The organism is Herbaspirillum sp. 1173, assembly GCF_031455335.1.
Classification (GTDB): domain Bacteria; phylum Pseudomonadota; class Gammaproteobacteria; order Burkholderiales; family Burkholderiaceae_D; genus Herbaspirillum; species Herbaspirillum huttiense.
Window position 1 is genome coordinate 114,080 of record NZ_JAVDSP010000007.1, and the last position, 56,901, is coordinate 170,980.

General features: G+C 63.5%; 51 protein-coding genes (2 of these 51 only partly in view). 26 read left to right on the forward strand and 25 right to left on the reverse strand.

All coding sequences use genetic code 11. The features are described from left to right. The 3 genes in view from J2X56_RS20755 to J2X56_RS20765 are tightly spaced (each overlapping or abutting the next) and all read left to right on the forward strand, a layout consistent with a single transcriptional unit that may run on beyond the window. Positions 1-406 carry the 3' portion of an ABC transporter permease gene (locus J2X56_RS20755; protein ID WP_121042949.1) on the forward strand. It extends 398 nt beyond the left edge of the window, so only the last 406 of its 804 coding nucleotides appear in the window; its start codon lies off the left edge, out of view; its stop codon occupies positions 404-406. Further along, a complete protein-coding gene (locus J2X56_RS20760; protein ID WP_034341014.1) occupies positions 403-1,497 on the forward strand; it encodes an ABC transporter ATP-binding protein in 1,095 nt (364 codons plus the stop codon). The genes J2X56_RS20755 and J2X56_RS20760 overlap by 4 nt, the downstream gene beginning before the upstream one ends. Next, positions 1,494-2,315, forward strand: a complete 822-nt coding sequence (locus J2X56_RS20765) for a phosphodiesterase (RefSeq protein ID WP_134135516.1) — start codon at positions 1,494-1,496, stop codon at positions 2,313-2,315. Before J2X56_RS20760 ends, J2X56_RS20765 begins: the two co-directional genes overlap by 4 nt. Before the next feature lie 87 nt (positions 2,316-2,402). On the opposite strand, the gene J2X56_RS20770 is transcribed toward J2X56_RS20765, so the two are convergent. The 5 genes from J2X56_RS20770 to J2X56_RS20790 all read right to left on the reverse strand — a co-directional run bounded on the left by J2X56_RS20770 (position 2,403) and on the right by J2X56_RS20790 (position 5,474). Next, positions 2,403-2,729 (reverse strand): barstar family protein, encoded by a 327-nt coding sequence (locus tag J2X56_RS20770; protein WP_310162246.1) that lies wholly within the window; start codon positions 2,727-2,729, stop codon positions 2,403-2,405. A 12-nt stretch (positions 2,730-2,741) separates the two neighbouring features. Continuing rightward, positions 2,742-3,185 carry a biopolymer transporter ExbD gene (locus tag J2X56_RS20775; protein WP_134135514.1) on the reverse strand — a complete coding sequence of 148 codons (444 nt, stop codon included), beginning with the start codon at positions 3,183-3,185 and terminating at the stop codon, positions 2,742-2,744. A 33-nt stretch (positions 3,186-3,218) separates the two neighbouring features. Continuing rightward, positions 3,219-3,914: a MotA/TolQ/ExbB proton channel family protein gene (locus J2X56_RS20780; RefSeq protein ID WP_034341031.1), complete on the reverse strand. Its 696-nt coding sequence runs from the start codon at positions 3,912-3,914 to the stop codon at positions 3,219-3,221. A gap of 159 nt (positions 3,915-4,073) precedes the next feature. Further along, positions 4,074-4,880, reverse strand: coding sequence for a 4-hydroxy-tetrahydrodipicolinate reductase (gene dapB / locus J2X56_RS20785; RefSeq protein ID WP_039786793.1), 807 nt, complete (start codon positions 4,878-4,880; stop codon positions 4,074-4,076). Between the two features lie 45 nt (positions 4,881-4,925). Continuing rightward, entirely contained in the window at positions 4,926-5,474 is a 549-nt protein-coding gene (locus tag J2X56_RS20790; protein WP_134135512.1) for an outer membrane protein assembly factor BamE, read from the reverse strand. A gap of 212 nt (positions 5,475-5,686) precedes the next feature. Here J2X56_RS20790 and fur point away from each other — a divergent pair, with 212 nt between their 5' ends. Further along, positions 5,687-6,112 carry a ferric iron uptake transcriptional regulator gene (fur, locus tag J2X56_RS20795; RefSeq protein WP_034341048.1) on the forward strand — a complete coding sequence of 142 codons (426 nt, stop codon included), beginning with the start codon at positions 5,687-5,689 and terminating at the stop codon, positions 6,110-6,112. Positions 6,113-6,232: 120 nt separating this feature from the next. Here the strand turns inward: fur and hrcA are convergent, their stop codons facing one another. Together hrcA and J2X56_RS20805 are read right to left on the reverse strand one after the other, a co-directional pair. Beyond that, on the reverse strand, positions 6,233-7,261 hold the full coding sequence (hrcA, locus tag J2X56_RS20800) for a heat-inducible transcriptional repressor HrcA (RefSeq protein WP_034341051.1): 1,029 nt from the start codon (positions 7,259-7,261) through the stop codon (positions 6,233-6,235). A 71-nt stretch (positions 7,262-7,332) separates the two neighbouring features. Beyond that, positions 7,333-8,061: an HAD family hydrolase gene (locus J2X56_RS20805; RefSeq protein WP_310162261.1), complete on the reverse strand. Its 729-nt coding sequence runs from the start codon at positions 8,059-8,061 to the stop codon at positions 7,333-7,335. A 36-nt stretch (positions 8,062-8,097) separates the two neighbouring features. Between J2X56_RS20805 and J2X56_RS20810 the strand changes: the two genes are divergently transcribed. The 6 genes from J2X56_RS20810 to dnaJ all read left to right on the forward strand — a co-directional run bounded on the left by J2X56_RS20810 (position 8,098) and on the right by dnaJ (position 16,541). Beyond that, positions 8,098-9,015 carry an NAD kinase gene (locus J2X56_RS20810; RefSeq protein WP_039785185.1) on the forward strand — a complete coding sequence of 306 codons (918 nt, stop codon included), beginning with the start codon at positions 8,098-8,100 and terminating at the stop codon, positions 9,013-9,015. Between the two features lie 79 nt (positions 9,016-9,094). Continuing rightward, complete coding sequence (gene recN, locus J2X56_RS20815; protein WP_204726073.1) at positions 9,095-10,741, forward strand: DNA repair protein RecN; 1,647 nt, start codon at positions 9,095-9,097, stop codon at positions 10,739-10,741. A 44-nt stretch (positions 10,742-10,785) separates the two neighbouring features. Continuing rightward, complete coding sequence (hemH, locus tag J2X56_RS20820) at positions 10,786-11,895, forward strand: ferrochelatase (RefSeq protein WP_034341062.1); 1,110 nt, start codon at positions 10,786-10,788, stop codon at positions 11,893-11,895. A 600-nt stretch (positions 11,896-12,495) separates the two neighbouring features. After that, complete coding sequence (grpE, locus tag J2X56_RS20825) at positions 12,496-13,065, forward strand: nucleotide exchange factor GrpE (protein WP_310162270.1); 570 nt, start codon at positions 12,496-12,498, stop codon at positions 13,063-13,065. Between the two features lie 155 nt (positions 13,066-13,220). Further along, the gene (dnaK, locus tag J2X56_RS20830) at positions 13,221-15,161 is read left to right on the forward strand and encodes a molecular chaperone DnaK (protein ID WP_121042962.1); all 1,941 of its coding nucleotides are present in this window, start codon (positions 13,221-13,223) and stop codon (positions 15,159-15,161) included. A gap of 252 nt (positions 15,162-15,413) precedes the next feature. After that, positions 15,414-16,541 carry a molecular chaperone DnaJ gene (dnaJ, locus tag J2X56_RS20835; protein ID WP_121042964.1) on the forward strand — a complete coding sequence of 376 codons (1,128 nt, stop codon included), beginning with the start codon at positions 15,414-15,416 and terminating at the stop codon, positions 16,539-16,541. Positions 16,542-16,626: 85 nt separating this feature from the next. On the opposite strand, the gene panB is transcribed toward dnaJ, so the two are convergent. Further along, positions 16,627-17,454 (reverse strand): 3-methyl-2-oxobutanoate hydroxymethyltransferase, encoded by an 828-nt coding sequence (gene panB, locus J2X56_RS20840; RefSeq protein ID WP_134135504.1) that lies wholly within the window; start codon positions 17,452-17,454, stop codon positions 16,627-16,629. A gap of 7 nt (positions 17,455-17,461) precedes the next feature. Beyond that, positions 17,462-18,103, reverse strand: a complete 642-nt coding sequence (locus tag J2X56_RS20845) for a deoxynucleoside kinase (RefSeq protein ID WP_209568067.1) — start codon at positions 18,101-18,103, stop codon at positions 17,462-17,464. 424 nt (positions 18,104-18,527) lie between these two features. On the opposite strand from J2X56_RS20845, the gene J2X56_RS20850 reads away from it, so the two are divergent. From J2X56_RS20850 to J2X56_RS20890, 9 genes are all read left to right on the forward strand, one after another. Beyond that, on the forward strand, positions 18,528-19,640 hold the full coding sequence (locus tag J2X56_RS20850) for a chemotaxis protein (RefSeq protein WP_134135500.1): 1,113 nt from the start codon (positions 18,528-18,530) through the stop codon (positions 19,638-19,640). A gap of 17 nt (positions 19,641-19,657) precedes the next feature. Next, a complete protein-coding gene (locus J2X56_RS20855) occupies positions 19,658-20,026 on the forward strand; it encodes a response regulator (RefSeq protein WP_039785198.1) in 369 nt (122 codons plus the stop codon). A 42-nt stretch (positions 20,027-20,068) separates the two neighbouring features. After that, positions 20,069-20,383: an STAS domain-containing protein gene (locus J2X56_RS20860; protein WP_039785201.1), complete on the forward strand. Its 315-nt coding sequence runs from the start codon at positions 20,069-20,071 to the stop codon at positions 20,381-20,383. Then, positions 20,380-22,584, forward strand: a complete 2,205-nt coding sequence (locus J2X56_RS20865; protein ID WP_134135498.1) for a chemotaxis protein CheA — start codon at positions 20,380-20,382, stop codon at positions 22,582-22,584. Before J2X56_RS20860 ends, J2X56_RS20865 begins: the two co-directional genes overlap by 4 nt. A gap of 41 nt (positions 22,585-22,625) precedes the next feature. Beyond that, on the forward strand, positions 22,626-24,446 hold the full coding sequence (locus J2X56_RS20870) for a methyl-accepting chemotaxis protein (RefSeq protein WP_134135496.1): 1,821 nt from the start codon (positions 22,626-22,628) through the stop codon (positions 24,444-24,446). A gap of 75 nt (positions 24,447-24,521) precedes the next feature. Next, positions 24,522-25,097, forward strand: coding sequence for a chemotaxis protein CheW (locus J2X56_RS20875; protein ID WP_134135493.1), 576 nt, complete (start codon positions 24,522-24,524; stop codon positions 25,095-25,097). A 4-nt stretch (positions 25,098-25,101) separates the two neighbouring features. Further along, positions 25,102-26,091, forward strand: coding sequence for a protein-glutamate O-methyltransferase CheR (locus tag J2X56_RS20880; RefSeq protein WP_371925500.1), 990 nt, complete (start codon positions 25,102-25,104; stop codon positions 26,089-26,091). After that, a complete protein-coding gene (locus J2X56_RS20885) occupies positions 26,088-27,263 on the forward strand; it encodes a chemotaxis response regulator protein-glutamate methylesterase (protein WP_134135491.1) in 1,176 nt (391 codons plus the stop codon). Before J2X56_RS20880 ends, J2X56_RS20885 begins: the two co-directional genes overlap by 4 nt. After that, positions 27,241-28,503 (forward strand): EAL domain-containing protein, encoded by a 1,263-nt coding sequence (locus tag J2X56_RS20890; RefSeq protein ID WP_034338381.1) that lies wholly within the window; start codon positions 27,241-27,243, stop codon positions 28,501-28,503. The genes J2X56_RS20885 and J2X56_RS20890 overlap by 23 nt, the downstream gene beginning before the upstream one ends. Positions 28,504-28,518: 15 nt before the next feature. Here the strand turns inward: J2X56_RS20890 and folK are convergent, their stop codons facing one another. The 5 genes from folK to J2X56_RS20915 all read right to left on the reverse strand — a co-directional run bounded on the left by folK (position 28,519) and on the right by J2X56_RS20915 (position 33,219). Beyond that, positions 28,519-29,004: a 2-amino-4-hydroxy-6-hydroxymethyldihydropteridine diphosphokinase gene (gene folK / locus J2X56_RS20895; protein ID WP_134135489.1), complete on the reverse strand. Its 486-nt coding sequence runs from the start codon at positions 29,002-29,004 to the stop codon at positions 28,519-28,521. A 5-nt stretch (positions 29,005-29,009) separates the two neighbouring features. Beyond that, positions 29,010-30,620, reverse strand: coding sequence for a polynucleotide adenylyltransferase PcnB (gene pcnB, locus J2X56_RS20900; protein WP_134135487.1), 1,611 nt, complete (start codon positions 30,618-30,620; stop codon positions 29,010-29,012). Beyond that, positions 30,617-31,300 (reverse strand): HAD family phosphatase, encoded by a 684-nt coding sequence (locus J2X56_RS20905; RefSeq protein WP_034338372.1) that lies wholly within the window; start codon positions 31,298-31,300, stop codon positions 30,617-30,619. The genes pcnB and J2X56_RS20905 overlap by 4 nt, the downstream gene beginning before the upstream one ends. Further along, on the reverse strand, positions 31,297-32,013 hold the full coding sequence (gene hda / locus J2X56_RS20910) for a DnaA regulatory inactivator Hda (protein WP_034338369.1): 717 nt from the start codon (positions 32,011-32,013) through the stop codon (positions 31,297-31,299). Before hda ends, J2X56_RS20905 begins: the two co-directional genes overlap by 4 nt. 123 nt (positions 32,014-32,136) lie before the next feature. Then, the gene (locus J2X56_RS20915; protein WP_034338366.1) at positions 32,137-33,219 is read right to left on the reverse strand and encodes an AI-2E family transporter; all 1,083 of its coding nucleotides are present in this window, start codon (positions 33,217-33,219) and stop codon (positions 32,137-32,139) included. A 104-nt stretch (positions 33,220-33,323) separates the two neighbouring features. Between J2X56_RS20915 and purM the strand changes: the two genes are divergently transcribed. Beyond that, positions 33,324-34,367, forward strand: a complete 1,044-nt coding sequence (gene purM / locus J2X56_RS20920) for a phosphoribosylformylglycinamidine cyclo-ligase (protein WP_121042984.1) — start codon at positions 33,324-33,326, stop codon at positions 34,365-34,367. Positions 34,368-34,526: 159 nt separating this feature from the next. Here purM and J2X56_RS20925 read toward each other — a convergent pair whose 3' ends face one another. From J2X56_RS20925 to J2X56_RS20945, 5 genes are all read right to left on the reverse strand, one after another. Continuing rightward, positions 34,527-35,405 (reverse strand): peptidase, encoded by an 879-nt coding sequence (locus J2X56_RS20925; protein ID WP_088754567.1) that lies wholly within the window; start codon positions 35,403-35,405, stop codon positions 34,527-34,529. A gap of 171 nt (positions 35,406-35,576) precedes the next feature. Further along, positions 35,577-36,581 (reverse strand): alpha-E domain-containing protein, encoded by a 1,005-nt coding sequence (locus tag J2X56_RS20930; protein WP_034338357.1) that lies wholly within the window; start codon positions 36,579-36,581, stop codon positions 35,577-35,579. A 1-nt stretch (position 36,582) separates the two neighbouring features. Then, a complete protein-coding gene (locus J2X56_RS20935) occupies positions 36,583-38,010 on the reverse strand; it encodes a circularly permuted type 2 ATP-grasp protein (protein ID WP_034338355.1) in 1,428 nt (475 codons plus the stop codon). Between the two features lie 258 nt (positions 38,011-38,268). After that, positions 38,269-38,712 (reverse strand): cupin domain-containing protein, encoded by a 444-nt coding sequence (locus tag J2X56_RS20940; protein ID WP_121043100.1) that lies wholly within the window; start codon positions 38,710-38,712, stop codon positions 38,269-38,271. An 82-nt stretch (positions 38,713-38,794) separates the two neighbouring features. Beyond that, the gene (locus J2X56_RS20945) at positions 38,795-39,451 is read right to left on the reverse strand and encodes a glutathione S-transferase family protein (RefSeq protein ID WP_034338352.1); all 657 of its coding nucleotides are present in this window, start codon (positions 39,449-39,451) and stop codon (positions 38,795-38,797) included. A 338-nt stretch (positions 39,452-39,789) separates the two neighbouring features. Between J2X56_RS20945 and J2X56_RS20950 the strand changes: the two genes are divergently transcribed. From J2X56_RS20950 to J2X56_RS20965, 4 genes are all read left to right on the forward strand, one after another. Then, the gene (locus tag J2X56_RS20950) at positions 39,790-41,016 is read left to right on the forward strand and encodes a polyhydroxyalkanoate depolymerase (RefSeq protein WP_121042986.1); all 1,227 of its coding nucleotides are present in this window, start codon (positions 39,790-39,792) and stop codon (positions 41,014-41,016) included. 238 nt (positions 41,017-41,254) lie between these two features. After that, the gene (locus tag J2X56_RS20955) at positions 41,255-44,650 is read left to right on the forward strand and encodes a DUF2126 domain-containing protein (RefSeq protein ID WP_209568063.1); all 3,396 of its coding nucleotides are present in this window, start codon (positions 41,255-41,257) and stop codon (positions 44,648-44,650) included. Positions 44,651-44,743: 93 nt separating this feature from the next. Continuing rightward, the gene (locus J2X56_RS20960) at positions 44,744-47,245 is read left to right on the forward strand and encodes a circularly permuted type 2 ATP-grasp protein (protein ID WP_209568061.1); all 2,502 of its coding nucleotides are present in this window, start codon (positions 44,744-44,746) and stop codon (positions 47,243-47,245) included. A 1-nt stretch (position 47,246) separates the two neighbouring features. Further along, on the forward strand, positions 47,247-48,182 hold the full coding sequence (locus J2X56_RS20965) for a transglutaminase family protein (protein WP_209568059.1): 936 nt from the start codon (positions 47,247-47,249) through the stop codon (positions 48,180-48,182). 105 nt (positions 48,183-48,287) lie between these two features. Here J2X56_RS20965 and J2X56_RS20970 read toward each other — a convergent pair whose 3' ends face one another. The 5 genes from J2X56_RS20970 to J2X56_RS20990 form a co-directional block, all read right to left on the reverse strand. Then, positions 48,288-49,667 (reverse strand): MFS transporter, encoded by a 1,380-nt coding sequence (locus J2X56_RS20970; protein ID WP_209568057.1) that lies wholly within the window; start codon positions 49,665-49,667, stop codon positions 48,288-48,290. 248 nt (positions 49,668-49,915) lie between these two features. Next, positions 49,916-51,967: a sodium:solute symporter family protein gene (locus J2X56_RS20975; RefSeq protein WP_209568055.1), complete on the reverse strand. Its 2,052-nt coding sequence runs from the start codon at positions 51,965-51,967 to the stop codon at positions 49,916-49,918. Continuing rightward, complete coding sequence (locus J2X56_RS20980) at positions 51,957-52,241, reverse strand: DUF4212 domain-containing protein (RefSeq protein WP_121042998.1); 285 nt, start codon at positions 52,239-52,241, stop codon at positions 51,957-51,959. The genes J2X56_RS20975 and J2X56_RS20980 overlap by 11 nt, the downstream gene beginning before the upstream one ends. Position 52,242: 1 nt before the next feature. Next, positions 52,243-53,844 carry a sensor histidine kinase gene (locus J2X56_RS20985; protein ID WP_209568053.1) on the reverse strand — a complete coding sequence of 534 codons (1,602 nt, stop codon included), beginning with the start codon at positions 53,842-53,844 and terminating at the stop codon, positions 52,243-52,245. Between the two features lie 49 nt (positions 53,845-53,893). Then, the gene (locus J2X56_RS20990; protein WP_039789191.1) at positions 53,894-54,604 is read right to left on the reverse strand and encodes a response regulator transcription factor; all 711 of its coding nucleotides are present in this window, start codon (positions 54,602-54,604) and stop codon (positions 53,894-53,896) included. A gap of 299 nt (positions 54,605-54,903) precedes the next feature. Between J2X56_RS20990 and J2X56_RS20995 the strand changes: the two genes are divergently transcribed. Continuing rightward, complete coding sequence (locus J2X56_RS20995) at positions 54,904-55,326, forward strand: hypothetical protein (protein WP_121043002.1); 423 nt, start codon at positions 54,904-54,906, stop codon at positions 55,324-55,326. A 214-nt stretch (positions 55,327-55,540) separates the two neighbouring features. Continuing rightward, a complete protein-coding gene (locus J2X56_RS21000) occupies positions 55,541-56,503 on the forward strand; it encodes a Tim44 domain-containing protein (RefSeq protein WP_134135473.1) in 963 nt (320 codons plus the stop codon). A 259-nt stretch (positions 56,504-56,762) separates the two neighbouring features. Here the strand turns inward: J2X56_RS21000 and J2X56_RS21005 are convergent, their stop codons facing one another. Continuing rightward, positions 56,763-56,901, reverse strand: the 3' portion of a protein-coding gene (locus tag J2X56_RS21005) for a hypothetical protein (protein ID WP_310162313.1). Its footprint extends 23 nt past the window's final position; the window shows 139 of its 162 coding nt (coding positions 24-162); the start codon falls outside the window, past its right edge; the stop codon is at positions 56,763-56,765.

Consider the following 56,901-nt stretch of genomic DNA (forward strand, 5'->3'; position numbering starts at 1 on the left):
CCTGTTCATCCTGGTCGGCCACGTGATCTTCACGCTGCCCTTCATGGTGCGCCCGGTGCTGGCGGTGATGCAGTCCTCGCAGCTGGCTCAGTTGGAAGAGGCCGCTGCCAGCCTGGGGGCGGGGCGGATGCGCCGCTTCTTCGGCATCGTCATTCCCAATGCCGCCTCGGGCATCCTGGCCGGGGCGCTGATGGTGGTCACGCTTTCCATCGGCGAATTCAACATCACCTGGATGCTGCACACGCCGCTGACCCAGACCCTGCCGGTGGGCCTGGCCGATGCCTATGCATCGATGCGGCTGGAGGTGGGATCGGCCTATACGCTGATCTTCTTTTTCATGATCATTCCGCTCCTGATCGGCATGCAGTGGGCGACCCAGGCAACACGCAAGAAAGTCAGTCTATGAAGCCCAAGCAAGAAGCCGTTTCCATCCGCCTGCAGCAATGCGCCAAGTCCTTCGCCAATGGCACGCGTGCGCTGCAGCCGCTGGACCTCGATATCCATCCCGGTGAAACCCTGGTCCTGCTCGGTCCCTCGGGCTGCGGCAAGACCACCACGCTGCGCATGATCGCCGGGCTGGAGTTTCCCGATGAAGGCGGGCGCGTGTTCTTCGGCGACGAAGATGTGACCGCACTGCCGATTGAAAAGCGTGGCGTGGGCATGGTGTTCCAGAACTATGCGCTGTTCCCCAACATGAGCGTGGGCGAGAACATCGCTTATGGCATGAAGATCCGCAAGATCCCCGCCGGCGAACGCGCCGAGCGCGTCGAGCGCCTGCTGGAGATGGTGCATCTGCAAGGCCTCTCGCATCGCCGCGTGGACCAGCTTTCGGGCGGCCAGAAGCAGCGTGTGGCCCTGGCGCGCGCACTGGCGATGGAGCCGCGCGTGCTGCTGCTGGACGAACCGCTGACGGCACTCGATGCCAAGCTGCGCGAAGCTGTGCGCAGTGACCTCAACAAGCTGCTGCGCAGCCTCGGCATCACCGCCATCTATGTCACCCACGACCAGGGCGAGGCCATGGCGCTGGGCGACCGCATCGTGGTCATGGAACGCGGCAAGATTTCGCAGATCGGCACCCCGCGCGAGATCTACTATCATCCCGCCAATGACTTCGTGGCCGATTTCATCGGGGCGATGAATCGCGTGCAAGGTATCGTTTCTGGAGATAGATTGCTGTTGCCCACAGGGAGCCTGCCGCTGCTCGACAAGCTCGATGCGGCCCAGCAGGGGCAGCAGGCCTGTGCGCTATTCCGTCCCGAAGATGTCGAGGTGGTGGATGTCACCGAAGCCGATGCGCAGTGCGTGCGCGGCAAGCTGCTCAACACTTTCTTCCTCGGCGACCGTACCCGTTTTGAAATCGAAATTGGCACCGAACGCCCGGTCATTGCCGAGACCAGCCGCCGTGGCTGGTGGGAAGCCGGCCAGCAGATCGCCATCCGCGTGCCGGCCGAAGCACTGGTAAAACTGGCACCGCGTGCCGAGAAGGAGACCGCATGATCCTGGGACAGATTTCCGACCTGCACATCAAGACCGATGGCAAGAAATCCTATCGCGTGGTGGATACCGCCGAAGCACTGCGCCGCTGCGTGCGGCAAGTCAATGCCTTGAAGCAGAAGCCGGACGTGCTGGTCATCACCGGCGACCTGGTGGACTTCGGCAAGCCCTCCGAATATGCCTGCCTGCGTGACCTGCTGGCACCGCTGACCATGCCGTATTACCTGTTGCCGGGCAACCATGACGAGCGCAATGCGCTGCGCGCGGCCTTCCCGGAACACACCTATCTGCAGCAGGGCGGCGAGCGCATCGAGTATGTGATCGAGGATCATCCGGTGCGCATCATCGCGCTCGATACCGTGATTCCGCGCGCCAGCGGCGGCGCACTGGCCGCCTCGAGCCTGTTGTGGCTGGATGAGGTGCTGGCCCAGCAGCCGGAACGGCCGACCGTGATCGCCATGCATCATCCGCCCTTCACCACCGGCATCGGGCACATGGATGACATGGGGCTGGCCGATCCGCAGGCGTTGGAGGCGGTGGTGCGCAAGCATCCGCAGGTTGAACGCATCCTGTGCGGCCACCTGCATCGCTCCATCCAGCGCCGCTTTGGCGGGACGCTGGCGACGACCTGTCCGGGCGTGTCACATCAGGTGCAGCTGGACCTGGATCCGCAAGCGCCTTCCTGCTTCGTGATGGAGCCGTCGGGATTCCAGTTGCACTGGTGGGATGCGGCTGCAGAGAGCCTGGTCAGCCATACGGCCTTCATCGGTCAATTCGATGGGCCGTATCCGTTTTACGATGGGGATGAGTTGATCGATTGATCGATCGAGTGGTTGTTTGACTGATCTCTTTGAGAGATCAATCAGGGCCGCCGCAGCGATGGGGGAGATGAATGGAAAACGGCAATATCACTTCCACACCAGCGCAATGACCGGCGGCTCGCCATAATCCTCGCAGCGGTCATTGATGGCCGTGCAGCAGAATTCCACATCATCGACCAGGTCAGGCAGGCGCTGGTGCAGCTCGGCGCTGTGGCTGATCTCGATGGTCAGCACTTCCTTGGGCTTGAGCCTGAACTTGCACATGCCGGCGTCATCGCGCAGGTAGGACAGGCAATCGACCCAGGCATTCATGTTGCGGCCATAGAAATCCGGGAAGCCGAAGGCGGCTGCGCTCTCGGTATGGAAACTGTCCCAGTCGGTGATGCGGTCGCCCGCCAGTTGTACGGTGGCCATGCCTGCTCTCTTTCAGTTTGCTTGTCTGTTGCTCTTGCCGCCGCCCTTGGGGTCGGTGACGAAGCCCAGCTTGGTCAGCCCCGCACCCTGCGCGGCCGACATCACTTCGGCGATCATTTCATAACGGGTCGACTTGTCGGCGCGCAGTTGCAGCTCGGGCTGCGGTTTCTTGGCCGCAGCAGCCGCCAGACGCGCATCCATGTCCGCTTCGCTCACCGGCTGGTCGTTCCAGTACAGCTTGCCGGCCGCATCGATGCCCAGGGTGATGGTCTCCGGTTTTTCCGGAGCCGGGTTGGACTGCGCGGTGGGCAGGTCCAGCTTCAGGGCGTGGGTGAACATGGGTGCGGTGATGATGAAGATCACCAGCAGGACCAGCATCACGTCCACCATGGGGGTGACGTTGATGTCGGCCATCGGGGCCGAGTTCTGGTTGTCGTTGAATCCGCCGAAACTCATGTGGGACTCCTCTCGGATCGGGTGTCGAAAAAATTATTTGCGCATGCCGCCGACGCGCTCGCCGGTGGTCAGGTAGGCATGCAGGTCATGTGCGAAGCCATCCAGTTCGGCCAGCACCACGCGGTTGATGCGGGTGAAGGCGTTGTAGGCCAGCACGGCCGGGATCGCCACCAGCAGGCCCAGCGCGGTCATGATCAGCGCCTCGCCCACGGGACCGGCGACCTTGTCGATCTGCACCGTGCCGCTGGCTGAGACCGCCACCAGCGCGTGGTAGATGCCCCAGACGGTACCGAACAGGCCCACGAAGGGCGCGGTCGAGCCGACCGAGGCCAGCAGCGTCAGGCCGCGTTCCAGCCGCGCCGAGACGCGGTTGATCTCACGGCGCAGGGTGCGCGTGATCAGTTCGCCCGGATCGGTCGCGGCGTTGAGCGAGGGTGTGCCCTGCTGGCGGGTGCCGATGTCGGCCGCTTCGGCGGCACGCTCGGCCATGGGGGTGTAGATCTGTTCGCTGTCCAGGCGCTGCATGGCGGCGGTGGCGTCGGCCAGCGTCGGGGCCTGCCAGAATTGTTCGAGGGCATTGCTGCCACGGCGGATGCGCCAGGCGGCCCAGGCCTTGGAGAGGATGTAGAACCAGCTGGCGATCGACATCAGCAACAGCAGATAGGCCACCGAGTGCGAAACGGCATCGCCTTGGGCCCAGTAGTGGGCAAATCCAACGTTCTGTTCCATGGTAGGTGCTTTCGGGAAAGACGCCGCGCGCACGCGGCAGGGAGTCAATGACGGTTGGCTGAGGGTGAGTCGCTTGGAGCGGCGGACCCCAAAAAAATTCGCTGCCGGACCTGGTGGGGCGCGGCAGCGTCGGGCATTTCCTGTGGTGGCGGGCTCGGCTTACTTGAAGCCCAGCACATCCTGCATGTCATACAGGCCGGTGTCCTTGTCGGCCAGGAAGCGTGCGGCGCGCAGGCTGCCCATGGCGTACGAGACGCGGCTGGAGGACTTGTGCGAAATCTCGATGCGCTCGCCGATGCCGGCAAACAGGACCGTGTGGTCACCGATGATGTCGCCGCCGCGCACGGTGGCAAAACCGATGGAGGACGGATCGCGCTCACCGGTAACGCCTTCGCGGGCGTAGACGGCGACGTCGTCGAGCTTCTTGCCCAGCGCATCGGCGATGACTTCGCCCATCTTCAGCGCAGTGCCCGAGGGAGCGTCGACCTTGTGGCGGTGGTGGGCTTCGATGATCTCGATGTCGTAGCCGTGCGAGAAATTCTTGGCGGCCAGTTCCAGCAGCTTCAACGTGACGTTGACGCCCACGCTCATGTTGGGCGCGGCCATGACGGCGGTGCGCTTGGCGAATTCGGCGATGGCGGCTTTGCCTTCGGCCTCGAAACCGGTGGTGCCGATGACGACCTTCACGCCGTGGGCGGCGCAGTATTCCAGGTGCTTGAGCGTGCCTTCCGGACGGGTGAAATCGATCAGCACGTCAGCACCGGCCAGGCCGCGTGCCAGCTCGGATTCGATGATCACGCCGGTGGTCTTGCCCAGGAACAGGCCGGCATCGGTGCCGATGGCAGGCGAGGCGGGCGTATCCAGGGCGCCGGAGAGGTGCAGGCCCTCGGCGTTGAGGATGGCTTCGATCAGCATGCGGCCCATGCGCCCGGAGGCGCCGGTTACCGCGATATTCAGTGCAGTCATGTAAAACTCGGAAGAAAGAAGTGCGAAGGACGGGGCTTGCCAGGCTTACTTGTTGGTGGCCGAGGAAGGCGCCACCGGCGAGGCGGGCTTGATCTCGCTGTCGTCCTTGGGTTTGTCGCTGAAGCCGGCCTTGGCACCGACCTTGGCGTCGGTGATCAGGGTCAGGTATTCGCTTTCGGTGGGCAGGTTCTGGCCGCCTTCGACGTGATCCAGCAGGTCATCCTTGAAGAACACCGAGACACGGCTGGTCATGATCTCGCCGTTGCCCTTGGCCAGACGGAAATCGTAGTCCCAGCGGTTGCTGTGGAACATGTCGGTCAGCAGCGGCGTGCCCAGCACGAAGCGCACCTGGTCGCGGGTCAGGCCGGGGCGCAGTTGCGCCACCATTTCCTTGGAGACGAAGTTGCCTTGCTGGATGTCGATGCGGTAGGGCTTGAAGAAGCCGAACAGGCTGTTGCTCTTGCCGGTCACCTTCACGCCCGAAGTATCGGTGGGTGCTGCCTGTTCCGGTGCCTTGGTCGAGGAGCAGCCGGCCAGCGAGACGGCCAGTGCAGCCAGGACGCCGATGGCGGTGGTGTGATGACGGGACTTCATTCGGGAAAGCATGCGCATAAAGATTTCAACCGGGTTGAGCCATGAGCCTAAAGCGCTATATGATAAGCTAGAACTTACTTCTTAAATAGGCATGAGTGCGTTCCGGGTGTAAAAGGGCGTTCCCCACCGCCCCGCCGGAACGGTCCGCCAGGTCTTCCCAGTGGACCGCCGCGCCTGTTCGAGACCAGTAAAACCCGGGAACCCACTCTACCATGCCGAACAATCCATCCGAACTGAAGGCCAGCGGCCTGAAGGCGACCCTGCCGCGCCTGAAGATCCTCGAAATCTTCCAGAACACCTCCGTGCGCCATCTCAGCGCCGAAGACGTCTACAAACAATTGCTCTCTGACAACCTCGATGTCGGTCTGGCCACCGTCTACCGCGTGCTGACCCAGTTCGAACAGGCCGGCCTGCTCCAGCGCAATCACTTCGAGACCGGCAAGGCCGTCTTCGAACTCAACGAAGGCTCGCACCACGACCACCTGGTCTGCCTGGATTGCGGCAAGGTCGAGGAATTCTTCGACGCCGAAATCGAGAAGCGCCAGCTCAAGATTGCCCAGGAGCACGGTTTCGAGATCGCCGACCATGCCCTGGCCCTCTACGGTCATTGCAAAAACTGCAAGAAAGTGAAGAAGTAAGTTTGCTTTCGCTTGCCTGGCTTGATTCCGGCAAGGCTGCATGAAGAAAAATGTAAAAAAGCCATGTGAGGTCTCACATGGCTTTTTTGCGTCCTGGCGCGACGGTTGTGCTGGCCGGGATCAGTGCTGGCTCAAGGCGCTGGAAAGCAGCTTGGCCGTGATGTCGACGATGGGAATGACGCGTTCGTAGGCCATGCGGGTCGGTCCGATCACACCCAGGGTGCCGACGATGCGGCCGTTGACCTCGTAGGGGGCGGTGACGATGCTCATGTCGTCCATCGGCACCAGCTGGGATTCTCCGCCGATGAAGATCTGTACGCCCGTGGCCTTGCTGGACACATCCAGCAGCTGCAAGAGCCCGGTCTTCTGCTCGAACATGTCGAACAGGCGGCGCAGCGAATTCATGTTGGAGGAGAGGTCGGTCACCGACAGCAGGTTGCGTTCGCCGGAGATGACCACGTTGTTGTCGGCCTCTTCGTTCATGGCGTCGCTGCCGGCTTCGACGGCGGCCTGCATGAGCGCGGTCATGTCGTCGCGCAGCTGGCGCAGTTCGCCTTGCAGGTGGATGCGCACCTGGTCGAAGGACTGGCCGGCGTAATGCTGGTTGATGTAGTTGGCGGCCTGGGTCAGCTGGCTCGGGGTGTAGTCGACGTCGGTCAGGAGCATGCGGTTCTGCACGTCGCCGCCCTGGTCGACGATGACCAGCAGGATGCGCTTTTCCGACAGCCGCAGGAACTCGATCTGCTGGAACATCGATTCGCGCTTGGGCGTCATCACCACGCCGGCGAACTGCGACAGCGAGGACAGCACCTGGGCCGCATTGGTGATGATCTTCTGCGGCGAACCGCTGTGCTGCAGGCGTGCCTGCAGGCGGCCTTCGAGGGCGCTCTCGTCGATGGCCTCGACGGTGAGCAGCGTGTCGACGAACATGCGATAGCCGCGCGGCGTGGGCACGCGGCCGGCCGAGGTGTGCGGGCTGGCGACGAAGCCCATCTCTTCGAGATCGGCCATGATGTTGCGGATGGTCGCCGGCGACAGTTCCAGGCCCGACAGTTTCGACAGGGCGCGCGAGCCCACTGGCTGGCCGTCGGCGATGTACCGTTCGACCAGGGCCTTCAGGAGTGTGCGGGCGCGGTTATCGAGTTGCATGGGGCATATTCTAGCGGCATATCCGGTAAATGTGACGGCCGCGTCAGTTCTTCCAAAAATTGAACAAAGGTTCAGGCTTGCGCCTGCAGCCAGTCGTGCAGCTCATGCAGGTCGCGGCAGATGGCGTCGGGCGTGATGCCCTCGGGCAGGGTGCGGTCGAAACGGTTCATCCATACTGCCCGCAAACCGGCCCGCTGCGCACCTTGTACGTCCAGCAGCGGATCGTCCCCCACATAGACCGTCGCCGCCGGGGCGACCTGCAGGGCCTCGCAGGCGGCATGGAAGATGGCCGGATCCGGTTTGGCGCGGCCGAAGCGATGCGCCGCAATCGAGACCCCGAAGTGCCCGGCCAGGCCGATGCGCTCCAGGTCGGCAAAGCCGTTGGAGACCGAACCCAGCGTGAGCTGGCCCTTCATGCGCAGCAGCGCCGGTTCGACGTCATCGAACAGCGCCACCGTGCTGCGGGCTTCGGAGAACAGGGCCATGGCCGGGTCGACCAGCGCCAGGTCCACGTCATGCTCGCGGAAGACCTCGGAGAGCGCCGTGTGGCGCAGCTTCCAGAGGTCGATGCGATACATCGGGTCGGTCTTCATCAGGGCCATGCGGCGTTCGCGCAGGCTGGCAATCGTATGGGCCGCCACCACCGCGGGCGCATGCTCGCGCAGCCAGTCGTAGAGCAGGCCTTCGGCGCGCACCAGCACCGGTTCGATGGCCCACAGGGTATCGTCGAGATCGAACAGGACCGCCTCGATGGGGGAGGGAGCGGGCGAGGAGGGCAGGGAGGAAGCGCTTGGTTTCATTACAATGTCATCTCAAATTATGGTCTAATCCGCAGCATGTGGCCCATCAAATTACCCGTTCAGGCAGCCGTACCCAAAACCGTCGCCATCGTCGGCAAGTTCCAGGCCGTCGGCATCGCGCAGATCTTGTCGGACATCGCGGTGTTCCTGGAGTCGCATGGCCACACCGTGGTCTTCGAGTCCGAGACCGCCGAGAACATCGCCCTGCAAGGCTATGACAGCATGACGCCCGAGCAGATCGGGCATCACGCCGACGTGGCCATCGTGGTCGGCGGCGACGGCACCATGCTCGGCATCGCGCGCCAGCTGGCACCCTACAACGTGCCGCTGATCGGCATCAACCAGGGCCGCCTGGGCTTCATCACCGATATCGCCCAGGACCGCATGATACCGGCTCTGGCCGACATGCTGGAAGGCAAGGTCGAAGCCGAGTCGCGTTCGCTGCTGGAAGCGCGGGTCTACCGCGAGGGCAGCGAGATCTTCCGCGCGCTGGCCTTGAACGATGTGGTGGTGGCGCGTGGCTCCACTTCCGGCATGGTCGAGCTGCGGGTGGAGGTCGATGGCCGCTTCATGTACAACCAGCGTTCCGATGGCCTCATCGTGGCCACGCCCACCGGTTCCACTGCCTATGCCTTGTCGGCCGGCGGCCCTATCCTGCATCCCAGCCTGCACGGGATCGTGATGGTGCCGATTTCTCCGCATTCGCTGTCGAACCGTCCCATCACGCTGTCGGATTCCTGCGAGATCGTGATCCAGGTGGTGGCCGGGCGCGAGGTCAGCGCCAACTTCGACATGCAATCCTTGACCAGCGTGCTGCATGGCGACCGCATCGTGATCCGCCGTTCGGCGCACAAGATCACTTTCCTGCATCCCGAGGGCTGGAGTTATTTCGATACCCTGCGCGAGAAGCTGCACTGGAATGAATACCCCTCCATAGAAGGCCGATTACAATAAGCGCGCATCAAGCCCGGCCATCGCGTGCCGGCTCGCTTGAGCCTACTGGCCTGTCCGTCCAACCCGCTGCGAGACCACCATGCTGCGTACCTTAACGATTCGCGACTTCGTGATTGTCGATGCCATCGAGCTCGAATTCGCGCGCGGATTCTCCGTCTTCACCGGCGAAACCGGCGCCGGCAAATCCATCCTCATCGATGCCCTGGCGCTGGCCATGGGCGGACGGGGCGATCCCAGCGTGGTGCGCGAGGGCGCGGCCAAGGCGGATGTGAGCGCCGATTTCACCGCCACGCCGGAAGTGATGGCCTGGCTGGACGAACACGAATTCAGCGGCGAGCACGACGGCGTGCTGCTGCGCCGGGTGATCGACAATGCCGGCCGCAGCAAGGCCTACATCAACGGCAGCGCCGCCACCGCCGCGCAATTGCGCGAAGTCGGCGAGATGCTGGTGGACATCCACGGCCAGCACGCGCACCAGTCGCTCATGAAGGCCGATGCCCAGCGCCAATTGCTGGACAGCCAGGCCGGCCTGCTGGAGCCTGCCCGTGAAGTGGCTGCCGCCTACAAGACCTGGCGCGCCCTGGCCCGCCAGCGTGAGCAGTTCGAGCAGGATGCGCGCAATGTGCTGCTGGAGCGCGAGCGCCTGGAGTGGCAGGTGGCCGAGCTGCACAAGCTGGCCGTCAAGCCCGGCGAATGGGCTGACATCAGCACCGAGCACAGCCGCCTGTCGCATGCCGCGGCGCTCATCGGTGGCGCGCAGGAGGCGCTGGGCGTGATCTCGGAATCGGAGTCGCCGATCCTCTCGCAACTCTCCTCGATCACGCAGAAGCTGACCAAGCTGGTCGATGTCGATACTGCCTTGAAGCCGGTGCTCGACGCGCTGGAACCGGCGCAGATCCAGCTGCAGGAAGCGGTCTATGCCTTGAATGATTATCTCGGCCGCGTTGAACTCGATCCCGCGCGCCTGCAGGAAGTGGAAGAGCGCCTGGAAGCCATCCATTCGACCGCCCGCAAATTCCATGTGCAGCCCGATGAGCTGCCCGAGGAGCATCGCAAGCTCTCCGAAGAATTGAAGCAACTGGCCGATGCCAGCGACCTCGATGCTCTGCGCGCGCAGGAAGACAAGCTCAAGCAAGCCTATCTGGCGCAGGCGCAGAAACTCTCCAAGGCGCGCGCCAAGGCAGCGGCCGCATTGGGCGAGGCGGTCACGGCCGCCATGCAGGATCTGTCGATGGCCGGTGGGCGCTTCGAGATCGCGCTCAATGAAGTGGAGCCGGCCGCATACGGGCTGGAACAGGTGGAATTTCTGGTGGCCGGCCACGCCGGCGTGGCGCCGCGCGCGCTGGCCAAGGTGGCCTCGGGCGGTGAACTGGCGCGCATCTCGCTGGCCATCTCGGTGATCGCCTCGGCCGCCACCACGGTACCGACCCTGATCTTCGATGAAGTCGACAGCGGCATCGGCGGTGCCGTCGCCGAAGTGGTCGGACGGCTCTTGAAGCGTCTCGGCCAGGAACGGCAAGTGCTGTGCGTGACGCACTTGCCGCAGGTGGCCAGCCAGGCCAACCAGCACTACCAGGTCAAGAAGCGCAGCGAGGGCGGCAAGACCCTCTCCGACATCGACGGGCTGGACCCCAAGGCGCGCGTGGAAGAAATCGCCCGCATGCTGGGCGGACTGGAAATCACGGCCACCACGCGCAAGCACGCGCGCGAGCTGCTGGCTTCCTGATCGCCCTCACACCAAGAACATCAAGAAACCCAAGCTCAACGACCATGCCCTTCCGCAAAGAACCTCCCTACACCCACGGCAGCCCGGCCTCCACCGCCGTGGTGCTGGTCAATCTCGGCACGCCCGATGCGCCCAATGCAGGCGCGCTTCGACGCTACCTCAAGCAATTCCTGTCGGACCCGCGTGTAGTGGAAATCCCGCGTGCGGTGTGGTGGTTCATTCTCAACGGCATCATCCTGCCTTTCCGCTCCTCCAAGTCGGCCGAGAAATACGCCAGCATCTGGACCGAGGAAGGCTCGCCGCTGCGCGTGCATACACAGCGCCAGGCCGCTGCGCTGGCGGTGCAACTGGCCGGACGCGGCCATCATCAGTTGCAGGTGGTGTATGCCATGCGCTATGGCACGCCTTCGCTGCCCGAAGTGCTGGACCAGCTGAAGCAACAGGGCTGCACGCGCATCCTGGTGCTGCCGGCCTATCCGCAGTATTCGGGCACGACCACTGCTTCCATCTTCGATGCCGTCTTCGACCATTACCGCCAGGTGCGCAACATTCCCGAGCTGCGCCTGATCCGCAACTATCACGACCAGGATGCCTACATCCAGGCGCTGCGCCAGTCGGTGCTGGATCACTGGGACCTGCACGGCCGGCCGGACAAGCTGCTGATGAGCTTCCACGGCGTGCCCAAGCGCACGCTGATGCTGGGCGATCCTTACCATTGCGAGTGCTACAAGACCGCACGTCTGCTGGCGCAATCGCTGGGGCTGACCGATGAGCAGTACCAGGTCACCTTCCAGTCGCGCTTCGGCAAGGCCGAATGGCTGCAGCCTTACACCGCGCCCACCGCCCAGGAACTGGGCCGGCAGGGCGTGCGCCGCATCGACGTGATGTGTCCCGGTTTCACCAGCGACTGCCTGGAAACCCTGGAAGAAATCGCCATGGAAGTGAAGGAAGACTTCCTGCACGCAGGCGGCAAGGAGTTTCACTTCATCCCCTGCCTGAATGAATCACCGGCCTGGATCAACGGCATGGTGGAGATCGTCGAGCAGCACCTGGCCGGCTGGCCGACCATGAGCAATGCCGCGGCCCGCGAAGAGATGGCGCGCCAGCAGGCGATTGCCGCAGAGCGGGCAAAGGCACTCGGCGCGGATCGCTGATTTTTCAGAAAGCTTCATATCGACCGCCGGCCCGGGGCGGTCTGCAGCCTTCAGCCTGCTAAAATGGCAGGCTGAACGTCTTTACTGTCGCTGATATTGTCTGTCCGGCAATGATCTTGCCTGGTCTGAAGCGTCCAGATCGTTCATACAAGAAAAAAACCGGGGGGTAGCGGCGCTCAGAGCGTGTATTCGCTCACCAGATGCGTATAGCTGATCCAGGCGGTAGCCAGCAGGCTGTACAGGGCAACGAAGATAATGGCCGCAATCAGTGGCAGTTTCATGATGACACCTTGTTGGCGCGACAAGCGATGAGGGGAAGTGGGAATGCCGTCAAACGAGCCTGCCCCAAAGGGCGGGAACTCGAATTCAGTTTAGGTCGGGCTCGAATTAACTTGAAGTCAGACCCCGTAATTTCTGTAAGCGCGCGTAACATTTTTCTTCTTGAAATCGCATAATAGGCAAAAAGTCGCCGGAAAATGCCAAAAAGCCCTTGAAAAAGCAGGGACATGCCCTACTTGTGCCGCATCCCTTGGCGGACGGCGCTTCACATCAGGCTGCCGCACGCACGTAAATCATTGATTTGTTGGAGGTAATTCAGGAATGCAAGACATGGAAAAACAGGAAAACCCATCCATCCAGCAAGACAACCAGGCTGCTGACGCCGCTGCTGCCACTGCCGCCGAGCAGGCTGCTCCGGCCGCCGCTGCCGAGCCCACACTGGAAGACAAGCTGGCCGCAGCCGAAGCCAAGGCTGCCGAGATGCAGGACGCCTTCCTGCGTGCCCGTGCCGAAGGCGAGAACATCCGCCGCCGTGCTCAGGAAGACATCGCCAAAGCCCACAAGTTCGCCATCGAGGGCTTCGCCGAGTCGCTCCTGGCGGTCAAGGACAGCCTGGAAATGGCCCTGAAGATCGAAAACGCCTCGCTGGAATCGCTCAAGGAAGGCGTGGACATGACCTTGAAGCAACTCTCCTCGGCCTTCGAGAAGAACAAGCTGCAGGAAGTCAGCCCGCAGGCCGGCGAGAAGCTCGACCCCATGAAGCACCAGGCCGTCTCGGCCGTGCCGGCCGAGCAGGAAGCCAACACGGTGGTTGCCGTGCTGCAAAAAGGCTATATGATTTCCGACCGTCTGCTGCGTCCGGCGCTGGTGACGGTGGCCCAGGGAAAGTAAGCGGACCGGCGCCGGAAGGGGAAAGAGGCAAACGGCATCATTTTTGCTTCATCCGGTGGTTCCGGCGCTTGAAAGTCCGTCTTTCCTCCACATATTCAAACCATTCAAAACACCTGTAGCCCGACATCCAGGGCTGAAAGAACGAAGGAAAAATCATGGGAAAAATCATTGGTATTGACCTGGGCACCACCAACTCTTGCGTTTCCGTCATGGAAGGCAACCAGCCCAAGGTGATCGAGAACTCCGAAGGCGCGCGTACCACGCCTTCCATCATTGCGTATCAGGAAGACGGCGAAATCCTGGTCGGCGCTCCCGCCAAGCGCCAGGCCGTCACCAACCCGAAGAACACCATCTACGCCGCCAAGCGCCTGATCGGCCGCAAGTTCACCGAGAAGGAAGTGCAGAAGGACATCAACCTGATGCCCTACCAGATCGTGGCCGCCGACAACGGCGACGCCTGGATCGGCGTGCGCGACAAGAAGCTGGCCCCGCCGCAGATTTCCGCTGAAGTCCTGCGCAAGATGAAGAAGACCGCCGAAGACTACCTGGGCGAAGAAGTCACCGAAGCCGTCATCACGGTGCCGGCCTACTTCAACGACGCCCAGCGCCAGGCTACCAAGGACGCCGGCCGCATCGCCGGTCTGGACGTCAAGCGCATCATCAACGAGCCGACCGCAGCGGCACTGGCGTTCGGCCTGGACAAGGCGGAAAAGGGTGACCGCAAGATCGCCGTGTATGACCTGGGCGGCGGTACTTTCGACGTGTCCATCATCGAAATCGCTGACGTCGATGGCGAAAAGCAGTTCGAAGTGCTGTCCACCAACGGTGACACCTTCCTGGGCGGCGAAGACTTCGACCAGCGCCTGATCGACTACATCATCGAGGAATTCAAGAAGATCAACGGCCTGGACCTGTCCAAGGACGCCATCGCCCTGCAGCGCATCAAGGCCTCGGCCGAACGCGCCAAGATCGAGCTGTCGTCCTCGCAACAGACCGAGATCAACGAGCCTTACATCGCCATGGCCAATGGCGCACCGGTCCACCTGAACCTGAAGATCACCCGCGCCAAGCTGGAGTCCCTGGTGGAGGAACTGATCGCCAAGACCATCGAACCCTGCCGTACCGCCATCAAGGATGCCGGTGTGAAGGTGTCTGACATCGACGACGTGATCCTGGTCGGCGGCATGACCCGCATGCCCAAGGTCATCGAGAAGGTGAAGGAATTCTTCGGCAAGGATCCGCGCCGTGACGTGAACCCCGACGAAGCCGTGGCCGTCGGCGCCGCGATCCAGGGTTCGGTCCTCTCGGGCGACCGCAAGGACGTGCTGCTGCTGGACGTGACCCCGCTGTCGCTGGGTATCGAAACCATGGGCGGCGTCATGACCAAGATGATCAAGAAGAACACCACCATTCCGACCAAGTTCAGCCAGGTGTTCTCCACTGCCGACGACAACCAGCCGGCCGTGACCATCAAGGTCTACCAGGGCGAGCGTGAAATGGCCGTGGGCAACAAGGCCCTGGGCGAATTCAACCTGGAAGGCATCCCGCCGGCACCGCGCGGCACCCCGCAGATCGAAGTGACCTTCGACATCGACGCCAACGGCATCCTGCACGTGGGCGCCAAGGACAAGGCCACCGGCAAGGAAAACAAGATCACCATCAAGGCCAACTCCGGCCTGAATGAAGAAGAGATCGAAAAGATGGTGCGCGACGCCGAAGCCAACGCCGAGGAAGACAAGCGCCTGAAGGAACTGGCCGAGACCCGCAACCAGGGTGATGCGCTGGTGCACTCGACCAAGAAGGCCCTGGGCGAATACGGCGACAAGCTGGAAGCCGGCGAGAAGGAAGTCATCGAAGCCGCCATCAAGAACCTGGAAGAAGCCCTGAAGGGTGACGACAAGGCCACCATCGATGCCAAGACCGAAGCCCTGTCGACCGCGGCGCAGAAGCTGGGCGAGAAGATGTACGCCGACCAGCAGGCGCAAGCCGCTGCCGCCGGTGGTGCTGCGGGCGCCGCAGGTGCTCAGGCCGGTGCCGCCGGTGCAGCCCCGAAGGACGACAACGTGGTCGACGCCGACTTCAAGGAAGTGAAGTAATCCGGGACTGACGCCTCGTTTCATCGGAGGTCAGCGCTCGCGCCCGGGTGCGGTTTTTCCGCAGCCCGGGCGGATTTTTGAGAAGCATCCACCCGGCCGGGTTGTTTTTTCGGCCAGGCCGGTACGCCGAGTCCGCAGTCAAAAGCTGAACTCGGCTTTTTCACATTGTTGGTTTCCGGTCGTGCTTGCGCGGCCGCAGATGCAGGCCATCGCAGCAGCGACGGAACACAATAACAAGGTGGGTTATACAACATGGCAAAACGCGATTTTTACGAAGTGCTCGGACTGGCGAAGAACGCCAGCGACGACGAAATCAAGAAGGCTTATCGCAAGCTGGCGATGAAGTACCATCCTGACCGCAACCCGGACAGCAAGGGCGCGGAAGACAAGTTCAAGGAGGTCAAGGAAGCCTACGAGATGCTGTCGGACCCGCAGAAGCGCGAGGCCTACGACCGCTACGGCCATGCCGGCGTCGACCCCAACATGGGTGGCGGCGGCGGTGCCGGCGCGGGTGGCTTTGCCGATGCCTTCGGCGACATCTTCGGCGATATCTTTGGCGGCGGCGGTGGCCGCGGCCGCAGCTCCGGCCCGCAGGTCTATCGCGGCGCCGACCTGCGCTACAACCTGGAAATCACGCTGGAACAGGCTGCGCACGGCTTCGACACCACCATCCGTGTGCCGTCCTGGGACCAGTGCGATACCTGCCACGGCAGCGGCGCCAAGCCCGGCACCTCGCCGGTCACTTGCACCACCTGCGGCGGTCATGGCCAGGTGCGCATGCAACAGGGCTTCTTCAGCATCCAGCAGACCTGCCCCAAGTGCCACGGCAGCGGCAAGATCATTCCGGAACCCTGCACCACCTGCGCCGGTGCCGGACGCATCAAGCGCAACAAGACGCTGGAAGTGAAGATCCCCGAAGGCATTGACGACGGCATGCGCATCCGTTCCTCCGGCAACGGTGAGCCGGGCGTCAATGGCGGTCCCCCGGGCGACCTGTATGTGGAAATTCACATCAAGCCGCACGACGTGTTCCAGCGCGATGGTGACGACCTGCATTGCGAGATGCCGATCTCCTTCGCCAAGGCGGCACTGGGTGGCGAGATCGAAGCTCCCACGCTCAACGGCAAGGCGTCCTTCTCCATTCCCGAAGGCACCCAGAGCGGCAAGACCTTCCGCCTGCGCGGCAAGGGCATCAAGGGTGTGCGTTCCGGTTACGCGGGTGATCTGTTCTGCCACGTGGTAGTGGAGACCCCGGTCAAGCTGACCGATCGCCAGAAGGAACTGCTGCGCGAGTTCGAGCAGCTCACCACCGAAGGCGGCGCCAAGCACAGCCCGCAGACCAAGACCTGGAAGGACAAGGTCAAAGAATTCTTCGAGTAATCAGTAGCATCTGCACCATCGGCAGCAAAGCAAAAGGCCAGCGATCTCGCTGGCCTTTTTCTTGTCCACAGCCTGAATCAAGGCCTCAGAAGCAATGCTCCTGTGCCGGGAAGCTGCCATCCTTCACGGCCGCCACATAGTGGCGCACCGCCTCCTCGATGCCGCTGGCCCCGTCCATGAAGTTGCGCACGAAGCGGCTCTTGTGGCCCGGGAACACGCCCAGCATGTCATGCATCACCAGCACCTGGCCCGAGCAATCGGGACCGGCACCGATGCCGATGGTGGGGATGGCCAGGCGGTCGGTCACTTCCTTGCCCAGCGTGGCCGGCACCGCTTCGATGACCACCAGCGAAGCGCCCGCCTGCTGTACCGCCAGCGCATCCGCATGCAGCTGCGTGGCGCCATCGCTGGTCTTGCCCTGCACCTTGAAGCCGCCCAGCTGGTGCACTGACTGCGGCGTCAGGCCAATGTGCGCGCACACCGGGATGCCGCGCTCGGTGAGGAACTTGATGGTATCGGCCAGCCACACGCCGCCTTCCAGCTTGACCATCTGCGCGCCCGCCTGCATCAGCAGCGCGGCGTTGCGGAAGGCTTCCTCGCGGGTCGGGTAGGTGCCGAAGGGCAGGTCGGCGATGATCAGCATGGTGCGGGTGCCGCGCGCGACGGCCGCCGTGTGATAGGCCACATCCTGGATCGTCACCGGCAGGGTTGAATCATGGCCCTGGCAGACCATGCCCAGGGAGTCGCCGATCAGCACCGTTTCCAGCCCGGCGCGCTCCATGAGCGTGGCGAAGCTGGCGTCATAACAGGTCAGCATGCTGATCTTGTCGCCCTTGGCGCGCATCGCCTGCAGGGTGTGGGTGGTCACCGGCTTGGCGCGTGCCGCGCCCGATTCCTGAAGATAGCCTGCCATGAAAGATTCAACCTCCGTGATTGAGAAAGGCGCGCGGCCCGTGCATCTCCTGGATGTGCTGCAGCAGGATGGCCAGATCGGCATCGCTGTGGGCCGGATCCAGATGCTCGGTGTTGACGGTCAGTACCGGCGCGTCTTGGTAATGATAGAAAAATTGACTGTAGCACTCCGACAGCCGTTGCAGGTAATCCAGGGAGATGGCTTCCTCCATGGCGATCCCGCGCGCGGCGATGCGGGTCTGCAGAACATCGGCCGGTGCCTGCAGGTGGATCACCAGGTCCGGCACCCGCGCCTTGGGCTGCAACTGGCGATACAAGGCGTCATAAAGCGCCAGTTCATCGCCGGCCAGGGTCAACTGGGCGAACAGGATGTTCTTTTCCAGCATGAAGTCGGCAATGAAGCGTCCCTCCAGTTGCGCCGGATCCAGCGGTGCCTGCAACTGCCCCATGCGCTGCAGGAGGAAAAAAACCTGGGTCTGGAAGGCATGCCGTGCAGCATCCCGGTAAAACTCGGCCAGGAAGGGATTGCCTTCCGGCTGCTCCAGCACCGACTGTGCGCCCCAGAGCGCCGACAGGCGCGTGGCCAGCGAAGTCTTGCCAGCCCCGATCGGGCCGTCGATTGCGATATAGCGATAGCTTTCCAGTTCCATGGTGTCTTTCCCCCGGCACGCCGGGTGCGGCATTGTAGTTGATTTCATTGCGGCCGGCCTGAATGGCCGACCTGGCTTTTTGTTAATTCTTGGCAACTTTCCGATGATTGTCCGTTGGTGCAGACAACTCAACCGGAATTTGGCCTTTATTCCACGCAAGGCGAGACCCGGGCAGCCAGCACAATAGGCTGAGGGTCAGTGCGCGCAGGATAGACCCGCTGCAAGCTGCATTAGTGCCGGGCGGCAGTGGGTGCAGGGGTGCTGAATCGCCTTTGTCGCCGCCAACTTCGCCTGCGCACCGGGCGGTTTTGCCAAAGAAGCGCCCGTAGTTGCCGTAAACACCGTCAATGGCGGGCTGTGTGCATCGCGATCATGACCGTGCGCTTTGCCCCGAGCTGACAACAACCAACAGGAAAACGTGGCTGTGAAATCGCTTCGCAATATCTTGCCGATGCTGTGCCTGGTGAATCTGCTGCTGTTCATGATGCTGGCCCAGCACTGGTGGCTGGGGGCACTGGTCGGCCTGCTGATCGGCGGGGCCTTCTACCTGACTTGCCTGCCCGCCCCGGCGGTGCCCGCCATGGCCGCGCCGCAGCCATCCTTGCCACCTGCGGCAGCGCTTGCTGGCGGGCTGCAGAGAGAGCCGGTGATGGCAGCCGAGCCGGCTGGCGCAGTTGCGAGCACCGCGCCACTGGCCGAACTGGTCCGAGAAGTGCTGCCGGTGTGGCAGGGCAATGTGCAACTGGCGCGGGCCCAGACGCAATCGGCCATCGACGGCTTGACGGCCCGCTTCGTCGGCATCCACGAGCGCCTGGGCGGCGCACTGGACCCCGCCCGACATAGCGCCAACGGCGAGATCCTGCAGACCGTGCAGCACGCTGCTGAACAATTGGGTGCGATTGCCTCGGCGCTGGAAGGCATGCTGGCCTCGCGCCAGGTGCTGGTGACCAAGTTCGACAGCCTGATGGCGGCCAATGACGAGATTCGCCGCCTGGCCCAGCAGAACGAGCAACTGGCCGGCCAGACCGGCGTGACAGATCTGCTCAGCGACGAGCAGAGCTGGCAGGAACTGGCCGAGCGCTCGGCCGAGAACAGCCGCCAGATCGCTGCCCGCGCCAAGAGCGCGCGCCAGCAGATCATGGCGGCCATCGGTGCCACCGGGGATGCGGCTGATACCGAAGGCATCGCCGAAAACTCGCGCGCCGTGATCGACCAGATCATCGCCGACTTCCGCCACTCCGCCATGAAGCTCACCACGACCATGGAAACGCTGGAAGACGAAGGCCGCGAAGTCGACCGCGAAGTGTGCGACATCCTGGTCCACCTGCAATTCCAGGACCGCATCAGCCAGATCCTAGATCACGTGCAGCAGGACATCCTGCGCCTGCGCAACGCGGCCGCCGAGGCGCGGGCGCTGCCCTCGCCGCAGCAGTGGCTGACTGATCTTGAAAAGACCTATACCACCCAGGAACAACGCCAGATGCATGCCGGCCAGCAGGGCCATCCCGCGCCACCGTCGCAGGTGGATTTTTTCTGAGATCACGAGGCACCGAGATGGAAAAATGCATATTGATCGTCGACGATTCCTTCAGCCTGCGGCAGACCATCACGGCGGCCTTGAAGAGCGCCGGCTATCAGGTCGAAGAAGCGGCTGACGGCCTGGAAGCGCTGAAGAAACTGGATGGCCGCAAGTTCAATCTGGTCATTTCCGACCTCAACATGCCCAATCTGGATGGCCTGTCCTTCGTGCGCGAGATGAAGCAGATGCCTGCTTACAAATTCACCCCCGTCATCATGCTGACTACCGAAAGCAGCGAAGCGCGCAAGCAGGAAGGCAAGGCCGCCGGCATCCGCGCCTGGGTGCACAAGCCCTTCCTGCCGCCGGTGCTGCTCGATGCCGTAGCCAAGCTGGTACAGCCGTGAGCCATACCACGGACCCTTGAAGAGAATGCCGAGAACCCGACGATGCCGCTGACGTATTCCGTGCAAGAGGACAGGCTGCTGCTCACCGTGAGCGGCGGACTGACCATTTTCCAGGCGGCCGAGCGCAAGCCGGAGCTGCTGCACGCCCTGACGCTGCCGCAGACGCAGGTGGTGCTCGACCTGTCCGGCGTGGATGAGCTGGATACGGCCGGCATCCAGCTGCTGCTGCTGTTGCGGCGCGAGCTGGCCGCCGGTGGACGGCAGCTGGAGATCGGTGTCTACAGTCCGGCCGTGCTGGCCACGCTGGACCTGCTGCAATTGCATGAGCGCTTCAGCCCTGCCGTGGAGGCCGCATGAAAAAGGACTCCGCCCGCGATGCCGTCGTCCAGGAAGCCCGCGAACTGCTCGTGGCCATGGAAGCGGCCTTGCTGCAGATCGAGATGGAAGGACCGAGCCGAGACAGCATCAACGCCATCTTCCGCGCCGCCCATACCATCAAGGGTTCGGCCGGCCTCTTCGCCTTCGACAGCATCGTGCAGTTCACGCACCAGGTGGAGCATGTGCTGGATCTGGTCCGTGAAGAACGCCTGCCCCTGAACGCGCCCATGATGTCGTTGCTGCTGCAGTGTGGCGATTACGTCAGTGACCTGGTCGATGCCATCGAGCGCAACCAGGAAGCCGAGGAACCCAATGCCGAACGCCGAGCCACGCTGCTGGCTGCACTAGCCGAGGTCGCGCAGTCAGCCAGCGCACCGGGCGAGGCGGCCAGCGAGCCGGCACGGCTGCTGCAGCGGCTCACCGGCAGTGCCTCCGCGGACGCGGCCCACGGCGGCGATGCCCACCGGGACGAGGCCCTGCAGGCGACGGCCGATTATCCCTACTGGCACCTGTCGCTGCAGTTCAATGAGAATGTCCTGCGTGATGGACTCGATCCCCTGTCCTTCCTGCACTACCTGCGTTCGCTGGGCCGCATCGTCGCCATCCTGCCGGTGGAGGCAGACATTCCCGAAGCGGCGGCCATGGATGCCGAGAGCTGCTACCTGGGCGTGGAAATCTGCCTGGCCTCCGACTCCACCCGGCAGACGCTGGAAGACGTGTTCGAATTCGTACGCGATGACAGCCGCATCGATATCCTGCCGCCGCAGAGTCCTCTGGCGGCGTATGCGACGGTGCTGCAGCGGCTCGCCCCCGACGATGCGGCGCGCCTGGCCGCTCAATGGCGCAGCCTGGACTTGTTCAACGAAGCCCAATGGCGCTGCCTAGGCGCAGCCACGCTCGCTGACGCCGCCGCCCCCGCAGTGCCGGCGGCCGCGCCCGGCGCCGGTGCGCGGCCGCGCCCGCTGGACGAGCGGCGTGCGCAGGAACAGAAGTTCATCAAGATCGAGGTCTCCAAGCTGGACCAGCTGATCGACCTGGTGGGCGAGCTGGTCATCGCCGGTGCCAGTGCGCGCCTGATTGCCCGACGCCGCAAGGACAGCCAGTTCGAGGAGGCCACCCAGGCCATCGACAGCCTGATGGAACAGATCCGCGATGCCGCGCTCACGTTGCGGATGGTGCAGATCAATGAGGTGTTCCAGCGCTTCCCGCGCATCGTGCGCGACATCGCCCGCGATCTCGACAAGGATATCGATCTCACCATGACCGGCTCCGAGACCGAGCTGGACAAATCGATGGTGGAGCGCCTGGCCGATCCGCTGATGCACATCGTGCGCAATGCCATCGACCACGGCATCGAGCCTGCCGCCGAGCGCATTGCCGCAGGCAAGCCGGCCAAGGCCTCGCTGCGGCTCAATGCCATGCATGAATCCGGCAGCGTGCTGGTGGAGGTGATGGACGATGGCCGGGGCATGGATCGCACCCGCATTCTGGAAAAGGCGATCGCACAAGGACTGACGACGCCGGAGGCCGAACTCAGCGATGCCGAGATCTACCGCTTCGTCTTCGAGCCCGGCTTTTCCACCGCCGAGCAGGTCACCGAACTTTCCGGACGCGGTGTCGGCATGGATGTGGTCAAGCGCAACATCGATGCCCTGCAGGGCGAGGTGGCCATCGATACCGAACCCGGGCGTGGCACCGTGGTCCGCATCCGCCTGCCGCTGACACTGGCCATCATCTCGGGCTTCCAGGTGGTGGTCGGCAATGCGGTGTTCGTGATTCCGCTGGACATGGTGGTGGAGTGCATCGACATGCCGCCGCGCCAGAACGGCAGCCATATCGTCGCGGTCCGTGGCGAGCCCTTGCCGTTTGTCCCGCTGCGTGAGCTGTTCGACCTGCCTGCGCGCGAACAGGCCCGTGCGCGCAAGAGTCTGGTGATCGTCCAGTACGGGCAATTGCGCGCCGGGCTGCTGGTCGATGGTCTGCTGGGCGAGTGCCAGGCGGTGATCAAACCGCTGGGCCGGCTGTTCGGCAAGGTCAAGGGATTGTCGGGATCGACCATCCTGGGTGACGGCCGGGTCGCGCTGATCCTGGATATTCCGCACCTGGTGCAGCACACCCAGCAACAGGAACAAGGCAATACGGCGGCCTACGCCGAACGCAGTGTGGCGTCGGCGCCATGACGGGCCCGATCAAGGGACCCGCACCACGAGGGGAAGCGAGCATGCAAGAATCGATGACCAACAGGATGAGCATCAAGCAGATTTTCATCTGGCTGGGTGTAGTCCTGTCCATCCTGGTGGCGGTGGTGATCAGCCTTACCGATACGCTGCGCCAGGCCAATACTGCGCTGGAGCAAGCGCATCAGTCCCGCTACGACTCCGCCGCGCTGGCCAATGAACTGCGCCGCACCACCGAGGACATGACCAAGTTCGCGCGCGCCTACGTGACCACGGGCGACCCCAATGACGAGGATCGCTATTACATGATCCTGGACATCCGCAATGGCAAGCGCGCGCGGCCTTCCAACTACGACCGTTTCAACTGGGACCTGGTCAGTGCCCGCAAACTGCCGGTGGAGGCGGGTGCCCAGACGGTGCCGCTGAGCGAGCTGATGAAGCAAGCCGGTTTCACCGAACAGGAGTTGGCCAAGATGCAGGAAGCCCTGAAGCTGGGAGACCAGCTCTCGCGCATCGAGATCACCGCCTTCCATGCGGTCAAGGGCGAGTTCGATGATGGCGAGGGCAAGTTCACCGTGGTCGGTGCGCCCAACCAGGCCATGGCGCAGGAGCTGGTCTTCGACCAGACCTACCGTGCGCTGTTCGGCCGCGTGATGGCCCCGATCAATGACTTCCTGCGCCAGGTCGACGAACGCACGCAGGCGCGTGTGCTCAGGGCCGGCCGCGAGTATGCCGAACTGGAACAGAAGATCTTCTGGCTGCTGACCGCCTCGGTGGTAGTGCTGTTCGCCTGCCTCGGGTTTGCCTATCGCACCATCCGTTCGCAGATCGGCGGCGAGCCGCGCGATGCCATGAGCGTCCTGCGCCGCGTGGCCGAGGGCGATCTGACAGTCACCGTGCCACTGCGCAAGAACGACAAGGTCAGCGTGCTCTACAGCACTCAGCAGATGGTCAACAAGTGGACCGACGTCATCGGTGATGTCAGCGGCACAGCCAGTGCGCTGGCCTCGGCCTCGGAAGAGATTTCCTCGTCTTCGCAGGCGCTCTCGCACAATGCTTCGCAACAGGCTGCCAATGTGGAGGAAACCAGCGCCTCGGTGGAAGAGATCACCGCCACCATCGCCCAGAATGCCGACAACGCCCGCACCACCGATGGCATCGCCAGCCTCTCGGCCAGTGCGGCGACCGAAGGCGGCGACGCCGTGCGCGAGACCGTGGCTGCGATGAAGCAGATCGCCAGCAAGATCGGCATCATTGATGACATCGCCTACCAGACCAATCTGCTGGCGCTCAACGCTGCCATTGAAGCGGCCCGCGCCGGTGAGCACGGCAAGGGCTTTGCGGTGGTCGCGGCCGAAGTGCGCAAGCTGGCCGAACGCTCGCAGACCGCCGCCCAGGAAATCATCGCGGTGGCCGAGAACAGTGTCGGTCTGGCCGAAAAGGCCGGCGGCCTGCTCAACCAGATGGTGCCCTCGATCCGCAAGACGGCCGACTTGGTGCAGGAAATCGCCGCCGCCTCGGCGGAACAGTCGACCGGTCTGGAACAGATCAACAATGCCGTGCACCAGATGGCGCAGACCACGCAGATGACGGCCTCGGCTTCCGAAGAATTGTCGGCAACCTCGGAAGAGATGAGCGCACAGGCCATCCATCTGCAGGACCTGATGCGTTTCTTCCGCGTGGATGAATTGCAGAAGCCCGGCGTGCGCGGTGCGGCCGGTGGCCTACCGGAATCCGGCGGGCGGCGTGGCAGACGCGCTCATTCCGCTGCGCAGGGTGGGCGCGAGAGCACGCGCCGCCTGTCGATGCTGGATGTGGATGAGGACGCGCCGGGCGTGGATGAATCCGCGTTCAAGCGTTTCTGAGGAGCGTGCCATGGCGTTGAACTTGTCCCGAATCAATCCGCCGCGCGCACAGCGCGGCAGCAAGGAGAGCAGGCCATGCCCAGCGTATCGTTGAATGGCGAATCCGTCCGCAAGCGGCAGCAGGAAGAGGTCATCGAAAGCCGCCAGTTCCTGACTTTCCTGGTCGGAACGGAAAGCTTCGCCATGCCCATCGCCAGCATTCGCGAGATCATCGAATTTGGCGGCCTGACCGAAGTGCCGCTGATGCCTGAGTTCTTGCGCGGCGTGATCAACCTGCGCGGCTCGGTGGTGCCGGTGATCGACCTGTCGGTGCGCTTCGGCCGTGCCCCCACGGTGGAGGCCAAACGTACCTGCATCATCATCATGGAACTGGTCCAGGACGAGCAGCTGCTGTTGCTGGGCGTGATGGTCGATGCAGTCAGCGCGGTGCTGAGCATCGGTGTCGATCACATCGAGCCGCGTCCGTCATTCGGTGCCGGCATCCGCGCCGATTTCATCGAGGGCATGATCAACGTCAATGAGCGTTTCATCGTGGTGCTCGATGTGCAGCGCGTCCTGTCGGTCGATGAACTGGCGAGCCTGCTGGGCATGAGTGCCGAGGATGCGCTGGGCGGTGTGCCGGTGCTTTCGGCAGAAATGGAAAGGGAGTAGGCCCATGCCCCGACCCGGCAACCTGGCAGGCAGCAGCGACAGCACGCACGGCAGCAGTGCCGGTGTGGCCACGGCTGTTGGCAGCGTGCCGGGTCTGCATGCCGGGCGTGGGGCTCAGGCGGCGTCTGCTGCCGTCATTCCGGTGACGCCGGTGGTGGCCGCCATCGCACCGGCCAGCGGATCTGCCGACCCCGAGGTCAGCGATCACGACATGCTGCTGTTCCAGAAATTGTTCAAGCAGGATATCGGGCTGCACTTGCCCTTGTCCAAGAAGGCCCTGCTGCAGAGCCGCCTCAGCCATCGACTGCAGGAACTCGGCCTGCGCGGACTGGCACAGTATCACCGCCTCATCACGAGTGCCGAGGGGGCCGAGGAACGTCAGCGCGCCATCGATCTCATCACCACCAACGAAACCTATTTCTTCCGCGAACAGGGCCATTTCGATTTCCTGACGCAGGATCTCCTGCCACGCTGGCGCGACCGCCAGCATCTGCGCGTCTGGAGCGCGGCCAGCGCCACCGGCGAGGAAGCCTATTCACTGGCCATGCTGCTGGACCATCACCGGCCCGCCGGCAGCTGGTCGATATTCGGCTCCGACATCAGCACGCGCGTGCTGCGCTTCGCGCGCCGCGCGCTCTATCCGATGGCGCGCGGGCAGAACATTCCGCGCCTGTATCTGCGCCGTTATTGCCTGCTCGGCACCGGCGAATACGAAGGCCATTTCCTGGTACAGGCAGACCTGCGCGCCAAGGTCGAATTCGCCCAGCGCAACCTGACTGCGCTGGACGAACACGACGATGGCCTGTATGACCTGATCTTCCTGCGCAACGTCATCATCTACTTCGATTGCGAGACCAAGCTGCAGGTCTTGCGCGACGTGATCGCGCGCCTGCGGCCGGGCGGCTACCTGGTGGTCGGCCATTCGGAATCGCTGCACGGCATGGAGCTCGATCTGCTGATGCATTCCCCTTCCATCTACCGGAGGCCGCCATGAACGCACCATCAGCCATCCGCGTCATGGTGGTCGATGACTCCTCGGTGGTGCGCCAGCTGGTACAGCAGCTGCTGGCGCAGACTGCTGACATCCGCGTCATCGGGACCGCGCCCGATCCGGTGTTTGCCTTGCGCAAGATGCAGCAGGAGTGGCCGGACGTGATCCTGCTCGACATCGAGATGCCGCGCATGGATGGCATTACCTTTCTGCGCCAGATCATGGCCAGCAGGCCCACGCCGGTCATCATGTGCAGTGCGCGGGTCGGCGGTGCCGGCGATATCACGGCCGAAGCACTGGCCGCCGGTGCAGTGTCGGTGATTGCCCGTCCGCAACTGGGCGTGCGTGATTTCCTGCATGAAGCGGTCAACGAACTGGCTTGCGCCATCCGGGCCGCGGCGCTGTCCGGGGCCGGCGGCAGGGGCGCGATGGCGGCCATTGCGGCACGGCCTGTATCGCCCGTGCTCAAGCTGCGCCCGGTCAAAGCAGCCGCTCGCGAAATGCTGCATGATGACGGCTGGGCTGCGGTGCTGCAGCGTCATACCGCCGACGCGGTATTGGCAGCGCCGGGGCCGGAGGACGGCTATCGTCCGCTGACGGCGCGAATCGTCGCCATCGGCGCTTCGACCGGGGGGCCGCAGGCACTGGAGCGGGTGCTCAAGCCTTTGACTGGCCGCTGTCCGGGCATCGTGGTGGTGCAGCATATGCCGCAGCGTTTCACGCGCAGTTTTGCCGAACGCCTGCACCGCATTTCCGGTGCCGAGGTCAAGGAAGCCGAGCATCACGATCTGGTCTTGCCGGGGCGCGTGCTGATCGCGCCCGGCGGCCGGCATCTGGTCCTGCGGCGCGATGGCCAGCAGTACTATGTGGAAACGCTGGATGGCCCGCTGGTGAGCCGGCACAAGCCTTCGGTGGACGTGCTGTTCCGCTCGGCGGCCAAGGCCGCGGGCAGCAATGCAGTGGGCATCATCATGACCGGCATGGGGGACGATGGCGCAAGGGGGATGCGGGAAATGGCCGATTGCGGCGCCGCCACCTATGCCCAGGACGAGGCCAGCAGCGTGGTCTTCGGCATGCCGAAAGAAGCGATACACATGGGCGGCGTCGGTGACGTCCTCCCGCTCGATCATATCTCCGCAGTGATAGAACAATATGCCTCTAGAGAATCTCAATGAGCTGATCGAATCCGCGCTGGTCGTCGACGACAGTGCCCTGCAGCGCCAGCACAGCGTGTCGCTGCTGCAGGACCTGGGCGTCGATCTGATCTACGAGGCCGGCAACGGCAACGAGGCGCTGGATCTGCTGGCGCTGCTCAAGCTGCCGCCCGGACTGGCGGTGATCGACCTGGAAATGCCGGGCATGGATGGCATCGAGCTGATCCAGCAATTGCAGCAGAAGGGCATCGACATTCCCCTGATCGTCGCCTCCAGCCGCGAGACCTCGCTGCTGCTGTCGGTGGAGACCATGATCCAGGCCCTGGGCATGAACCTGATCGGGGTGCTGCAAAAGCCGCTCAACCAGGGCCAGCTGCGCGCCGCATTGCAATCCTTCCGTCCGCGTGGCGGCGGTGCCCACGCCGATGATGATCCCCAGCCTTCCATGTGTGAAAGCGACCTCGGCACCGCCATCGGTGGCGGCCAGGTACTGCCCTATTTCCAGCCCAAGGTGGACGTGCAGACCGGCATCCTCAAGGGCGTGGAAGCGCTGGCCCGCTGGATCCATCCCGAACGCGGCATGATCCCGCCGGACCGCTTCATTCCGCTGGCCGAGCAGTGCGGCCTGATCCACGATCTCACCATCAGCATGATGGACCAGTCCATGGCGCAGGCGGCCGTCTGGCATAGCCGGGGCCTGGCGATCAAGGTGGCGGTGAATCTCTCGCCGCTGTCGCTGGAGCAGCCGGACTTCCTGCATCGCATTCTGGAACTGGTGGACAAGCACGCGCTGCCGGCCGAGAACGTGGTGCTGGAAATCACCGAGAGTTCGGTGGTGGCGCACAAGGGCAATTCACTGGGCATGCTGGCGCGGCTGCGCCTGAAGGGCTTCGGCCTGTCGATTGACGATTACGGCACCGGTTTCTCGTCGATGCAGCAACTGGCGCGCATCCCCTTCACCGAACTGAAGATCGACCGCTCCTTCGTCCATGGTGCGCATGACCGCAAGAACCTGCGCGTGATCCTGCAATCGGCGCTGGACATGGCCCAGCGGCTGGAACTGGTGACCGTGGCGGAAGGGGTGGAAACGATGGAAGACTGGCGTCTGCTGCAGGACTTCGGTTGCAGCCTGGGGCAGGGCTACCTGATCGGCAAGCCCATGCCGGCCAATGAATTGCCGCTGTGGCTGAAGGGACATCATCGCCGCCTCAGTGAATTGCGGCCGCTGGGCAAGGGGGCCGCCACGGGCGGCTCGGTTTGAGCTGCCTGGTTCAGATCACAGCCGGCTGATCGGCTGATCGTTGATGGCATCCAGGAAATCACGCGCCGCGCCCAGTCCCGGAATGCGCACCTGCGCATCGATCTCCAGCATGGGCACCAATACGAAGGCGCGCTGCGCCATGCGCGGATGCGGGACGATCAGTTCTTCATCCTCCAGCTGCGCCTCTCCATACATCAATACATCCAGATCCAGCGTGCGCGGGGCGTTGCGATAGGGCCGCTCGCGTCCGTGCTGCAGCTCGATGGCCTGCAACGCATGCAGCAGTTCCAGTGCGGTCAGTGACGTGGAGACCAGTGCGACGGCATTGACGTAGTCGTCGCCACTGGAATCGATGGGCGCGGTGCGATAGAGCGAAGAGCTCCGCAGCAGTTGCGATTCGGGCAGCCGGGCCAGATGGGCGATGGCTTCTTCGACGGTGGCGCGGGCGTCGCCCAGGTTGCCACCGATGCCAATCCAGGCCAGCGTGGAGGACGATTCCACGTTGATCAGTCGTCGCCTGCCGGCGCGCTGTCCCCACCGGCAGCACCGGCACTGCCGCTGCTGCGACGGCGGCGACGGCGCTTGGGGGCCTCACCCGTGCCGGTATCAGCTTGTGCATCCGGCGTATCGGCCGCTTCTTTGGGGGCGCGTGCGCGCACCGGCGCAGGGGCAGCGGCTTCCTGCTCGCTGCCGCTGTCGCTGCTCTCAACGGTGTCCCCTGCCGACTTGCTGCGGCTGCGTCCACCCCGGCGCTTGCGCTTCTTGGGACCGGCATTGCTGCCGGCAGGATCGGCCGGTTTGCGGGCGATCAGTTCTTCGCGCTCGGCACCGTTGCCGGCGATGAAGGCTTCCCACCATTCACCGAGTTCGGCATCGAGTTCGCCGGACTGGCAGCGCAGCAGCAGGAAATCGAAACCGGCGCGCAGGCGCAGGTGTTCCAGCAATTTGTACGGAGCCTTGCCGACGCGGCGCTCGAAGCGCGGCTGCATGGCCCAGATGTCACGCATGTCGGAGGCGATCTTGCGTTGCAGGGCCAGCTTCTCGGTCTGGGCATCGAGCACGTCATCGGCGGCCAGATGCAGGGCGGGAATCGGATACTCGCCGGCAGCCTGGTAGGCGCGCCATTTTTCCAGCACTTGGTGCCACAGCAGCGAAGCGAACAGGAAGCCCGGCGAGACGCCCTTGCCTTCCTTGACGCGGGCGTCGGTATTGGCCAGCGCCAGGCTGACGAACTTCTCGCCCAGCGGCTGTTCCAGCACCACGTCCAGCAGCGGCAGCAGGCCGTGATGCAGGCCTTCCTTGCGCAGCTGCTGCAGGCAGGCGAGCGCATGGCCGCTCATCAGGAGCTTCAGCATTTCATCGAACACGCGGGCGGCCGGCACGTTGTCGATCAGCGGTGCCATCACGCGGATCGGCGCGCTGCTGGCGGGATCGATGGTGAACTTGAGCTTGGCCGCGAAGCGCACCACGCGCAGCATGCGTACCGGATCTTCGCGGTAACGCGCTTCGGGTTCGCCGATGATGCGCAGCTTCTTGTCGCGGATGTCGGCGATGCCGCCGTGGTAATCGAGCACGGCCTGGCTGGCCGGATCGTAGTACATCGCGTTGATGGTGAAGTCGCGGCGGGTGGCATCTTCATGCTGCTCGCCGAAGGTGTTGTCGCGCAGCACGCGGCCATGTTCGTCCTTGGGCGCGGCTTCGGCCGAGGCACCCCGGAAGGTGGTGACTTCGATCAACTCTTGTCCAAACATCACGTGCACGATCTGGAAGCGGCGGCCGATGATGAAGGCGCGGCGGAACAATTGCTTTACCTGTTCCGGTGTGGCATTGGTGGCCACGTCGAAGTCCTTGGGCTTGATGCCCAGCAGCAGGTCGCGCACTGCACCGCCGACGATGAAGGCCTTGTAGCCGGCATCCTGCAGGGTTTGCGTCACGCGCACCGCATTGGGCGAGACCAGTGCCGGATCGATGCCATGCTCTTTGGGCCCGAGCACATCGGGCTCGATCTTGCCGCCTGCGGCAGCGGCCTTGGCGCGCGATTTTTTCACGGGCTCGGCACTCTCGGCGGCGGCAGCCTTGCCGCGGCCGAGGATGGAGCGAATCAGTTTCTTGATCATTGCGCGTGGCCGTCGGCGAAGAGGTTCAGCACCGGCCAGCCGCGCGCCTGGGCGTGCGCCAGCAGCTTGTCGTTGGGGTTGGTGGCGATCGGATCGGTCACCCGTTCCAGCAGCGGAATGTCGTTCTGTGAATCGCTGTAGAAATAGCTGCGTTCGAACTGGTCCAGCTTGAAGCCCAGACGCTCCAGCCAGGCTTCGGTGTGGACGATCTTGCCCGGGCCGAAGGTCGGCGTGCCGTCGAGCTTGCCGGTGAGGTTGCCGGCGTCATCGAGCGCGGGCAGGGCGGCGATCAGGTGTTCCACGCCGAAGTGCGAGGCGATCGGCTTGGTCACGAAGTGGTTGGTGGCGGTGACGATGGCTACCAGGTCACCGGCATCCAGGTGCTTCTTCACCAGGGCCACGGCTTGCGGCAGGATGGCGGGCTTGACAACTTCGTCCATGAATTGCAGGTGCATCTCGTCGAGCTGCGTGCGCGGGAAGCGCGACAGGTTGCCCAGCGCGAATTCCAGATAGGCCACCGGATCGAGCGTGCCGTTCTGGTAATGGGCGAACCATTCGTCATTGGCCTTGCGGAAGCTGTCGGCATCCACGGCGCCGATGCGCGCCATGAATTCGCCCCACTCGTGGTCGGAGTCGAGCGGCAGCAGGGTATGGTCGAGATCGAAAAGGGCGAGGTTCATTGTTCTCCGGATTCCTGTTGTAACAGTTCGCGTAGCAAGGGCAGGGTGATGGCGCGCTTGGTGGCCAGCGAGTAGCGGTCCAGCGCGTCGAGCATGCGCGACAGCGAGGGCATGTCGCGCCGGTAGTGGGTGAGCATGTACATCATCACGGCCGGGGGAATTTCCAGGCCGCGGTCCAGGGTGATCTGCAGCAGGGCGGCGATCTTCTCGTCATCCGACAGGTCGTGCACCTGGTAGATCAGGCCCCAGCCGAGCCGGGTGCGCAGGTCTTCGCGCAACTCAAGGCGGGTCGGGGGCAGGGTGCCGGTGCAGACCATGCAGCCGCCCTGTTCGCGGATCTGGTTGAACAGGTTGAAGGCGGCGATCTGCTGTTCCTCGAACAGTTGATCGACGTCGTCGAGCAGATAATGGCTGGTCTGCGGGCTGTAGTCGAAGGCCGACTCGGGGGAGTCGGCACTGATGAGGCGGGCGCGGTTGCCTTCCTGGCCGGCCTTGGTGGCCAGGGCGTGCAGCAGGTGGGTCTTGCCGGCACCGGCTTCGGCCCAGAGGTAGATGAAGCGGTCGGTGCTGGCACTGCCGGTCTGGATGGATTTGTCCACGCCGGCCGTGGCCAGCAGCTTCAAGCGCTCCAGCAGTTCTGCGTTGCGGCCGGTCACGAAGCTGTCGAAGCTTTGCGGCTGGTCCGCGCTCAAATCGAGCGGAATCTGTTTCATCGGTGGCTATCAGCTACGAGGGCCGCAAGCTGCTTGCGGCCAGTTAATGCAGGACGGCGCCAAGCGCCCGAGCCTGCGCAGCGTCCTGCAAGGGCAGGGAGGCTGTGATCAATCATAAACTCTTCAACGGTTGTAAAAATTGCTGGCCAGATACTCGCGCCGCACATGCATGGCGATCACCGAGACGATGGCCGAGGCCGGCAGCGCCAGCAGCACGCCGACAAAACCGAACAGCTGGCCAAAGGCCAGCAGCGCGAAAATCACCACCAGCGGGTGCAGGCCGATACGCTCGCCCACCAGCTTGGGCGTGAGGATGAAGCTTTCCAGCACCTGTCCCACGCCATAAATCAGGGCCACCCACAGCAAGCCGATGGCGCCATCGAATTGCAGGATGGCCGCCAGGATCGCCAGCACCAGCCCCAGGCCGAAGCCCACATAGGGAATGAACACCAGCAGGCCCGTCAGGACGCCCACCGGCAGGGCGCTGTCAAATCCGGCGGCAGTGAGCGCAACCGAATAATAGACCGCCAGCACCAGCATCACCAGCAATTGTCCACGCAAGTACTGTCCCAGCAGGCTGTCGACCTCGGCCGCCATGGTATTGACGCGACCGGCCCAGCGGCGCGGGATCATGATCTGCAGGCGCTTGAGGAAGGGATGCCAGTCCTGCAGCAGGTAGAACAGCACCATCGGCACGAACAGCAGGTTGGCCAGCCAGGCCAAGAGCGCCGTGCCCCCGACCTTGGCCGAAGCCAGCACCGAACTCCACAGCTCGTCGCCGCTGGTGCTGATCTGTTGCGTGAGCAAAGCCTTGATGCCCGCCAGGTCCAGCCGCACGTCGATGCCCAGCTGGTGCAGGCGCGGCGAGAGGAAGGCATTCAGCTTGTCCAGCAGCGGCGGCACCTGGGCCTGCAGCAGCGGGATCTGGCGCAGTACCAAAGGCACCACGATCAGCACCAGGGCCAGTCCGGCCAGGATCAGCAGCAAGACCATGATGGTCACGCCCACGAAACGCGGGATCCGCAGCGGGCCGATGCGGCGGCTGGCGATCCAGTCCACGCCCGGGTTGAGCGCATAACCGATGATGCCGGCGGCGACGAAGGGCGAGAGCATCGGGCCCAGCGCCACCAGCAGCGCCAACAGCAAAATGCCGACAATCAGCCACGCCAGGTTCTGTTTTTGCTCTTCGGACAAAGAAAAAGGCATGGATTCGGAGTTCGCGGGTGGCGGTTTTGTTAAAATCACGGCTTGGCAGGGGCACTTCCGCCCTGAATCCCCTATTTTACCGTCTTCACTGGCAATATTTCATCATGACTTCACCTTCCAATGTCTCCCTCTCCTACCGTGACGCTGGCGTCGATATCGATGCCGGTGACGCCCTGGTCGAAGCGATCAAGCCGTTCGCCAAGCGCACCACCCGCGAAGGCGTGCTGGGCGGCATTGGCGGTTTCGGTGCCCTGTTCGAAATCAGCAAGAAGTACAAGGAACCGGTGCTGGTGTCCGGCACCGACGGCGTGGGCACCAAGCTCAAGCTGGCTTTCCACCTGAACCGCCACGATACGGTCGGTATCGACCTGGTGGCCATGAGCGTCAACGACATCCTGGTGCAGGGTGCCGAGCCGCTGTTCTTCCTGGATTACTTTGCCTGCGGCAAGCTGGACGTGCCCTCGGCCACCGATGTCATCAAGGGCATCGCCGCCGGTTGTGAACAGGCCGGCTGCGCCCTGATCGGCGGTGAAACCGCGGAAATGCCCAGCATGTACCCGGACGGTGAATACGACCTGGCCGGCTTCGCGGTCGGCGCGGTGGAAAAGTCCAAGATCATCGACGGTACCAAGATCGCCCCAGGCGACGTGGTGCTGGGCCTGGCCTCCTCGGGCGCGCACTCCAACGGCTACTCGCTGGTGCGCAAGATCTTGGACGTGGCCAAGCCCGACCTGGAAGCCGACTTCCACGGCCGCAAGCTGGCCGATGTGCTGATGGCTCCGACCCGCATCTACGTCAAGCCGCTGCTGTCGCTGATGGAGAAGCTGGAAGTCAAGGGCATGGTCCACATCACCGGTGGCGGCCTGGTCGAGAACATCCCGCGCGTGCTGCAGGATCACCTCACGGCCGAACTGGACGCCAAGTCCTGGACCATGCCCCCGCTGTTCACCTGGCTGCAGCAGCATGGCGGCGTGGCTGATGCGGAAATGCACCGCGTCTTCAACTGCGGCATCGGCATGACCGTGATCGTCTCCAAGGAAAACGCCGACGCCGCTGAAGCCCATCTGAAGGCCGCCGGTGAAACCGTCTACCGTATCGGGACCATCCGCGCCCGCGCCGAAGGCGAAGCACAGACCATCGTGCGCTGATCGATCCCTGTAAATCGTTTTAACGATTTATAAAGTAAAAGGCTGCATTCTCAGGAATGCAGCCTTTTTTATTTCCGGCGGAGAATTTCTCGCCGGATGAAAACTTAGTTTTGTTAAAACAAAAACTAAGTTTCCAGCAAGAAAAAATTAACAGTGAGTTCAGCTCGCCTGCCCGACATCCCCATCCTGCTCCGCCAGGATCTGCCGCGGCACGGCCTGCAGCCCACGCGCCACGCCATTGGGCGGCGGCACGCGCACCGGCTCGCTGATGTCGGCAGCGGTGGAGAGCACGTTCAGAGTATCTTCCGGCGGGGCATCCCAGACCGGATCATCGATGGCCTCGAAGACGCGCTTCAATTGCGAGCCCCAGCTGCGGCGGATCATCTGGAAATACTGGTTCTGCTCGTCGATGGTCACGAAGCGGGTCACGGCCAGGTCTTCGCTTTCATAGACCAGCAGGTCCAGCGGCAAGCCCACCGAGATGTTGGACTTGAGCGTGGAATCCATGGAGATCAGCGCACACTTGGCGGCCTCGTCCAGCGAGGTCTGCGGCGTGACGACACGGTCAATGATGGGCTTGCCGTACTTGGATTCGCCGATCTGGAAGTAGGTGTTCTCGTCGTGCGACTCGATGAAGTTGCCGGCCGAATACATCTGGAACAATCTACAGCGCTCGCCACGGATCTGGCCGCCGAAGATGATGCTGACGTTGAAATCGATACCGAACTTGCTCAGCTCGGCGGCCTCGCGGTCATGCACGGCGCGGATGGCATCGCCCAGGATCTGGGCGGCTTCGTACATGGAGGTGGCGGTCCAGATGCTGCGGCCTTCCGCATTGGTGCGGTCGGTCAGCATCTGGCGGATGGATTGCGAAATCGACAGGTTGCCGGCGGTCATCATGACCATCACGCGGTCGCCCGGATTCTCGTAAACACTCATCTTGCGGAAGGTGCCGATATGGTCCACTCCGGCGTTGGTGCGCGAATCGGACAGGAACACCAGGCCGCTGTTGAGGCGCATGGCTACGCAGTAGGTCATGATGGAAAAGTGATACGTGGAAACGGAAAGCCGGATTTTACCGTAAGGCCCGGTGCCAGAGCGTGCGCGCCGGGGGCATCTGTCGTGACGTACCTACAGTAACGGCCTGTTTCCCGAAAAGATGACAGCGGCTGTGCTTCTTTCTTGCGCGCGAAGCACAGCCGGGGCGGCTTACGCTGCCAAAGGAACAAGAAAATCGCGGCTGATGCGATTGCCCAGTTCGAAGATGCGCTCCAAAAATTCGGTGAGCGTATCGTGCAGCCCGGCTTCCAGGATTTCCTCGATGCGGGCGAACTTCAGGTCGGCATGCAGCTTGCCCGCAAAGCGCTCGGTATCGGCCGAGACATCATTGCGCACATGATGCAGATTGGAGATCACGTTGCCCATGCAGGCCAGCAGCGAACGCGGCATGTCGGCCCGCAGGATCAGCAGCTCGGCCACGCGCTCGGGCGTGATGACGTCGCGATAGACCTTGCGGTAGATCTCGAAGCCCGACACCGAACGCAGGATCGCGGCCCAGTAGTAGAAGTCCAGCTGTCCCGCTTCATCGCGCGCTGACTGGCTTTGCGATTGGGATTGAGATTGCGACTGGCCATTCTGCTTCTGCGATTGCGTTTCCTTGGCCCCGTGGAACTTGACGTCGATGATGCGCGCCGTGTTGTCCGCACGTTCCAGGAAGGTCCCCAGGCGGATGAAGTGGAAAGCCTCATCCTCCAGCATGGTGCCGATGGTCACGCCGCGCGAGAGGTGCGAGCGATGCTTGACCCATTCGAAGAAATCGCTCGGGTTCTGCTCCAGCGCATTGGTTTGCAGATAGGACTGCATCTTGATCCAGGTGGCGTTCTGGATCTCCCACGCTTCGGTCGTCAGCGCGCCGCGCACGGCACGCGCATTCTCGCGCGCCTGGCGCAGGCAGGAGGCAATCGAGGACGGGTTGTTGGGGTCCCGCACCATGAAGTCGATGACGTCCTTCTGCGTGAGCTTGTCGTATTTCTGGTTGTAGCCATAGAGCAGTTCCGAGATGCCCAGCACGGCGCGCCAGCCTTGCTCGGCGTCGTCGACCGATTGCGGCAGCAGGGCGGTCTGCACGTGCACGTCGAGCATGCGGGCGGTGTTCTCGGCGCGCTCGGTGTAGCGGGCCATCCAGAAGAGGTGATCGGCGGTACGGCTCAGCATCTTATTTCTCCAGAATCCAGGTGTCCTTGGTGCCGCCGCCTTGCGACGAGTTCACCACCAGCGAGCCTTCCTTCAGGGCCACGCGCGTGAGGCCGCCCTTGACCATGGTGATCTGCTTGCCGGATAACACGAACGGACGCAGGTCGAGGTGGCGCGGGGCGATGCCCGATTCCACATAGGTCGGGCACACGGAGAGGGCCAGCGTGGGCTGGGCGATGTAGCCATCAGGCTTGGCAATGATGCGTGCGCGGAAGTCTTCGATCTCCTGTTTGGTGGAAGCCGGGCCGACCAGCATGCCGTAACCGCCGGCACCGTGCACTTCCTTGACCACCAGCTTTTCGAGATTGGCCAGGGTGTAGGAAAGATCTTCCTTCTTGCGGCACTGGTAAGTGGGCACGTTGTTGAGGATGGGATCCTCGGACAGGTAGAAGCGCACCATGTCCGGCACATACGGATAGATCGACTTGTCGTCGGCCACACCGGTACCGATCGCATTGGTCAGGGTCACCTTGCCGGCGCGATAGGCCTGCAGCAGGCCCGGCACGCCCAGCGCCGAATCGGGACGGAAAGCCAGCGGATCGAGGAAGTCGTCATCGATGCGGCGATAGATCACGTCGACCCGCTTCGGGCCGCGCGTGGTACGCATGTAGACCACGTTGTCCTTGACGAAGAGGTCTTGTCCCTCGACCAGTTCCACGCCCATCTGCTGGGCCAGGAAGGCGTGCTCGAAGTAGGCCGAGTTGTACATGCCCGGGGTCATCACCACCACCGTCGGATCGGTCACGCCGGCCGGCGCCACCGAACGCAGGTTGTCCAGCAGCAGGTCGGGATAGTGATCGACCGGCGCAATCTTGTGGCGCTTGAACAGGTCCGGGAAGAGCCGCATCATCATCTTGCGGTTCTCCAGCATGTAGGACACGCCGGAGGGCACGCGCAGGTTGTCTTCCAGGACGTAGAATTCACCTTCGCCCGCTCGCACGATGTCGACCCCGGCGATGTGCGCGTAGATGTCGTTGACCACGTTCACATCCTGCATCTCGCGCCGGTACTGGGCGTTCTGGAAGATCTGCTCGGGCGGGATGATGCCGGCCTTGACGATCTTCTGTTCGTGATAGATGTCGTGGATGAACATGTTGAGCGCTTTGACGCGCTGGACCAGTCCCGCTTCCAGCTTGGCCCATTCGGCCTTGTGGATGATGCGCGGGATGATGTCGAAGGGGATCAGGCGCTCGGTGCCGGCATCGTTTCCATAGACGGCGAAGGTAATGCCGACGCGGCGGAAGATCAGGTCGGATTCGGCACGTTTGCGGGCGATGATTTCGGGCGACTGCGCCGAAAGCCAGCTGGCGAATTCTGCATAGTGCTGACGCACTTGACCTGCTTCGCTGCCTGCGCCTCCTGAATACATCTCATCAAAAAAATGTGCCATAGATTTGCTTCGTGTTCCCGTGGGGAGCGGGAATCTTTCTAAGTAGGTTGTAACGAAAACAGAGGCGGTGGGTACGGCAAAACTACAGCGTGGGTACAGCGTAATGCGATGGCGCTAGGGGACTGCCGCTGCACGCCAGCGCCAGCGTGCATGAAGAAAGACTAACAGAGGCTTGAATTTTTTGACAGAGGAAAATTGCATGCTTTTGCTCCTCGCCCGCGCGGGTCTGCTGCCATCAAACGCAGACCCGCAGCGGCTTCAGTTATTCCATGGCGTGGGTGCGGGAACCTCGCAGGGAGCCGGCATGTCGATGGTCTTGAAGTCGGCCGGACTAACGATTTCCAGATACTCCATGTCGGGCGAATAGTCGAACAGGAAGTGCACGATGCCCGGCCGCTGGTGCACGCAATCCCCGGCCTTGACCAGCGTGACTTCGGTCTCGTACATGAAGCGCGCCCAGCCTTTCAACATGATGACGATGTGGAAGTTGGCCTCGTGCCGATGCCATCCGGTGCCCGTTTCCGGGGCCATGTTGGCCTTGACCAGCTGCGCCACCACCTGGCCGCCGGTGGCCGCGGCAATGCCCAGGTCGCGATACAGGAAGAAGTCGCGCAGCCCTCCCGTTTCATAGGGCGTGTCGCCTTCGCTCACATGCGAAAAGCTGTTCTGCGCCAGTACGCTTGCCTCCGCTACGGTATTCATCACATCCATCCTTTCTGCGGTCTCCCGCCATGGGCCTGCGACAAAAACGGGCGCGACTTTTCCTGCCGGTGCTGCGCGCGCCCTAGAATTCCACGTCCAGTTCGTCGATGTCCTCCGGTTCCTTTTTGGCGGCGGTGATCCATTCCTGCATCTCCGGCATGGCCATGATGCGTTTGGCATAGGCGGTGCAGATGGGATCAAGCTTGACGTCATAGGTCATGAAGCGCGTCACCACCGGCGCATACATGGCATCGGCCATGGTGCGCTGTTCGCCGAACAGGAAAGGTCCGCCGTACTTGGCCAGACACTCCTTCCAGATGGTGGTGATGCGCACGATGTCGGCTTCGGCGCGGGACCACACCTTGAAGTTGGGGAAGTGGCCCTTGAGGTTCATCGGCAGCGCCGCGCGCAGGGCCGAGAAGCCCGAATGCATTTCGCCGCACACCGAGCGGCAATGCGCACGGGCGGCGAGGTCGGCCGGCAGCAGCTTGGCGCCGGGGCGGATTTCGTTGAGATATTCGGCAATGGCCAGCGTATCCCATACCAGTACGTCGCCATGGTGGAGGCTGGGTACCAGGATGGAGGAAGACAGCAGCAGGATCTCTGCCCGTGCCGACGGGTCGTCCGGCGGCACGATGTCTTCCTCGAAAGAGAGCCCGGCGAACCTGGCCATGAGCCAGCCGCGCAGGGACCACGAGGAGTAGTTCTTGCTGGTGATGCGCAAAGTCGTCTTAGGCATGTCAGTCCTTTATCTGTTTTGTGCAGGTTGACTTTGGGCACGCGGCCGCGTGAGCGGCGGTGTCTTGTTCATGGTCATCATCTTCATCGTCCGCCCCGTCTGCGCTCGGGAAGGACACGGGCCACAGGAGCGGACCGCGTACCACTACTTGCAAGGCTTGTGCCAGCTCGCGGGAACGGCAGGCCACGCACCGCCGGCATTTCCGCGCGGCCACCAAAGCCGCTGGAAAACTCCCAAAAGCTGCGCGCAGGCGGGCTGGCGGCCCATCAATGGCACGACAATTGCATCGTCGCCATGGCGAGCGGACACCAAAAAGAGACAACCGAGGGCGGCGCTTCATGATCAATACCTATCAGCTCTACCAGAACTACGCCGACGCCACCGATCCGCTGCGGGCCTGTGCCCGCATGATGGCACCCCTGCTGGGGGCGACCTGGCCTGGCGTTCCGGTCAATCCGGCGTTGCGCAAGATGGCCTCGGCCTGCGAGGTTTTTGCGCGGACGCAATTGACCCATGCGCGCCCGCCCTTCGAGATCGGCGAGGTGCTCGACGGCGGACGCACAATTGCGGTGCACGAGGAGGAAATCAGCGCCACGCCCTTCTGTGGTCTGCTGCATTTTCGCAAGGAAACCTCGGCCGTGCAGCCCAAGGTGCTGGTGGTGGCGCCCATGTCGGGCCACTTCGCCACGCTCTTGCGTGGCACCGTCAAGACCCTGCTGCGCGATCACGACGTCTACATCACCGACTGGCGCAATGCCCGCGATGTTGCCCTGGAGCACGGCCGTTTTGGCCTGGATGAATACGTTTCGCACGTGATCGGATTCCTCGCCGAGCTGGGCCCCGGTGCGCACCTGCTGGCGGTGTGCCAGCCGACCGTGGCGGCGCTGACCGCCGCCTCCGTGATGGCCGAGGACAATCATCCGGCCCAGCCGCGCACCATGACGCTCATGGCCGGGCCCCTCGACACCCGCGTCAATCCCACGGCCGTCAATGCGCTGGCCAAGAGCAAGCCGATCAGCTGGTTCGAGAAGAACATGATCAGCACCGTCCCGGCCCGCCATGCCGGGGCCGGGCGGCGGGTCTATCCGGGCTTCGTGCAGTTGAGCGCCTTCATGAACATGAACCTGAACCGCCACGTCGACGCCTTCCGCAAGCTGTATCACCATCTGGTCGAGGGCGAGGAGGCGCAGGCCGCGCAAATCAAGGATTTCTACGAAGAGTATTTCGCCATGGCCGACCTGCCGGCCGAGTTCTACCTGGAAACGGTGCGCACGGTGTTCCAGGAACATGCGCTGCCGCTGGGCAAGCTGACCTATCGCGAGCGCGTGGTCGACCCGCGCGCCATCCGCCGCACGGCGCTCTTTACCATCGAGGGCGAGAAGGACGATATCTGCGCGGTCGGCCAGACCGTGGCCGCACAGGAAATGTGCAGCAACATCCGGCCCTACATGCGCCTGCACCATGTTCAGACGGCCGTGGGACATTACGGGGTCTTCAACGGACGGCGCTGGGACAACGAGATCTATCCGCGCCTGCGGGATTTCATTAACATGCATCACAGGTAAGCTTGCGGCGTACTTGCCAATGCGAGTGAAAAACTTAGTTTTCAGGATCGAAAGATTAAGTTTTTCTTCCCCCGGCACTTACACTCTCACATACACTCACAACGAGGCAGCCCCAACCGGAAAGTCACCAGGAAAGTAATCAGGCGGTAAGAAAAACAAGGTATGCAGGAGATCTGCTCCGCATGTCGCCAACAACCAAGCCCCGCGCTTGACCATTTGCTTGTCGTAAAGGAATTCCATGTCGATCCACGTGGCCCTGAACCATGTCACCTCTTACAAGTACGACCGTGCCATCAACCTGGGTCCGCAAGTCATCCGCTTGCGTCCCGCCCCGCACAGCCGTACCCGCATCCTGAGCTATTCGCTGCGCGTGCTGCCCGAGCCGCACTTCATCAACTGGCAGCAGGACCCGGAATCGAACTACCTGGCGCGCCTGGTGTTCCCGGAGAAGACCACCGAATTCAAGATCGAGGTCGATCTGGTGGCCGAAATGTCGGTCATCAATCCCTTCGATTTCTTCCTCGAACCCTATGCCGAGGAGTTCCCCTTCGAGTATGCCAAGGACCTGCAGAACGAACTGCTGCCCTACCGGCAGAAGCTGCCGCTGTCGCCGCTGTTTGAAAAATTCCTCAAGAGCATTCCGCGCGAGAAGATCGGCAGCGCCAATTTCCTGGTGGCGCTGAACCAGAAGCTGGCCGACCACATCGGCTACACCATCCGCATGGAACCCGGCGTGCAGACGCCGGAAGAAACGCTGGAACTGAAATCCGGCTCCTGCCGCGATTCTTCCTGGCTGCTGGTGCAGTTGCTGCGCCACCTGGGGCTGGCGGCGCGCTTCGTGTCGGGCTACCTGATCCAACTGACCGCCGACCAGAAGTCGCTCGATGGCCCTTCCGGTCCCGAGGCCGATTTCACCGACCTGCACGCCTGGTGCGAAGTCTATCTGCCCGGTGCCGGCTGGGTCGGGCTGGATCCGACCTCGGGCCTGTTTGCCGGAGAAGGCCATATCCCCTTGTCTTGCACACCGGAGCCGGCCTCGGCTGCGCCGGTCAGCGGCCTGGTCGATCCTTGCGAAGTCGAGTTCGAGCACCTGATGTCGGTCAAGCGCATCTGGGAAGCGCCGCGCGTGACCAAGCCCTACACCGAAGAGCAGTGGGCCGCCATCGAGAAGCTGGGCCATGCCATCGATGCCGACCTGCAGGCCAATGACGTGCGCCTGACCATGGGCGGCGAACCGACCTTCGTGTCGCTGGACCATCCGGACGAACCGGAGTGGAATACCGCCGCCCTGGGTGCGACCAAGAAGCCGCTGGCCGCCGAGCTGTATCACCGCATGCGCGACAAGTATGCCGCCCAGGGCCTGCCGCATTTCGGTCAGGGCAAGTGGTATCCCGGGGAGCAGCTGCCGCGCTGGGCGCTCAATTGCTACTGGCGCCGCGATGGCGAACCGATCTGGCTGAATCCTGAATTGATCGGCGACGAGACCAAGCCCAACGTCAGCGACAAGATCGTCACCAGCCACTTCCTGCACCGCGTGGCACAGCGCCTGCAGGTGGATGGCAAGAATGTCTTCCCGGCCTATGAAGACGTGTTCTACTACATGTGGCGCGAGCGCCGCCTGCCGGGCAATGTCGATCCCTTTGATTCGCGCGTGGATGACAAGCAGGAGCGCGAGCGCCTGATGAAGGTCTTCACGCAGGGCCTGCAAAGCGCGGTCGGCCATGTGCTGCCGCTGGCGCGCCGCGACGATGGCCGTGGCTGGCAGAGCGGGGCGTGGTTCCTGCGCAGCGAGCGCTGCTACCTGTATCCGGGCGATTCGCCGCTGGGCTATCGCCTGCCGCTGGATTCGCTGCCCTGGGTCAAGGAGGGCGAGTATCCGGCCGTCTATCCGGCCGATCCGACCCAGGCCTTCCGCCCGCTGCCCAGCAGCGCCGAAATCCGCCGTCAGCTGGGCAGTCCGCAGGAGCCTGCTGCGCTCCTGAAGAAGGCGGCCAGCAACGCGGCTGCCATTGGCGGTGAAGGCAAGGCGGCGGCGGGCGATACGGCCAATGCTGCCAATGCCGCAACCACGAGCAGCGCAACCCAGGCGATACCGGCCCCGTTTGAATCGGCCAACTGGCTGACCCGTACCGCCCTGTGCGCCGAGGTGCGCAATGGCGTGTTCTACCTGTTCATGCCGCCCTTGTCGCAACTGGAGCATTACCTCGAACTAGTGGCCGCCATCGAAGCGGTGGCCGAGGAACTGAAGCAGCCGGTACTTCTGGAAGGCTACGAGCCGCCGCACGATCCGCGTCTGCGCAAGTTCAGCGTCACGCCCGACCCCGGCGTGATCGAGGTCAACATCCAGCCGGCCAACAACTGGAGCGAACTGGTCGAGCAGACCACGCACCTGTATGACGCCGCACGCGCCTCGCGTCTGACGACCGAAAAGTTCATGCTCGATGGTCATCACTCCGGCACCGGTGGCGGCAATCACATGGTGCTGGGCGGCATCACGACCAGTGATTCACCTTTCCTGCGCAGGCCCGATCTGCTGCGCAGCCTCATCTCGTACTGGCACAACCATCCTTCGCTGTCCTACCTGTTCTCGGGCATGTTCATCGGCCCGACCTCGCAGGCACCGCGTATCGATGAGGCGCGCAATGATTCGACAGTGGAAATCGAACTGGCCTTCAGCGAGATGGACAAGCAGGTCGCCAAGGGCGATTGCCCGCCCTGGCTGGTGGACCGCCTGCTGCGCAATCTGCTCATCGACGTCACCGGCAATACGCACCGCGCCGAGTTCTGCATCGACAAGATGTATTCGCCCGACAGCGCCACCGGCCGTCTTGGCTTGCTGGAATTGCGCGCCTTCGAAATGCCGCCGCACGCACGCATGAGCCTGACCCAGCAACTGCTGCTGCGCGGCCTGGTGGCGCGTTTCTGGAAGGAGCCCTACAAGCCGGCGCGCCTGGTGCGCTGGGGGACTGAACTGCATGACCGCTTCCTGCTGCCGCATTTCATCGAACAGGATTTCGCCGACGTGATGGCCGACATGAACGAGGCCGGCTATCCGATGCGTGCCGAATGGTTCGCGCCGCACATGGAATTCCGTTGCCCCAAGATCGGCGACTATGCGGTCAAGGGCATGCAGGTCGAATTGCGCACCGCGCTCGAACCCTGGCACGTGCTGGGCGAGGAGAACAGCGGCGGCGGCACGGCGCGTTATGTGGATTCCTCGCTGGAACGGCTGCAGGTCAAGATCAGCGGCATGGCCTCCGATCGATACGTGCTGACCTGCAACGGCGTCTCGGTGCCGCTGCAGCCCACCGGCATCGTCGGCCAGTTCGTGGCCGGCATCCGCTATCGGGCCTGGCAGCCGCCTTCGGCGCTGCATCCGACCATTCCGGTGGATTCGCCGCTGACCTTCGACCTGGTCGATACCTGGAATGGCCGCAGCCTGGGCGGTTGCCAGTATCACGTGGTGCATCCGGGCGGCCGCAATTACGAAACCTTCCCGGTCAATGCCTTCGAGGCGGAGAGCCGCCGCCTGGCGCGCTATTTCCGCATGAACCATACCCCGGGAAAATGGCAGGTCACCCCGGCGCGGGCGTCTATCGAGTTTCCTTTTACGTTAGACTTACGCTACTTCTAAAACTGAGCCGGGCGCGGCCCCGCGCCGCTTGCAAGGCGACACGCCGCACGGGACCTGCTCCCGGCGCGTGCGCCACCCGGCCGCCAATGACTTATGCCCCAGCGTCTCCTGGAAAGCTATCCCGTCGCCAGTGATCGTTACGACGAGATGCTGGCGGCTGACGGCCGCCTGCGCCCGCACTGGCGAACGCTGATCGACCAGCTTGAAAACCTCTCGCCGGAGATGCTGCGCCGGCGCGCCAACGAGGTACGTGACGCCATCGCCTCCGATGGTGTGACCTACAACGTCTATGCCGACCCCAAGGGGGCCAACCGGCCCTGGGAACTGGACCTGCTGCCGCACCTGGTGTCCTCCGAACAATGGGATTTCCTGGAACGTGCCGTGGCCCAGCGCGCACGGCTGATGAACGGCTTGCTCGCCGACATCTACGGCCCCCAGCACCTGATTGCCGAAGGTCTGCTGCCGCCCGCGCTGGTGTTCGGCCAGCACGGCTACCTGATGCCCTGCCACGGCTGGCAGCCGCCCGGTGGCGTGCATCTGCATGCGTATGCCATCGACCTGGCGCGCTCGGCCGACGGCACCTGGTGGGTCGTGTCGGACCGCACGCAAGGTCCGTCCGGTACCGGGTATGCCTTGCAGAACCGCCAGATCATGTCGCGCGCCATGCCGGAAGCGCTGCGCGACATGCACGTGGAGTCGCCGCACCGCTACTTCCACACCTTGCGCGCGATGTTGACGCGCCTGGCCCCGGCCCAGGGTGAAGTGCCGCTGATCGTGCTGCTCACGCCCGGCCCCTACAACGAAACCTATTCCGAACATGCCTTCCTGGCGCACACGCTGGGCTTCCCGCTGGTGGAAGGGGTGGACCTGACGGTGCGCAGCGACCAGGTATTTCTGAAGACCCTGAACGGCCTGCGCCGCGTGCACGCCATCCTGCGCCGCATGGACGATGACTATTGCGATCCGCTGGAACTGCGCGCCGATTCCGCCCTCGGTGTGCCGGGCCTGACACAGGCTGCGCGACTGGGCAATGTGGTCATCGCCAATTCGCTGGGCAGCGGCGTGCTGGAATCGACTGCACTGCACGGCTTCCTGCCGGCCATCAACGAGCGCCTGTATGGCGAATCGTTGCTGCTGCCTTCGGTAGCGTCGTGGTGGTGCGGCGAAAAGCCGGCGCTCGATTACACACTGGCGCATCTGGATGAACTGGTGATCGTGCCGGCGTTTTCTTCGATGCGCATGCAACCGGTGTTTGGCCATACCGTCACGGGCACCGCGCGCCGTCGCCTGATCGAAAGCCTGCAATTGCAGCCGCACGCTTACGCCGCCCAGGAATGGGTGCGCCTGTCGCAAGCGCCGGTGATGTCGCGCAGCGGTGACTATCGTTTGATGAACCGCACCATCAGCCTGCGCGTGTTTGCGGTGGCCGATGGCGAAGGTGGCTATCAGGTCATGCCGGGTGGATTGACACGCGTGGCGCCACGCCAGCGGCGCGACGTGGTCTCGATGCAGCAGGGCGGTACCAGCAAGGATGTGTGGGTGCTGCGTGAAGAGGAGCGCCCGGACCCGGCCATGGCCGATGACGGCCATGGTGCAAAAAACGTCACGGTCATCAGGGGCACGGTGGATGTGTCCTCGCACTCGGGCGAGAACCTGTTCTGGATGGGGCGCTATTCGGAGCGCGTGAAAAATCTCTCGCGCCTCTTGCGCACCACCCTGCAATACACCATGGATGGCCAGACCGAGAGCCGTGGCATGCTGGGCAGTGTCTCGTGGATCTGCAGCCAGCTCGGCGTGCAGATGCCCAAATCCGAACCGCGTCCGACCATCACCGGCCTGCAGCAGAGCCTGCAGGCGGCCGTGGTCGATCCTTCGGCGCCGGTGAGCGTGGCCACGCAGTTGCGCCAGCTCGCCAATGCCGCCTACCAGGTGCGAGAACATCTGTCGCTGGACAACTGGCACGCCCTGACCAAGATGCCGGCCATGGTGCAGGAACGCATCAACACACCAGCCGCTGCACAGCATGTGCTGGGCAACGTCATCGATGCCTGCTCGGGCCTGGCCGGTCATGCGCTGGATGACATGACGCGCGATGCCGGCTGGCAGTTCCTGATGGTGGGCCGCCACATCGAACGCATGGCCAACATGGCGGCGCTCTTCGACAACTTCCTGCGCCTGCCGCCGCAGCGCCAGACGGCGGCACTGTCGTGGCTGCTGGAGGCGGCCAGCAGCATCGTCACCTATCGCGTGCGCTATCGCCGCACGCCGGAGTGGCTGCCGGTGCTGCACCTGCTGGTGTTCGACGTCAGCAATCCGCATGGCATGGCCTACCAGTTCCGCATGCTGCAGCAATACATGGCCGAGATCGCCCAGCAGCTGGGCTTGCTGAGCATGACCATTCCTGCGCACCTGACCAGCCAGCTGGAGGCGATGAACCTGGCCGAGTTTGCGCACGATCATCCCAACGTCGCCGAGGCCAATGCGCGCCTGACGCAATTGATGCGCGATGCCGTCAGCGGCGGCTACATGCTCTCGGATGATCTCTCGCGCCATTACTTCACGCCGCTGACCGCACCGGTCAGCCAGGGGGTATGACATGAGCGAGCGCACCGTCTACCGCATCCATCACCAGACCACTTACCAGTATTCGCTGCCGGTGCGGCTGTCGCACCAGGTGCTGCACCTGACGCCGCGCGAACTGCCGTGGCAGCAATGTCTCTCGCACACCGTCAACGTCTTGCCGTCGCCGCAACTGGTGCGCAGCTACGAAGACAATTTCGGCAACGTCATCAAGGCCTTCTCGCTCGATACCGACCACACCAGTCTCGACGTGCAAGCGGATTCCTGGGTCGCGCTCACGCCGCGTGCGCAGCCGCAGCCCGGCATGCAGTGGGAGGAAGCGGCCACGGTGATGGCCTATCACGGCGGCCGCATCATGGCACCGGGCATGCTGGAGGCGTCCAATTTCCTGTTCGAATCCTCGCACGTGCGCATCAAGCGCGAGTTCATCCGCTATGCGGCCGAGTGCTTCAGCCCGGGCCTGTCGGTGGTGGAGGGGGTGCGTGCGTTGATGATGCGCATCCATGAGGAATTCGCCTTCGATCCGGCCGCCACCACTGTGTCCACACCGGTGACCGAAGTCTTCGTCAACCGGCGCGGCGTGTGCCAGGACTTCGCGCACCTGATGCTCTCGTGCCTGCGCTCCATCGGATTGGCGGCGCGCTATGTGAGCGGTTATCTGCTCACCGAGCCGCCCCCGGGACAGCCGCGCCTGATCGGGGCCGATGCCTCGCATGCCTGGGTCTCGGTGTATTGCCCCGGCGTGGACGGCGGCGAAGGGACGTGGATCGACGCCGATCCGACCAATGGCGTCTTCCCCGATACCAGTCACATCACGCTGGGCTGGGGACGCGATTTCCTCGACATCTCACCCTTGCGCGGCGTACTCATCGGCGGCGGGCAGCAGACCATGCAGGTAGCAGTGACGGTGTTGCCGGGCGAAGAGGCGCAGGGTTTGCAGCTGTCGATCTGAGCGCAATTTTCTGTATTGTTGCCGCCGCGTCGCCACAAAACACGATGGCCACTATTCGAGGGAATAGCGGCCATGTTTGTTTTTCCGCCAGGCTCAGCGTTGCGCTCAGTGTGCGCCTGCGTCCGCCACCATCAGCGGCCTGCCGCCATCGGGACGATTGCGGTCCGAGGCCTGCTTGACCAGCAAGGCCACCGTGGACACCAGCGCGGCCACGGCCACCACGGCGAAGACTTCGCTGAAGCCCAGCTGGCGGCGCGTGAGTTCGGCCACCAGGAAGGAACCGGCGATACCGCCGAAGCGCCCCACGCCCAGCATCCAGGCCACGCCGGTGGCGCGGCCACGGGTCGGATAGTAGGCGGCGGCCAGCGCGGGCAGGGAAGATTGCGCGGTATTCATCAAGGTACCGGCCACGAACACCACGACGGTGAGCACGCCCACATTGCCCGCCGCCTGCCCGATGGCAAACACCGCCACCGCAGTGGCGGCAAAGCCGATCGCGATGACGCGGTTGGCGTTGTAGCGGTCCATCAGCCAGCCGAACAGGATGGCTCCCACGCCGCCCAGCGGGAACAGCGCAGCAATGAGCGTGGCGGTCTTGGGTGCCAGGCCGGCATCCTTGAACAGCACCGGCATCCAGTTCACCAGCGCATAGAAGATCACCAGACCCATGAAGTAGGCCAGCCACAGCATGCAGGTGCCGACCAGGTAGCGCGGTTCGAACAGCAGGGCGATGCCGCTTTTGCCGGTGGGGGCTTCGCCTTGCGGGCCGGTCTCGGTGAGGGTGAAGCGATTGAAAGCGGCGGCTGAAGAAGAGATGCGGCGCAGGACCGCGCCGATGCGCTCGGCCGCATAGCCCTTGGCCACCATGTGGCGCACCGATTCCGGCAGGCTGGGCAGCATCACCAGCAACAGCAGCAGCGGGGCGGCACCGCCCAGCATGAGCACGCTGCGCCAGCCCCACAGCGGAATCATCCACGCCGCCAGGAAACCACCCAGCGCTGCGCCCAGCGGGAAGCCGCAGAACATGGCATTGGTCAGCATGGCGCGGCGCGCGGCCGGGCTGTATTCGCTGGTGAGCGTGACCGCATTGGGCATGGCCGCGCCCAGGCCCAGGCCGGTCAGGAAGCGCAGGATGGTCAGTTCCTGCAGGTTGCCGGCGAAGGCCGAGCCCAGGCAGGCCACGCCCATCACCAGCACCGACAGCAGCAGGATCTTGCGGCGGCCGTAGCGGTCGGCCAGGGGGCCCGACGTCAGCGCACCGGCGGCCAGGCCGAACAACGCGGCGCTCAACACGGGAGCCAGGTCCGGCTTGGCGATGCCCCAGTCCTTGAGCAGCGAGGGGGCGATGAAGCCGATGGCGGCGGTGTCGAAGCCGTCCAGCAGGACGACGAAGAAGCACAGCGCGAAGATCAGCCATTGATAGCGCGAGAAGGGCTCGCGGTTGATGAACGCCTGGACGTCCAGGGCAGGGGTGTCTGGTCTCATGTCTCTCTCTTCTGGATGTTGGGGGGTACGGCTGTTTTATTTTTTGTGCGAAAAGTATAAAACAATGCAGAAGTATTGTGTTCGGTCAGTGCGCATATGTGCGGTGATCGAACACAATCGTGTTTTGTGAAGGAAAGCGCAAAGGCCCCCGTCCGCTGGCGTTGAGCGGGCAGGGTAGAACAGGCACGCTGAAGGAAACTGTCCGAAAACCCAAACCAGCCATGGGCGCTGGCGTCGGGCGGTTCTGCTCAGGGGGTACGGATATGATCGATCAGGGCGATGGTGGCTTCATCGGGAGGCGGCGTGAGCAGGCTGACGATGACCATGGCAGCCATCCCGACCGGGACGCCGAAGATGCCGGCCGAGATCGGCGCGATGTGGAACCATTGCCCGGCGGCACTGCCGCCGAAGGCGGGGTTGGTGTGCAGCATGTAATACACGCACATCAGGAAGCCGCAGATGATACCGGCAATCGCGCCGGCCTGGTTGGCACGCTTCCAGAACACGCCCAGCACCAGCGCCGGGAACAGCGTGGAGGCCGCCAGCGAGAAGGCCGCACCGACCATGGAGAGGATGTCGCCCGGTTTCAATGAGGCGGCATAGGCCGCCAGCAGCGCCACTACCAGCAACAGCAGCTTGGAGATGGTCACGCGTTTTTGCGTGGAAGCGCTGGGGTCGACCACCTTGTAATACACGTCATGCGAGAGCGCATTGGAGATGGTCAGCAGCAGCCCATCCGCGGTGGAGAGTGCTGCCGCCAGTCCGCCTGCCGCCACCAGTCCGGAGACGAAATACGGCAGGCCGGCGATCTCGGGCATGGCCAGCACGATGATGTCGCCATCCATGGAAATCTCGCCCAGCTGCACCAGGCCATCGCGATTGAGATCGTTGATGGAGACCAGTGGATTGAGCTTGTCCATGTTGGCCCAGTAATACACCCAGTCCGGCAAGTGACTGTAGCTGCTGCCCACCAGCGAGGTGTAGATGTCGTATTTCACCAGTACGGTGAGCGCCGGCACGGTGAGGTAGATCAGCATGATGAAGAACAGCGTCCAGAACACCGAGCTGCGCGCCCCCGCCACGGTGGGCGTGGTGTAGTAGCGCATCAGGATGTGCGGCAGCGCCGCCGTACCCAGCATCAGGCAGAACACCAGCGCCAGGAAATTGTTGCGTTTGATGTCCGAGCTCTGCTCGTCGCGACCGGGGAAGGGTTCGGTCTGCGAGACCGGTGGCTGCGCGCGTGCAAGATTGGCCGCGCGTGCTTCGGTCCATTTGCGTTCTGCCTCCTGGGGGGACTTGGGATAGGACGAGAGCGCGCGGCTGGCGGCCTTGATGTCGGCCAGCGAAGCGTGGCTATCACGCCGTACCTGGTCGGCCTGATTTTGCGCCTCCACACGTCCATCGAGCCAGGATTGCGGCAGGCCCTTGAGCTTGCGGTCGTAGTCATCGGCGCGCGCCTGGAAGATCTTGCGCACTTCCTTTTCCTTGGGGTCGTCTTCCAGTTTGTGTTCCAGCGCCGAGAGCTTGGGCAGCACCGCGCCATAGGCCACCGGCGGCACCGGTACCGTCGCATGCTTGGCCGAGAGCCAGATCACCGGGATCAGGTAGGCGAACAGGATGATGATGTATTGCGCCACCTGGGTCCAGGTGATGGCGCGCATGCCGCCCAGGAAGGAGCACACCAGAATGCTGGCCAGCCCGAGGAAGATGCCGATGGAAAAATCGATGCCGGTGAAGCGCGAAGTGATCAGCCCCACGCCATAGATCTGCGCCACCACATAGGTGAAGGAGATCAGGATGGTGGCCGCCACGGCCAGGATGCGGATCACGTTGACCCCGTGGCTGCCGGGTCTGCCCGGATAGCGCGCGGCCAGGAAATCGGCGATGGTGTATTGCCCGAACTTGCGCAGGTAGGGCGCGATCAGCAGGGCCACCAGGACGTAGCCGCCGGTCCAGCCGAGGATGTAGGCCAGTCCGTCGAAGCCCTGCAGGTAGAGGCCGCCGGCCAGGCTGATGAAGGTCGCCGCCGAGATCCAGTCGGCGGCCGTGGCCATGCCGTTGAAGAGCGGTGGCACGCGCCGTCCGGCGACGTAGTATTCGGGCACGTCGGAGGTACGGCAGACCACGCCGATGCCGGCATACAGGCCGATGGTGACGAACAGGAACAGGTAGCCGATCCACGAGCGCGGCATGCCCTCGCGCTCCAGGATGGCCAGCACGCACAGGAAGATGATGAAGCCCAGCGTATAGAAACCATAGTAGCGGCACAGCCGCCGGAAGAAGTCCTTGTTACTCTCCATGCCAGTGCTCGCCTTGTTCACGTCGGACCAGTTGTTCGATGCGGCGCATGCGGCGCACGTAGATGACCACGATGGCCAGGTAGATCAGCATCATGCCCTGCGCGGCCATGTAGAAGGAGACCGGCCAGCCGAACAGGTGTACCCGGTCCAGTTCGCGTGCGAAGTAGATGAAGAAGAACGTGGCGGCGAACCACAGCGCCAGCAGCCAGGCCGTCATGCGGCGGGTGCGGTGCCATTGGTTGCCGGGGTCCGGGGGAGGCGTGCCGTGGTCCATGTCAGGTGATGTCGTCGAAGAAGGGCGTGCGCGGCATCATGCGAAAGCTCACGCGAAAGAGGCTGCCCGGATATTTGGGATCGCTGCTGCGCGGATTGTGGGTGATCTCGACGATCGCCTCATGCTGCTGCGCGATCTCGCGCACGATGGCCAGACCCAGGCCGCTGCCGGTGCTGGGCGTGCCGAGGATGCGATAGAAACGTTCGAACACGTTGGTGCGTTCGGCCACCGGAATGCCGGGACCGTTGTCTTCCACTTCGAGGATGGCCAGGCCTCCGCCCTCATCGGTGCGCGCCCGTACGGTGACGCGGCCATTGCCATCGTGCGGTGTGTAATGCAGGGCATTGTCCAGCAGGTTGGATAACAGTTCGCGCAGCATCACCGGGTTGCCGGTGATGAGGATGGGGTGATCCGGCTGCTCGAAGCCGAGGTCGATGCGCTGGGTGAAGGACATCGGCACCCAGTCCTGCACCACGCTGCGTGCCAGTTCGTTCAACTCCAGCGGGACCATGCCGCCGGATTGCGATTGCTGGTTTTCGGCGCGCGCCAGTGACAGCAATTGATTGACCAGGCGCGTGGCGGTTTCCGAACTCTTGGCCAGTTGTTCCAGAGAGCGGCGCACGTCGTCCTGGTCATCTTGCCGCAGCGCCAGTTCGGATTGCATGCGCATGCCGGCCAAGGGCGTCTTCATCTGGTGCGCGGCATCGGCAATGAAGCGCTTCTGGATGGCGATGGTCTGCGATAGCCGTGCCAGCATGTCGTTGAGCGAACGCACCAGCGGGGAAATCTCTTCCGGCACCTGGCCGGAGTCGATGGGCGAGAGATCGTCGGGACGGCGCGCACGGATGCGCTGCTGCAATTCCGACAGCGGAGACAGGCCGCGCGAGAGTGCGAACCACACCAGCGCCAGCGCCACCGGCAGGATCACGAACTGCGGCAGGATCACGCCCTTGATGATTTCATTGGCCAGTTGCGCGCGCTTTTCCAGGGTCTCGCCGACCTGCACGGTGGCAATGCGCGGCTCGCGCTGGGCAGCGCGCTGGGCGGCGCTGCGGCGCAGGTCTACCTGCAGGGTGGCGATGCGTACATCACTGCCGTGCAGGATGTCGTTGCGGAATTGCACCGTGCCAAGTGTGATGCGATCTTCGTCGGCTGGCGGTTGCGGCATGTCGACGTCGCCTTCGACATATTCGCCATTGGGGCCGGTGATCTTGTAGTAGATGTTGTCGATGTCGTCGGCGCGCAGCAGGTCGCGTGCCGATACCGGCAGGCGCGCCACCGCCTTGCCGTTGACTTCCGAGACCTGCTGCGCGAGCACGGTCACGCTGTCTTCCAGCGCGCGGTCGAAGGGCTGGTTGGCAATCGACTGCGCAATCAGGTAAGTGATGGCGATGCTCATCGGCCACAGCAGCAGCAGCGGGGCCAGCATCCAGTCAAGGATCTCGCCGAACAGTGAACGCTGGATGCGTTCCACCGGTTGCGTCGCCAGGGCGGCGCGGCGCTTCTTGCGGGGCGTGGGAGCAGCGGGAGCGGCAGTGGACTCCGGCGCGGCCTCGGGCGGCGGGGCGGAGGCAGCGGCGGGGGAAGGATCGCGCGCGGTCATGGGGGATCAGCGCGCGGCGTGCCAGTGTGAAGCGAAGGCGGACGCGGCCTCAGGCCGCGCTGTTGGAGGCCGCCAGCGGGGCAGCGCCGTTCTCGGGCAGCTTCTCCAGGCAATAGCCGAGCCCGCGCACGGTGGCGATGCGTACGCCGCCGACCTCGATTTTCTTGCGCAGACGATGGACATAGACCTCGATGGCATTGTTGCTGACTTCCTCTCCCCATTCGCACAGGTGGTCCACCAGCTGTTCCTTGGAGACCAGGCGGCCGGTGCGTTGCAATAATACTTCGAGCAGCCCCAGTTCCCGCGCCGACAGTTCCAGCATCTGTTCGCCGATGTAGGCAATGCGGCCGACCTGGTCGAAGGACAGCGGACCATGTTTGATGACCGTCGGCCCGCCGCCGGCACCGCGCCGGGTCAGCGCCCGCACCCGCGCTTCCAGTTCGGAGAGCGCAAAGGGCTTGGCCATGTAGTCGTCGGCACCGAGATCGAGGCCTTGCACGCGCTGTTCCACCGAATCGGCGGCCGTCAGGATCAGCACAGGCAGGCGCGAATTGCGCGCGCGCAGGCGGCGCAGCACCTCCAGGCCGGACATCTTGGGCAGGCCCAGGTCCAGGATCAGCAGGTCGAAATCCTGGGTGGACAAGGCGGAATCGGCTTCCACCCCGTTCTTGACGCAATCGGCGGCATAGCCGGAATGGCGCAGGGAACGGGTCAGCCCGTCGGCCAGTACGCTGTCGTCTTCAGCAAGGAGGATGCGCATAAGAATCGGTCAGCGAGGCTAGGCCGGCTGAATTGTCTCGGATGGTTGAATTATTGTGATACCTTTTCATTCATATTCCACTAATTCAACCCCCAATGCAAATCAGGGATTGCCTGATGAGCGCTGTCCTTGAGACAGGTCAGGTCGCGGGTTTGAAGTGTAACAATTCAGATTGGGGCATTGAAGTCTGAAGCTTAGGCCTTATAGTAGGAGGCGTCAGCAAGATTTACTTGCTGGCAGCGCAATTTTTGTTGATATAATTTCTCGCATCCATTTCTGGAAAACCGCTGGAAAATCTGATGAAACGTTTGTGGGTCCTGCTGCTGATCTGTCTGCTCCCGGTGCAAGTATTTGCAGCGGTGCTGACGTACGCCAGCTCGATGGCCGCAACCGACTTCGCAGTCCCGGCCCCGGTGCAAGCCGCCGTGGCGACCCAGCATCTGGTGTCCAAGACCGTTTCCCTGTCCGACCAGGCCGCTTCACTCAGTGATGACCAGTCGCACGCCCTGGTGGCCGATGCCGCCGGCAGCGATGACGACAGCACCGGTTACGCCGACAGCGGTGAAGATTTCTCCACGCACGCCGGTATCGGTGACGAGCCCGTGCTGATGCAATCCCTGGCCATGGTGCCGCAAACTTCCCGCCTGGCGCCCGCTCTGCGTAGCGATGCCGCCCTGCAACCCCCGTTCCTGCCCCGCGCAGGACGTCCTCCCCGGGCCTGATCCCGTCGCCACGCGCGACAGGTTTTGCTGCGCCCGCTGAACTGCCCCTGATGGATTGAGGCTTCGCGCCGTGCGACAGCAGGACCCTGCGCGTGCGCGGCCAGCGTCGGCCTGCCCGCGCCGGTGCTGATCCTCCAGGGCACACCTGTTCCAGTGATTCCGAATTACGGCCGATGTGACCGCATCACATCATCAGAATCCTTTAGGAGATAGCATGAAAAAAGCATTTGTCGCGCTGATAGTGGCGGTCATGACGCTGTCTGTTGGCATGTCGGCCGTCGAAGCCAAGCGTCTTGGCGGTGGCGGTTCGATCGGCAAACAGTCTTCCAGCGCCAGCCGTCAGGCGCAGAGCCCTGCCCCGATGCAGCAGAACCAGGCCGCCGCTGCCAAGCCGGCCGCGCCTGCTGCCGCTCCGGCTGCAGCCGCCGCCAAGCCGAGCATGTGGAAGGGCCTGCTGGGTGGCGCCTTGCTGGGCCTGGGCCTGGGCGCGCTGCTGTCGCACTTCGGCCTGGGTGGCGCACTGGCCAGCATGATCAGCACCATCCTGACCGTGGCCCTGATTGCCCTGGCGATCATGTTCGTGATCCGCATGTTCCGCCGCAAGTCGGAATCGGCACAGTCCGCGCAACCGGCTCCGGCCTGGGCCAGCGCTGCACCGCAAGCGGCTGACAACGCATCGTCCACGCCGCAGATCGGTTCCATGCTGAAGACCGACCAGTCCGCCGCCTCGACCACCCAGAGCGGTTTCGGTGGTGGTTTCGGCAATGCCGAGGCAGCGCCTGCCTACGGTATCCCGGCCGGTTTCGACACCGTGGGCTTCGTGCGCAATGCCAAGACCTACTTCATCCGCCTGCAAGCGGCATGGGACAAGGCTGACATCAACGACATCCGCGAATTCACGACGCCCGAGATGTTTGCCGAGCTGCGCCTGCAGATCCAGGAACGCGGTGCCGCTGCCAACCAGACCGACGTGGTCTCGCTGGATGCGGAAGTGCTGGGCGTGGAAACCGTGGGCAATGATTACCTGGCCAGCGTGAAGTTCTTCGGCTTCATCAAGGAAGATCCGACCGCCTCGCCGGCCCAGTTCGCCGAGATCTGGAACCTGTCCAAGCCGGCTGCCGGCCAGGGCGGCTGGGTGCTGGCAGGTATCCAGCAGCTCGACCCGGTCCAGGGCTGAGTCACCGGCCCGGACAAATTGGCAAGAACGTTCATGTAGCAAGTATCAGTTTGGCGCGGAAGGCGGCGGTTAGTGGATGAGCGTCGCCAGTCCGTTTTACCGCCGGCTTTTGCCGGCGGTTTTTTTTGTTCGCTTTGTTTTGCATTCCACGCCTGAAGTTTTCTTCATTTCGGTCTGGAGCCGCCCAGGTGGCGGGCATCATCTTTCCTGTTCCGGCCTTTTCCTTCGTATCGCAGCGTCCCATAAAAAAAGCACCGCATCAGCGGCGCTTTTGAGATTGCTCGTCCGGCGCAGTGCCGGGGCGCTCCCGATCCCGGTCGCGTCGGGGAAGACGTCCGTCCGACAAGGGAAACAGCAGCGCCACCACCACCAGGATGACCAGCAATACCAGCGTGATC

Excerpts from the sequence above, each read along its gene's own strand:
- J2X56_RS20760 (WP_034341014.1), top strand. The coding sequence starts at position 403 with ATGAAGCCCAAGCAAGAAGCCGTTTCCATCCGCCTGCAGCAATGCGCC.
- J2X56_RS20765 (WP_134135516.1), top strand. The coding sequence starts at position 1,494 with ATGATCCTGGGACAGATTTCCGACCTGCACATCAAGACCGATGGCAAG.
- J2X56_RS20770 (WP_310162246.1), bottom strand. The coding sequence starts at position 2,729 with ATGGCCACCGTACAACTGGCGGGCGACCGCATCACCGACTGGGACAGT.
- J2X56_RS20775 (WP_134135514.1), bottom strand. The coding sequence starts at position 3,185 with ATGAGTTTCGGCGGATTCAACGACAACCAGAACTCGGCCCCGATGGCC.
- J2X56_RS20780 (WP_034341031.1), bottom strand. The coding sequence starts at position 3,914 with ATGGAACAGAACGTTGGATTTGCCCACTACTGGGCCCAAGGCGATGCC.
- dapB (WP_039786793.1), bottom strand. The coding sequence starts at position 4,880 with ATGACTGCACTGAATATCGCGGTAACCGGCGCCTCCGGGCGCATGGGC.
- J2X56_RS20790 (WP_134135512.1), bottom strand. The coding sequence starts at position 5,474 with ATGAAGTCCCGTCATCACACCACCGCCATCGGCGTCCTGGCTGCACTG.
- fur (WP_034341048.1), top strand. The coding sequence starts at position 5,687 with ATGCCGAACAATCCATCCGAACTGAAGGCCAGCGGCCTGAAGGCGACC.
- hrcA (WP_034341051.1), bottom strand. The coding sequence starts at position 7,261 with ATGCAACTCGATAACCGCGCCCGCACACTCCTGAAGGCCCTGGTCGAA.
- J2X56_RS20805 (WP_310162261.1), bottom strand. The coding sequence starts at position 8,061 with ATGAAACCAAGCGCTTCCTCCCTGCCCTCCTCGCCCGCTCCCTCCCCC.
- J2X56_RS20810 (WP_039785185.1), top strand. The coding sequence starts at position 8,098 with ATGTGGCCCATCAAATTACCCGTTCAGGCAGCCGTACCCAAAACCGTC.
- recN (WP_204726073.1), top strand. The coding sequence starts at position 9,095 with ATGCTGCGTACCTTAACGATTCGCGACTTCGTGATTGTCGATGCCATC.
- hemH (WP_034341062.1), top strand. The coding sequence starts at position 10,786 with ATGCCCTTCCGCAAAGAACCTCCCTACACCCACGGCAGCCCGGCCTCC.
- grpE (WP_310162270.1), top strand. The coding sequence starts at position 12,496 with ATGCAAGACATGGAAAAACAGGAAAACCCATCCATCCAGCAAGACAAC.
- dnaK (WP_121042962.1), top strand. The coding sequence starts at position 13,221 with ATGGGAAAAATCATTGGTATTGACCTGGGCACCACCAACTCTTGCGTT.
- dnaJ (WP_121042964.1), top strand. The coding sequence starts at position 15,414 with ATGGCAAAACGCGATTTTTACGAAGTGCTCGGACTGGCGAAGAACGCC.
- panB (WP_134135504.1), bottom strand. The coding sequence starts at position 17,454 with ATGGCAGGCTATCTTCAGGAATCGGGCGCGGCACGCGCCAAGCCGGTG.
- J2X56_RS20845 (WP_209568067.1), bottom strand. The coding sequence starts at position 18,103 with ATGGAACTGGAAAGCTATCGCTATATCGCAATCGACGGCCCGATCGGG.
- J2X56_RS20855 (WP_039785198.1), top strand. The coding sequence starts at position 19,658 with ATGGAAAAATGCATATTGATCGTCGACGATTCCTTCAGCCTGCGGCAG.
- J2X56_RS20860 (WP_039785201.1), top strand. The coding sequence starts at position 20,069 with ATGCCGCTGACGTATTCCGTGCAAGAGGACAGGCTGCTGCTCACCGTG.
- J2X56_RS20865 (WP_134135498.1), top strand. The coding sequence starts at position 20,380 with ATGAAAAAGGACTCCGCCCGCGATGCCGTCGTCCAGGAAGCCCGCGAA.
- J2X56_RS20870 (WP_134135496.1), top strand. The coding sequence starts at position 22,626 with ATGCAAGAATCGATGACCAACAGGATGAGCATCAAGCAGATTTTCATC.
- J2X56_RS20875 (WP_134135493.1), top strand. The coding sequence starts at position 24,522 with ATGCCCAGCGTATCGTTGAATGGCGAATCCGTCCGCAAGCGGCAGCAG.
- J2X56_RS20880 (WP_371925500.1), top strand. The coding sequence starts at position 25,102 with ATGCCCCGACCCGGCAACCTGGCAGGCAGCAGCGACAGCACGCACGGC.
- J2X56_RS20885 (WP_134135491.1), top strand. The coding sequence starts at position 26,088 with ATGAACGCACCATCAGCCATCCGCGTCATGGTGGTCGATGACTCCTCG.
- J2X56_RS20890 (WP_034338381.1), top strand. The coding sequence starts at position 27,241 with ATGCCTCTAGAGAATCTCAATGAGCTGATCGAATCCGCGCTGGTCGTC.
- pcnB (WP_134135487.1), bottom strand. The coding sequence starts at position 30,620 with ATGATCAAGAAACTGATTCGCTCCATCCTCGGCCGCGGCAAGGCTGCC.
- J2X56_RS20905 (WP_034338372.1), bottom strand. The coding sequence starts at position 31,300 with ATGAACCTCGCCCTTTTCGATCTCGACCATACCCTGCTGCCGCTCGAC.
- hda (WP_034338369.1), bottom strand. The coding sequence starts at position 32,013 with ATGAAACAGATTCCGCTCGATTTGAGCGCGGACCAGCCGCAAAGCTTC.
- J2X56_RS20915 (WP_034338366.1), bottom strand. The coding sequence starts at position 33,219 with ATGCCTTTTTCTTTGTCCGAAGAGCAAAAACAGAACCTGGCGTGGCTG.
- purM (WP_121042984.1), top strand. The coding sequence starts at position 33,324 with ATGACTTCACCTTCCAATGTCTCCCTCTCCTACCGTGACGCTGGCGTC.
- J2X56_RS20925 (WP_088754567.1), bottom strand. The coding sequence starts at position 35,405 with ATGACCTACTGCGTAGCCATGCGCCTCAACAGCGGCCTGGTGTTCCTG.
- J2X56_RS20930 (WP_034338357.1), bottom strand. The coding sequence starts at position 36,581 with ATGCTGAGCCGTACCGCCGATCACCTCTTCTGGATGGCCCGCTACACC.
- J2X56_RS20935 (WP_034338355.1), bottom strand. The coding sequence starts at position 38,010 with ATGGCACATTTTTTTGATGAGATGTATTCAGGAGGCGCAGGCAGCGAA.
- J2X56_RS20940 (WP_121043100.1), bottom strand. The coding sequence starts at position 38,712 with ATGAATACCGTAGCGGAGGCAAGCGTACTGGCGCAGAACAGCTTTTCG.
- J2X56_RS20945 (WP_034338352.1), bottom strand. The coding sequence starts at position 39,451 with ATGCCTAAGACGACTTTGCGCATCACCAGCAAGAACTACTCCTCGTGG.
- J2X56_RS20950 (WP_121042986.1), top strand. The coding sequence starts at position 39,790 with ATGATCAATACCTATCAGCTCTACCAGAACTACGCCGACGCCACCGAT.
- J2X56_RS20955 (WP_209568063.1), top strand. The coding sequence starts at position 41,255 with ATGTCGATCCACGTGGCCCTGAACCATGTCACCTCTTACAAGTACGAC.
- J2X56_RS20960 (WP_209568061.1), top strand. The coding sequence starts at position 44,744 with ATGCCCCAGCGTCTCCTGGAAAGCTATCCCGTCGCCAGTGATCGTTAC.
- J2X56_RS20965 (WP_209568059.1), top strand. The coding sequence starts at position 47,247 with ATGAGCGAGCGCACCGTCTACCGCATCCATCACCAGACCACTTACCAG.
- J2X56_RS20970 (WP_209568057.1), bottom strand. The coding sequence starts at position 49,667 with ATGAGACCAGACACCCCTGCCCTGGACGTCCAGGCGTTCATCAACCGC.
- J2X56_RS20975 (WP_209568055.1), bottom strand. The coding sequence starts at position 51,967 with ATGGAGAGTAACAAGGACTTCTTCCGGCGGCTGTGCCGCTACTATGGT.
- J2X56_RS20980 (WP_121042998.1), bottom strand. The coding sequence starts at position 52,241 with ATGGACCACGGCACGCCTCCCCCGGACCCCGGCAACCAATGGCACCGC.
- J2X56_RS20985 (WP_209568053.1), bottom strand. The coding sequence starts at position 53,844 with ATGACCGCGCGCGATCCTTCCCCCGCCGCTGCCTCCGCCCCGCCGCCC.
- J2X56_RS20990 (WP_039789191.1), bottom strand. The coding sequence starts at position 54,604 with ATGCGCATCCTCCTTGCTGAAGACGACAGCGTACTGGCCGACGGGCTG.
- J2X56_RS20995 (WP_121043002.1), top strand. The coding sequence starts at position 54,904 with ATGAAACGTTTGTGGGTCCTGCTGCTGATCTGTCTGCTCCCGGTGCAA.
- J2X56_RS21000 (WP_134135473.1), top strand. The coding sequence starts at position 55,541 with ATGAAAAAAGCATTTGTCGCGCTGATAGTGGCGGTCATGACGCTGTCT.